General features: G+C 40.8%; 31 protein-coding genes and 1 tRNA gene. 18 read left to right on the forward strand and 14 right to left on the reverse strand.

Features of this window, described 5'->3' with window-relative positions:
* Positions 1-223: 223 nt before the first annotated feature.
* Positions 224-1,504 (reverse strand): flavin reductase, encoded by a 1,281-nt coding sequence (locus EV194_RS17035; protein WP_207916091.1) that lies wholly within the window; start codon positions 1,502-1,504, stop codon positions 224-226.
* Positions 1,504-2,649 (reverse strand): FMN-binding protein, encoded by a 1,146-nt coding sequence (locus tag EV194_RS16080; RefSeq protein WP_132435423.1) that lies wholly within the window; start codon positions 2,647-2,649, stop codon positions 1,504-1,506. The genes EV194_RS17035 and EV194_RS16080 overlap by 1 nt, the downstream gene beginning before the upstream one ends.
* A 273-nt stretch (positions 2,650-2,922) precedes the next feature.
* Here EV194_RS16080 and dinB point away from each other — a divergent pair, with 273 nt between their 5' ends.
* On the forward strand, positions 2,923-4,101 hold the full coding sequence (gene dinB / locus EV194_RS16085) for a DNA polymerase IV (protein ID WP_132435425.1): 1,179 nt from the start codon (positions 2,923-2,925) through the stop codon (positions 4,099-4,101).
* A 471-nt stretch (positions 4,102-4,572) separates the two neighbouring features.
* Complete coding sequence (locus tag EV194_RS16090) at positions 4,573-7,512, forward strand: DNA polymerase III subunit alpha (RefSeq protein ID WP_132435427.1); 2,940 nt, start codon at positions 4,573-4,575, stop codon at positions 7,510-7,512.
* Between the two features lie 63 nt (positions 7,513-7,575).
* Here the strand turns inward: EV194_RS16090 and EV194_RS16095 are convergent, their stop codons facing one another.
* The 5 genes from EV194_RS16095 to EV194_RS16115 all read right to left on the reverse strand — a co-directional run bounded on the left by EV194_RS16095 (position 7,576) and on the right by EV194_RS16115 (position 17,264).
* Positions 7,576-8,919, reverse strand: coding sequence for a pectate lyase (locus tag EV194_RS16095; protein ID WP_132435429.1), 1,344 nt, complete (start codon positions 8,917-8,919; stop codon positions 7,576-7,578).
* 108 nt (positions 8,920-9,027) lie between these two features.
* Positions 9,028-10,455: a pectate lyase gene (locus EV194_RS16100; RefSeq protein ID WP_132435431.1), complete on the reverse strand. Its 1,428-nt coding sequence runs from the start codon at positions 10,453-10,455 to the stop codon at positions 9,028-9,030.
* Positions 10,456-10,528: 73 nt separating this feature from the next.
* Entirely contained in the window at positions 10,529-12,118 is a 1,590-nt protein-coding gene (locus EV194_RS16105) for a DUF4957 domain-containing protein (RefSeq protein WP_132435433.1), read from the reverse strand.
* Positions 12,119-12,236: 118 nt separating this feature from the next.
* On the reverse strand, positions 12,237-14,030 hold the full coding sequence (locus EV194_RS16110; protein ID WP_132435435.1) for a RagB/SusD family nutrient uptake outer membrane protein: 1,794 nt from the start codon (positions 14,028-14,030) through the stop codon (positions 12,237-12,239).
* 72 nt (positions 14,031-14,102) lie between these two features.
* Positions 14,103-17,264, reverse strand: coding sequence for a SusC/RagA family TonB-linked outer membrane protein (locus tag EV194_RS16115; RefSeq protein ID WP_243699434.1), 3,162 nt, complete (start codon positions 17,262-17,264; stop codon positions 14,103-14,105).
* 1,493 nt (positions 17,265-18,757) lie between these two features.
* Here EV194_RS16115 and EV194_RS16120 point away from each other — a divergent pair.
* Entirely contained in the window at positions 18,758-19,651 is an 894-nt protein-coding gene (locus tag EV194_RS16120; protein ID WP_132435439.1) for a MerR family transcriptional regulator, read from the forward strand.
* On the opposite strand, the gene EV194_RS16125 is transcribed toward EV194_RS16120, so the two are convergent.
* A complete protein-coding gene (locus EV194_RS16125) occupies positions 19,635-20,987 on the reverse strand; it encodes an MATE family efflux transporter (protein ID WP_132435441.1) in 1,353 nt (450 codons plus the stop codon). The genes EV194_RS16120 and EV194_RS16125 overlap by 17 nt on opposite strands.
* Positions 20,988-21,357: 370 nt before the next feature.
* Between EV194_RS16125 and EV194_RS16130 the strand changes: the two genes are divergently transcribed.
* From EV194_RS16130 to nadD, 4 genes are all read left to right on the forward strand, one after another.
* Positions 21,358-22,848, forward strand: a complete 1,491-nt coding sequence (locus tag EV194_RS16130; protein ID WP_165921917.1) for a DUF3078 domain-containing protein — start codon at positions 21,358-21,360, stop codon at positions 22,846-22,848.
* Positions 22,849-22,896: 48 nt separating this feature from the next.
* Positions 22,897-23,772 carry a YicC/YloC family endoribonuclease gene (locus EV194_RS16135; RefSeq protein WP_132435445.1) on the forward strand — a complete coding sequence of 292 codons (876 nt, stop codon included), beginning with the start codon at positions 22,897-22,899 and terminating at the stop codon, positions 23,770-23,772.
* Positions 23,772-24,353, forward strand: a complete 582-nt coding sequence (gmk, locus tag EV194_RS16140; RefSeq protein WP_132435447.1) for a guanylate kinase — start codon at positions 23,772-23,774, stop codon at positions 24,351-24,353. Before EV194_RS16135 ends, gmk begins: the two co-directional genes overlap by 1 nt.
* Positions 24,354-24,492: 139 nt before the next feature.
* Positions 24,493-25,092 carry a nicotinate-nucleotide adenylyltransferase gene (gene nadD / locus EV194_RS16145; protein WP_207916093.1) on the forward strand — a complete coding sequence of 200 codons (600 nt, stop codon included), beginning with the start codon at positions 24,493-24,495 and terminating at the stop codon, positions 25,090-25,092.
* Between the two features lie 273 nt (positions 25,093-25,365).
* Here the strand turns inward: nadD and EV194_RS16150 are convergent, their stop codons facing one another.
* From EV194_RS16150 to EV194_RS16160, 3 genes are all read right to left on the reverse strand, one after another.
* Complete coding sequence (locus tag EV194_RS16150; protein WP_132435449.1) at positions 25,366-27,375, reverse strand: AAA family ATPase; 2,010 nt, start codon at positions 27,373-27,375, stop codon at positions 25,366-25,368.
* A gap of 3 nt (positions 27,376-27,378) precedes the next feature.
* Positions 27,379-29,493: a tetratricopeptide repeat protein gene (locus tag EV194_RS16155; protein ID WP_132435451.1), complete on the reverse strand. Its 2,115-nt coding sequence runs from the start codon at positions 29,491-29,493 to the stop codon at positions 27,379-27,381.
* A gap of 62 nt (positions 29,494-29,555) precedes the next feature.
* Positions 29,556-31,289: a M23 family metallopeptidase gene (locus EV194_RS16160; RefSeq protein WP_132435453.1), complete on the reverse strand. Its 1,734-nt coding sequence runs from the start codon at positions 31,287-31,289 to the stop codon at positions 29,556-29,558.
* Positions 31,290-31,968: 679 nt separating this feature from the next.
* Here EV194_RS16160 and EV194_RS16165 point away from each other — a divergent pair.
* The 5 genes from EV194_RS16165 to EV194_RS16185 all read left to right on the forward strand — a co-directional run bounded on the left by EV194_RS16165 (position 31,969) and on the right by EV194_RS16185 (position 36,977).
* Complete coding sequence (locus EV194_RS16165; protein ID WP_132435455.1) at positions 31,969-32,652, forward strand: NigD1/NigD2 family lipoprotein; 684 nt, start codon at positions 31,969-31,971, stop codon at positions 32,650-32,652.
* A gap of 209 nt (positions 32,653-32,861) precedes the next feature.
* A tRNA-Arg gene (locus tag EV194_RS16170) sits at positions 32,862-32,935 on the forward strand.
* A gap of 919 nt (positions 32,936-33,854) precedes the next feature.
* Positions 33,855-34,250 (forward strand): hypothetical protein, encoded by a 396-nt coding sequence (locus EV194_RS16175; protein WP_132435457.1) that lies wholly within the window; start codon positions 33,855-33,857, stop codon positions 34,248-34,250.
* 359 nt (positions 34,251-34,609) lie between these two features.
* A complete protein-coding gene (locus EV194_RS16180) occupies positions 34,610-36,022 on the forward strand; it encodes an MFS transporter (RefSeq protein WP_132435459.1) in 1,413 nt (470 codons plus the stop codon).
* A gap of 4 nt (positions 36,023-36,026) precedes the next feature.
* Complete coding sequence (locus tag EV194_RS16185) at positions 36,027-36,977, forward strand: glycoside hydrolase family 43 protein (protein WP_132435461.1); 951 nt, start codon at positions 36,027-36,029, stop codon at positions 36,975-36,977.
* Between the two features lie 138 nt (positions 36,978-37,115).
* On the opposite strand, the gene EV194_RS16190 is transcribed toward EV194_RS16185, so the two are convergent.
* On the reverse strand, positions 37,116-37,796 hold the full coding sequence (locus EV194_RS16190; RefSeq protein ID WP_207916095.1) for a LysE family transporter: 681 nt from the start codon (positions 37,794-37,796) through the stop codon (positions 37,116-37,118).
* A gap of 458 nt (positions 37,797-38,254) precedes the next feature.
* On the opposite strand from EV194_RS16190, the gene EV194_RS16195 reads away from it, so the two are divergent.
* From EV194_RS16195 to EV194_RS16220, 6 genes are all read left to right on the forward strand, one after another.
* Positions 38,255-38,641, forward strand: coding sequence for a biotin/lipoyl-containing protein (locus EV194_RS16195; protein ID WP_132435463.1), 387 nt, complete (start codon positions 38,255-38,257; stop codon positions 38,639-38,641).
* Positions 38,642-38,657: 16 nt separating this feature from the next.
* A complete protein-coding gene (locus tag EV194_RS16200) occupies positions 38,658-40,202 on the forward strand; it encodes an oxaloacetate decarboxylase subunit alpha (protein ID WP_132435465.1) in 1,545 nt (514 codons plus the stop codon).
* A gap of 500 nt (positions 40,203-40,702) precedes the next feature.
* The gene (locus EV194_RS16205; protein WP_132435467.1) at positions 40,703-42,286 is read left to right on the forward strand and encodes an arabinan endo-1,5-alpha-L-arabinosidase; all 1,584 of its coding nucleotides are present in this window, start codon (positions 40,703-40,705) and stop codon (positions 42,284-42,286) included.
* Positions 42,287-42,434: 148 nt separating this feature from the next.
* Positions 42,435-44,348, forward strand: coding sequence for a RecQ family ATP-dependent DNA helicase (locus EV194_RS16210; protein WP_132435469.1), 1,914 nt, complete (start codon positions 42,435-42,437; stop codon positions 44,346-44,348).
* A gap of 35 nt (positions 44,349-44,383) precedes the next feature.
* The gene (locus tag EV194_RS16215; protein WP_132435471.1) at positions 44,384-44,629 is read left to right on the forward strand and encodes an AbrB/MazE/SpoVT family DNA-binding domain-containing protein; all 246 of its coding nucleotides are present in this window, start codon (positions 44,384-44,386) and stop codon (positions 44,627-44,629) included.
* Positions 44,620-44,943: a type II toxin-antitoxin system PemK/MazF family toxin gene (locus EV194_RS16220; protein ID WP_132435473.1), complete on the forward strand. Its 324-nt coding sequence runs from the start codon at positions 44,620-44,622 to the stop codon at positions 44,941-44,943. The genes EV194_RS16215 and EV194_RS16220 overlap by 10 nt, the downstream gene beginning before the upstream one ends.
* 2 nt (positions 44,944-44,945) lie before the next feature.
* Here the strand turns inward: EV194_RS16220 and nspC are convergent, their stop codons facing one another.
* Together nspC and EV194_RS16230 are read right to left on the reverse strand one after the other, a co-directional pair.
* Complete coding sequence (nspC, locus tag EV194_RS16225; RefSeq protein ID WP_132435475.1) at positions 44,946-46,088, reverse strand: carboxynorspermidine decarboxylase; 1,143 nt, start codon at positions 46,086-46,088, stop codon at positions 44,946-44,948.
* A 49-nt stretch (positions 46,089-46,137) separates the two neighbouring features.
* The gene (locus tag EV194_RS16230; protein ID WP_132435477.1) at positions 46,138-46,524 is read right to left on the reverse strand and encodes a DoxX family membrane protein; all 387 of its coding nucleotides are present in this window, start codon (positions 46,522-46,524) and stop codon (positions 46,138-46,140) included.
* Positions 46,525-47,145: the final 621 nt, after the last annotated feature.

Consider the following 47,145-nt stretch of genomic DNA (forward strand, 5'->3'; position numbering starts at 1 on the left):
TAATTCAAATGTCAGACAAGGCACTCTTTTTTTTTAGCAAAACTTATGAATATTAATCACTCAAAAAGTCAACCAATATCAGGACGCCTCAACTAATAACTGTTAACTAATAACTGTTAACTGGTAACTGATAACTGATAACTGATAACAGTTAACCGAAACATCACCAACAAAAAAAACCGCAAATCATAGAGTGACTTGCGGATTTTTGATGTCTGATATTTTACCATCTGTTCCAGTGTAAAATGGACTCGTCCCATTTGTCTTTGGGAGTATCAATGCCTGTAGGATAGCCAATGGCTATCACATTAAGCGGAACAATATTATCGGGTAAACCAAGAATCTGTTTAACGGTTTCTTCGCGGTCTTTAACCGGATGCACGCCTGTCCACACAGCACCCAGACCCATGCTTTCGGCTGCAAGGAGGATGTTTTGCGTGGCTGCAGAGCAATCTTGTACCCAGTATGCCTGCTCAATTCCCGAAAGCGCTTTATCTAAGTCGCCACCCACCATAATGGCGCTTGTGGCTTGCTTAAGCATGCGTGCGTAGGGCAATACCTCAGCGAGTTTATCGAGCGTTTGGCGGTCGTCAATGGCTACAAATGCCCACGGACGTTTATCAACAGCTGTTGGAGCTGCCATGCCGCTTCTAACAAGTTCAGTTAGTTGAGATTTGGTGACTTGTTGGTTCGTAAAATTGCGAACGCTCTTACGGTTGTATATGGTTGCAAGGGTGTGGTTAAAACTCGCAGCCCGGGGCTTAAATTCCGGTTCCATATCATCCATGAATACTTTAAAAGCATCACTCTGCTTTCCCAATAAGGGCCCAAAACCATAGTACGCATTACCCTCGTATAAAATGGGTTGCATTTTTTCTACATCTACACTTCCATCTTCTTTTAAAAGGTGTGAATCTATTCTTGTATCAATCACTTTGCCTATGAATTGAACATGCGAACCTAGGTTAATGGTTTGGGTTACTTCGCATTCAATTACAATAGGAAACTCCTGTATGTATGGTGCATTTACGTAATCGCCCTTAACAGGGGTGAGTCCCAATGAGACAAATTTATTCTCATCGCGCCCTGAAATGTTTCCTACGTAATCCATGTGAGCCATATATTTAGCCGACGGCACATTGATGGTAAAACTGCCAGTTTCCATAATATTACTATACGATAATGTTGCCGGACGCAACGATATGCCAACACTTATTGGATGCGAATTGACGATTCCGACCCATGCTGCCGTCATGATATTTGGCTGGCCATCGGCACCATAGGAACCGATTACCAATGCTGGTTTAGGCATAATCCAACCACGGGCACCTACTGATACTTTTTCGGACGACTGAACCGGCTGTTCTGATTCATACGTTGGTACATGAACAAAGGCTGGCGCTGATTCTTCTACAATGTTTTTATCAGTTTTAGTTATCTGAATAACTAAAACTACTATGATGGCTGCAAGTAGCAGATTTAAAAGTGCTGATGTATTCTTCATTATTTTTCGATAACAGGTTTAACAATATCAATGGCGCATCCGGTGGGGCAAAACTGACACCATGGACGATTAAAGAATATGGAGAGTATCATTACAACTCCACCAAAAAGAAGCATAAATGTGGTTGCCACAGAAAATGAAAATGCCATAAAAGGTTCCATACTCGACAGGGGAAGTGAAATTCCCAGCAATATAGCAATCCAAATAAAGGATAAATACACTGTGTTTAAATGTATTACCGATATTTTTATGTTTATGGAACGTTTTTTAATTGGTGATATTTTTGAAACAAGCATTTGCAAGGCTCCCATTGGGCAGAGGTAGTTGCAATAGTACTTTTTGTGTCCCAACAATGCCATAACCAATGCCAATAGCAATATAACAATTAATTCAAAATTGGTTTGCCACGGCAAACCGTTCACCAGCCAAGTATGAAAAGCTCCCACAGACAACATTTGTTTTAACCAAATTCCCATAACCAATACCACGCCAGCTAAATAGTAAAAGTAAAATTGGCGCAATCGTTTACCAATAATTTGCATTAGCGAAATTACGATTAGGGCCAACATTAAAGCAATTTGAATGCCTCTAATCATCGAGAATGGTTGCCTTTGCGAGGCAACAACCAGATAATTGGCAACTGTTTGGTTAAAGGTGCCAATTATGGCAGTGCTGCTTCGTGTTGCCCCCGAAACGGCATCAACCTGTTTTTGTACTACCAGAGTATCTAAAGGCATGCCGCTCCATTCATGTAGGAGTCCTATTTTTCTGATGTGCTCGATATAATGAGATGTTTCGCCATTTGGTAACAGGTAAATACCTGTTATAATTTTATCTTCAGATAATGAAATGACCAGCGGAACCTCACCGGCATAGCCGGAATAACGGGCGTTAAGCTCTTCAGAAACCAAGGCATGTCCCAATAAAACACCTCCGTTGCCGTAAACCGAAAAACTTTGGTCGCTGTTTTTGTTAAACGATTCAGCCAAAGGGAAAGCATGCTTAAAGTCATTCAAAGAGTACTCCTTAGTCTCCTCCGGTTTTAACCACTCAAAAGAAGCGCCTGCCCTTATAGCAATAGCTATTAGAAGCAAAATAACGGTCGAATAATTAATGATGGTTTTAAAAGATAAACTTTTACTCATTGTTTTATTGTTATTGTTTTGGTGTTCCGATTCAATTTTTATGGTAACAATAGAAGCGGAGAGGGCCTTTTTTAGGGCAACCCTTCAAGAAACATCTTGGGCTGATAACGTGAAGTGTTGTTTGGGGGTACAAATGTACATTTTTTTTGCCATACGCATTCCGCTTTCCTGTCTCCTGTCTCCGTTTTCCGTTCTCCGATTTCCATTCCCTTGCTCATTTTGCTAAAATTGATTATATTAGAATCGTAACAAAGATTAATATATAATCAAAATATGATTTCTGATTCTAATTATCAGTTTGATAACCGGCACATTGTTCACATTGATTTGGACACCTTTTTTGTGTCGGTAGAGCGGTTGCAGAACAGTGCCCTTAATGGCGTGCCTGTGATTATTGGCGGCTTGTCCGACCGGGGTGTGGTGGCGGGATGCAGCTACGAAGCACGCCGTTTTGGCGTGCATTCGGCCATGCCCATGCGCATGGCTCGTCAGCTATGTCCGCAGGCAGTTTTTATTCGTGGAGACATGGACACCTACAGTCGTTTTTCTAACCTGGTGACAGAGGTTATTGCCGACCGAGTGCCGCTTTACGAGAAAGCTTCCATCGACGAGCATTACCTTGATTTAACGGGGATGGATCGTTACTTTGGCTGCTATAAATTTACGCACGAGTTGCGGGAAACCATCATCCGTGAAACGGGGCTTCCCATCTCCTTCGGACTGTCGGTAAATAAAACCGTGTCAAAAATAGCTACAGGCGAAGCAAAAAAAGGAACCTCCAGGGAGTTGTACGTTGAAGCTCCACGAGTCAAGCCGTTCTTAAATCCTCTCTCCATTAGTAAAATTCCAATGTTGGGGCCAAAAACTTATCGATTGCTGCGTTCAATGGGGGTGGATAAGATAGAGACGCTGAGCCTCGTCCCTCCCGAAATGATGGAGCGGGTGTTGGGCAAAAATGGCACTGTATTGTGGCAAAAAGCCAATGGCATCGACCCTTCACCGGTGGAGCGATACTATGAACGAAAATCCATTGGCACGGAGCAGACCTTTGAGACAGATACCACCGACTTTAGGTTTTTAAACGATTGGTTGTTGAAGATGGTGGAAAAACTGGCTTTTGAACTGCGGGTGCGTAACAAACTGACGGCTTGTGTGACAGTCAAAATCCGGTACGCGGATTTTGATACCCATACCATACAAAAGCGTATCCCTTACACCTCTTTCGACCATGTTCTTATGCGTGAAGCGCGGGAGTTGTTACAACGGCTTTATAAACGACGGGTTTTGGTTCGATTGCTGGGTGTTCGGTTTACTCACCTGGTCTCAGGCAGTCAGCAACTCAATCTGTTTGAAGATACCCCGGAACAGGTCAATCTTTATCTGGCCATGGACAGGATAAGAAAACGTTTTGGAACAGATGCGGTGGGTAGGGGGATGTTTTTTAAAGTTTAGGGATTAGGGATTATGGTTGGAGGGTGACAAGATAGGATGGGAGATGAAGCGTAGCGGAACCGGAACATTTTTTTGCTGGAAATGAAAGGTTTGGAGTTTTGAGTTTATGGTTTCTCAGCGAAAATATGGAATGATGGAAGGTTATTAGGAAACGTAATTGCAGTGTTTTGTAAACATCAGCCAACGCCGCCGTAGGTGGCAAATGTCGATAGAAAATAGAAAATAGAAAGGAACGTTTCGTTGAGAGAAGGCACGCCGTAGGTGTGCAATGCAAACAGATAAGATTAAAGTTTAAAGTTCAATGTTTAAAGTACAGATGTTCAACCTAGGACTATAAACTTTTAGTTTATGGTTTATAGTTTGAACCCTAAAATAAACCCAAAACTCAAAACTCAAAACCCAAAACTCAAAACCATAAACCTTATCTCCCTCTCACCCTGTTACCTTCCCACCCTTTTTTCCCTTTTTTTTATGTTTCTAAATTGCCACACATATCACAGTCTCCGTTACGGAGTGTTGTCGCCACAGGATTTGGTGCAACGCGCTGCTGCGGCTGGTGCCGAAGTGTTGGTGCTGACCGATATTAACAGTACTACGGGGGTGTTTGATTTTGTTGCAGCCTGCCGGGCGGCGGGAATTACACCTTTGGTGGGGTTGGAATTTCGCGAGAATGGCCGTTTACTTTATACCGGGATTGCACGTAATTTCAGTGGCTTTGGCGAACTTAACCGATTTTTAACTTCCCACAGGTTGTCGCAGCAACCGTTGCCTGATGTTTCTCCCGCTTTTCAGAATGCATTTGTGGTTTACCCGTTTGATGGGTTTATTCCTGCGGTTTTGCGGGAGAACGAATTTGTGGGAATCAGGCACTTTCAATTGAACAGGCTTCTGACTTCACCTTTGTCGCGACAGATGCATAAATTGTTAGTATGGCAGCCGGTGGTGTTTGCTTCCTGTACCGGATTTGAGGTTCACCGCCATTTGCGGGCAGTAGATGGTAACCGGCTTTTGAGCCGGATTACCGAAGATGATATGGCTTCCAGGTATGACTGGCCTGTATCGGCAGAACGACTAAAAGCGGCATTCAATCATTATCCTGTGATATGGAAAAATACCTGTGATTTTTTAAAACAGTGTTCTTTCGATTTTGATTTTAAAACGGTTAAAAACAAACAAAGCTACACAGGCAGCCGCTCCGATGACGAAAAACTTCTGGAGCAACTGGCTTTAGATGGGATGGAATTTCGTTACGGGCGCAATCATTCCGAAGCAAGGGAGCGAATCATGAAGGAGTTGGATATTATTAGTAAACTTGGTTTTGCCGCTTACTTTTTAATCACCTGGGATATTATTCGATATTCCATGTCGCGCGGGTTTTATCATGTTGGCCGTGGCAGCGGTGCCAACAGCGTTGTGGCCTTTTGTCTTAAAATAACCGATGTGGATCCCATTGAACTGAATCTCTATTTCGAAAGGTTCCTGAACCCCAAACGCAGCTCTCCTCCCGATTTTGACATCGACTACTCCTGGCGTGAGCGTGATGATGTGCAACAATACATATTTAAACGATACGGAAGAGAACATGTGGCGTTGCTGGGAGCCATATCTACTTTTCAGGAGCGTTCTGTAATCAGGGAATTGGGTAAGATTTACGGTTTGCCCTCCGAAGAACTGGAGAGAATGACCAGCGCGGGATTTAATCCGGCTGGAGAGGAGTTGCCCGAAAAAATTTTCTCCATCGCTGCTCACCTCAAAGATTTTCCCAACCTGCGAACCATACATGCGGGCGGAATTTTGATATCTGATGCGCCCATTACGGCTTATACTGCGCTCGATTTGCCTCCCAAAGGACTGCCAACCACACAGTTTGATATGTACGTGGCCGAAGATATTGGTTTTGAGAAGCTGGATATTCTGTCGCAACGGGGCATTGGGCACATAAAGGATTGTGTCTCCATTGTGTTGCAAAATCGTGGCGAAAAAGTGGATGTACATCAAGTGGAGTGTTTTAAGCACGATGAGCGTGTAAAGGAGTTGTTGAGAAAAGGAGAGACCAATGGTTGTTTTTATATTGAAAGCCCCGCAACGCGTGGCTTACTGATAAAACTTCGGTGCGATAATTATCTCACTCTCGTGGCTGCCAGTTCCATCATTCGTCCCGGGGTTTCCCGTTCGGGAATGATGCGGGAGTATATTGAGCGTTTTCATAATCCCAATGGATTCAGGTATTTGCACCCCGTGATGGAAGAACAATTAAAGGAGACTTACGGGGTAATGGTTTATCAGGAAGATGTGATAAAAGTTTGTCACCATTTTGTGGGGCTCGATTTGGCCGATTCTGATGTTTTGAGGCGTGCCATGAGCGGTAAATACCGCTCAAGAGCGGCGTTTCAACGAATTGTGGATAAGTTTTTCAGCAATTGTAAAGAGCGTGGCTACCCCGATGCATTGACGGGAGAGGTGTGGCGCCAGATTGAATCCTTTGCAGGCTACTCTTTTTCCAAGGCACATTCGGCTTCTTATGCCGTGGAGAGCTTTCAGAGTTTATATCTGAAGGCATATTTTCCGCTTGAATTTATGGTGGCAGTGATTAATAATTTTGGGGGCTTTTATGCCACATGGGTTTACGTTCACGAAGCTACGCGGTGGGGCGGGAAAGTACATGTTCCTTGTGTGAACAGGAGCAGCTATATGACTTCCATCGATGGAAAAGATATCTTTTTGGGATTTGTGCACATCAGAGATTTGGAGCAGGAATTGGCGCATCGCATTGTTGATGAACGACAGCGGGGAGGGGAGTATTTGAGTTTGCCCGATTTTATTGAGCGCACGGCTTCAGGCCGTGAGCAGATTGTGCTTCTCATTCGTTTGGGAGCACTCCGATTTACCGGGAAAAACAAGCCGCAATTGTTGTGGGAGGCTCATCTTTATCTCACCCGGGAGAAGGTAAAAGAACCCATTCCACGGTTGTTTCCGGCCAAAGAAGCGCAATACAGTCTGCCCCGGCTCATACAACAGCCTCTTGAGGACGCTTATGATGAAATTGAACTTTTGGGTTTTCCTGTTACCATGAACTATTTTGATCTGCTTCAAACCAGTTTCAGGGGTGAGGTGAAGGCACGCCATTTATCCTCTCTTGTGGGGAAAACAGTGAAGATGACCGGGCGTTTGGTGACCATTAAATATGTGCGCACGGTGAGTCGGAAATTGATGCATTTTGCCGCTTTTCTGGACGATGACGGACAGTTTTTCGACACCACTCATTTCCCGCCGGTACTTAAGAAATACCCTTTTCAGGGAAATGGAATTTATTTAATCCAGGGAAAAGTGGCCAGTGAGTTTGGTTTTCCATCAATAGAAGTGGAGAAGATGGCCATATTGCCATTGAAACCCGACCCGCGAAGCTCCTGATTATGCAGAAAAGGCAAGGAACCGTTGTTCCCTGCCTTTTCATTGGGTCCTATGAAACCTAGACTATTTTTTTTCGACCAGTTGATTTAAATACACTTCAATGTTTGTGTATTTTGAACATAAGTCGTATTGGTTATGATCATTGGGATTATTGGGATCCAAACCGTTGGCAATTTCCCATGCATCGGGCATGCCGTCTCCATCAGAATCTAATAATGGTTCTGAATATTGAAATTCAGGCCATCCTCCAACTTCGTTCTGGCTGTTTATGATTCCTCCTTCACCAAAAGTTGTCATGCCATATTTTACCTCTTTAATAATTCTTGAGTCAATAGTATCTCTTACATTACTGACCCCGGCGTATTTCAAAACAGCTTTAAAGGCTGTTTCTGTATCTCTTATTTGGTAATCCGACACAGAAAAGGCTTCATATACAATCAGTTCTTCAAGAGGCCCTCCGCGTTGCGTGCTAACTGCCAAAGTATTATCTTTTGAGGCTTCTTTATTACCGTAAACAATATTTCCTGAAAGATAGAATTTTCCGATGGGAGTGTAGGGTTCAAGTATAATTGATAATTCACTTCTGTTTGTTGCAGGTCCTGGTTTAAAATAGTTATTTATGATGTTATAGTGTCCTTCTTCTCCTCCGTACGCAGCTTTATTTCCCCAGTTGTAAATCACATTGTTTACAAATTCGACCAGTTCCTGCTGACCTTTTTTCAGGCTTCGTCCACCCTGAAACCGAGGGTTTCTGCTGCTGTGATGAGCCAAAAGATTATGATGGAATGTTGCTTTATTTCCACCCCATATACCCCCATATCCATGTTCTCCTTTTGAATGGTGCGAGTCGTTGAGACTTTCGCTGATGATGCACCATTGCACGGTTAAATTCTCAATATTGTATGGAGAAAATACTTCGTCAGTTCCCCAACTCATGCTGCAATGATCTATTATGATGTCTTTATGTCGCATGGTGGTTAGGGCATCTTGTTCAATCGGGTATATATCGCCCGGGCGCATTCTCAGATATCTGAATATCACATTATCTGCGTTGATTCGGAGTCCATGTCCTTTTATACAAATACCCTCACCGGGAGCCGATTGTCCGGCAATTGTCAAATTGCCGTGATTGATATTGAGAGGACTTTTCAGATGGATGTTTCCTGATACGGCAAACACAATAATTCTTGGCTCTTGCAGATTAACACCATATCTAAAACTCCCTGGCCCGTCATCTTCTAAATTTGTAACTACGTACACCATTCCACCTCTTCCGCCGGTTGTGTATTTTCCTGCCCCTTCGGCGCCAGGAAAAGCTGGTGTGTTATTGATTCGTTCACTGTTTGATACAGAGCATGCCGATATAATGATTAAAACAGTTAGGATCAATTTCGTATTTAAATTCATTTCTGCGTGTTTTAACGAGATCAAATAATCAACACAAATCGTGTTGTTATTTTACTCTATTGGTTAATACTACCAGATATAGGAGCCATGTAAATTGATGTATAATTACTACTCTGTCCCGGTTCCACCAAAGCCGATTTTTTCGTAAACGATGCTGTTAAGATAAACTTCGAGGTTTGTGTATTTAGGGCTTAAAATGTATCTTCTTCCGTCGGTTGGATCATTTGGATCCAGTCCGTTTGCAATTTCCCACTCATCGGGTATTCCGTCGCCGTCGGTATCAATAGGTGCATCAGCAGTTGATAATTGTGGCCATCCTCCAACATCTTCTTGTGTGTCAATAATTCCAGAGTTTGAACCCCATGAACCTCCAAAGGTGGCAGTGCCGTTACGCACCTCTTCAATAATGCGGTTATCCACTGCGTCACGCGACAGGCTCATGCCTGCATGTTCCAGTACAAGTTCATACGCTTCTTCTGCCGAACGAATTGTTACGGGATAGATTTCGAAAGGGTTTTCTACTTTCAGGTTGTCAAGTGAACCTCCATGTTTCAGGTCAACGCCTAACCAATTATTTTCTGATACATTGTGATAACCATCCACGTAATTTCCTGATATGTAAAACCGCCCATAATCGGTACCCCGGTACGCTTCAAAAATACGACTGCGATGGCTGTTGGTGGCAGGGCCTGCTTTGTAATAGTTATTTATGATGTTGTATTCACCATCTTCCCCTCCGTAGGCAGAATTATCTCCCCAATTATATATCACATTATTAATCATTTCAGCTCTTTCGCTAAGGATGCCGTCGCGCACTCCATAAAATCTGGGATTTCGGCTTTTATGGTGTGCAAGAAGATTGTTATGAAATGAGGCATTATTTCCACCCCACAAACCGCCGTATCCATGTGCCCCCTTATCGTGAACCGATTCGTTAAGGCTTTCGGCAATCAAGCACCACTGCATGGTAAAGTTTTCGTTGTCATAGAATGAAGCACATTCATCGGTGCTCCAACTCATTGAACAATGATCTATGATTACATTTTTTCTTCTTCTGCCCCAAATGGCATCATCTTCTGTAGCTGTTTCATCACCAAGTCTGAAACGCAAAAAGCGGATGATGACGTTATCGGCATCTACCATTACTGTGTAATCTCTTATGGTAATTCCATCGCCAGGTGCAGTTTGACCAGCGATGGTTAAATTTCCGTTGGTTATTCTGAGGTTGCGGGTTAATTTTATTTCTCCACTTACTGCAAATACAATTGTGCGTGGTTCATTTTGCATAACGGCATGGCGAAGTGTGCCAGCTTCAAAAGTATCTTCCAGAGATGTGACGGTATATACTCTGCCACCTGCACCTCCTGTAGTGTACATGCCACCTCCCTCGGCACCTGGAAAAGCGGGGATGGATGAACGGTCAGGCGTAGGGAAACCAATGATTTCATCATCATTTTTTTCAGACTCTGATTCTTTTGAGCAACTAATAAATATTAATAATAGCGTTGCTGGTAATAAAAAGAACAACTTCTTCATATCCAATCTTTAAATAATGAATAATTGAGGGACAACATGTGTTGTCCCTCAATTTGGTTAATTTGATGGTAATTTATGGAATCCAACGAGGATCGCCGATACGGTAGAAGATCAGGTCTTCATTGGATATCGTAAAGTTACCATTTTCAGGATCTGCAAACCCTGGGTTCAATTCTGTGTAATTCCAACGATCGTATACTGTAATCTCGTCATTGGTCAGATTTGGAGCGTTGAAATAGTTATTTCCATCCATTCCAACAACTGTTGTCGCTGACTGATTAGAGTAGGTTCCGACAATATTTGCAAAAATGTTTTTACGAACATAGATTTCATGATTCGCCAATCTCACATAAAGAATCCTTCTCGTTGATCCCTCCTGTGTGATAACATTATAGAAAGTGTTATTTTCTATGGTGATAATGGCGGTGTTGTCCCCTGAGAAAGCAGCAGCATTGTCCATTCTTATCACATCCCGGTTAACAACACTGTTGTAAACTGTGTTGTTTTTGAAATCAAATACTTTAGTCATACCGTTTCTAAAGTCAATGAAATCTCCACCCTCGGTTACAATGTCTGAATAGATGGTGCCTGTAATTGATACAGATTCAATCAATACAGCATTACTTGCGTAAAAGACTCCTTTGACGTAGTTTTTGATTTCACAACCTTCAATAATTGCATTTCCATAGGTCTCTCCGGCTCCAAGCACCTCGTCATAGATGATGGTTTGGTTACCGTCTGGTGCAGTTTCTCCATCAAGAATAAGGTCTTTTAGTCTAAATCCTGCACCTCCGCTAATTCTGAATACAACACCATTAATCACTGGCTTTTCAAACGGCCTTACAGCAATAATTCCAATGGTTTTACTGATGTGGATGTTCGCATCAACTTGGTATTCGCCTGGCATTAATGCAAATACATCTCCTTCTTCAGCCGCCTCAATGATCTCCTTGAGGTTATCACCGGGCTCAACCAATATTGCATCACCAATATCGATTAAGGTTGTGAAATTATGTGTGCCTCTTGTGCTGCCATTGTTTACCAGACGAAGGAAATACCCTGTTTCGCTGTTCAAACCAGTCAGGGTTATTTCACCTGCTTCAATGTGCTCTTGTGTTACTTCAAAAGTCAACTCATTTGTTCCATCAAACAGTACAACGCTGGTAGCTACTTCTCCTGCAGGCCATCTAAGAATAAATGTTGTAGCACCTATATCGTCCGGTTGAATTGCACTCAGAATTTGTTCTGTGCCGGTTGTAAATAATGCTTCAATCCACTTTGATTCTAAAATGGATTCACCCACAGCCTTTACTCTTACAGAATATGTGGTTTCACCTGCAAAACCGGGAACAGTGTATGGTAGTTGGCTGTATGTTATTCCTTCAACTGTTTTGGTTGGAGAACCGGAAAACTCCGGTTCTTCAATGTCTGAATTTTCATTTTGAAAGAACTCAACGGTATAGCTGGTTGCTTTGTTTACAGCTTTCCAGCTTAATCGTGCAGATGTTTGATTGATAATTCGTACTTCCAGGTCAACCGGAGAGAATAACCGGCTGACATTTATTTCAGTTATTTCGGGATCAATGTCGTCGGAACAACTTCCAAAAGACGCCGTTGCGATTAATCCCAAAAAATATGCGGATAATTTAATTAATCTCTTCATTATTTTTTGATTTTATGGTTCATTTAATTTTTGCTGTTTGCAAATCAAAGTACTTTGTTTTCAACATGTTTTATGATCGGCATCACAGCCACCTTGGTTTTCAACCAAAGCGTAAATATTAGAAATTAAACCCGTCATTGTTAAGCATCCCGTTACTGGTTTCGATAAATACTTGCCATATTGGCCAGTACTGTTGTAAATCGGGGTCGCGTAAAAACAGTGCGTTCCAGAATGTTGATTGTTCCGTTGATGAGGTTATGACCCATGATTTGTTTGATTCAAAGCCAAGGCTTTGTCCAATTTCGTCGGTATCACCATAATTCAAACCATAAATGATAACAGTTTCACCATCTTCAGCAGTTTCATAATAGATTCTTTCTGGTAAGTCGGCATATTTACCTTCACGAGCTTCAAGTTGCATCAGCTTCTCTCTTGCTTCATGAAGTTTGGTGCTTAACATATTCCAACGGATAAGATCTTGTTTACGTAGCATTTCCCCTGCAAACTCAAGAGCTCTTTCGTCAACAATTGCATTAAAGAACGCCTCTTTGCTGGTTGTTACCTGCGACATAAAGTCATCAACCAAATCCGGGTGATCAGGGAAAGCTCGCTCACGTACCTCTCTTAAGTATGGAGCTGCCTCCTGTGGACCGTCAAGGGCGTTGATGGCTTCAGCTGCCATTAAAAGAATGTCAGAATAGCGCATCACTAACCAGTTTAACCCGTCATCGTTAGTTGAAGTTACGCGGCGTCCTGCTTCTTCAAATAACCACTCATAACGATATTTTCCAAACATCCATCGTCCGTTGTTGGTAGGAACTTGTATTCCGTTTGTCCATTCATAAGGTATACATGTTACATCACGACGAACATCATTTACGTCATACTCGTAAAACAGTATTGGATTGGGACCATTGGTTCCACCTCTGGCTTGTGCAGTATATTTGTTCGCATTTGTATGTCTTACTCCATTCTCAAAGATAACACGACCGCGACCCTCACTGAATGGTATTTCCCAAAGGATCTCTCTCCCTGCAACAAAATCCTCACGGTGTAAAGATCTGAATACCCCCTCAAAAGTTTCGAGTTGTGCAGTTCCGCTGTTGATTACGTCAAGACACTCTTTTTTAACGATTTCGTACATTTTATCCGGAGATAGCTCCTGGTATATGCTTCTGCGAATTGTACCATCCATACGTTGGGCATATCCGCCAGCCATTAAAGCAACGCGAGCTCGTAAACCTTTAACAAATGCTTTGTTAATTCTTTCAGTTGTCCGAGTTGCAGCTGTTTCATTTGGCCAGGCTACAAGTTGAGCGGCCTCTTCAAGATCGTCTAATAACTGCATGAAAATGATGTCACGATCTTCACGGGGTAAATAGAGTGTTGCAGTGGATATTGGTTCAAATCTGGCAGGAACATCACCCCAACCCTTTATAAGATCCAAATAAACAAAAGCTCTCAATGTAAGCATCTCTCCCAGTAATTGAGCCATTCTTGGATTCCTCTCAATATCACCATAGTTACGAATCCCATCGATTGCAATATTCGCTCTCTCAATGGCCTGATAGAACATCGCCCAGGCGTTGTTCTCAGTATTCATTTGGCTATTGTTTACGTTGGTGCTGTAATTTGTAAGCCTTACTGCTTCATGTGCAACGTCTCTTAGCCCATTTCGTACTTCTATGTCTGTATTGAGACCATACAACCCAAGGAATCTTCCTCTGTAGGCGTTTGTTTCACCAAAGGAGTGGATTATTGCAGCCATTGCTCCTTCTGTCAAACTGGGATCTGAAAAGATCACTGATGGTTCCAGAGATGATTTTGCCGGAGTGTCCAGTGTATCATCGCAGGAGCTTATCACCAACACAAGTGATAAGATGATTGATATATTAAAAAATAACTTTTTCATTGTATTATTTATTTAAGCGTCAATTGATACTTCAATATTTTTCTATTATATGAATTTCTCCCTTTTGTTGATTTAGAAACTCAGGTTCATCCCGAATACAATTGAACGGCTTCTTGGATAAGCAGAATAATCTACCCCTGGCGTTAATGGCGTTCTCCTTCTGGTTGATACCTCAGGATCAAATCCGGTATAGTTAGTCCAGGTGTATAAGTTATAACCACTTACATAAAACCTTAAATTTTGAACGTTTACTCTGTTTACGATATCTCTTGGAAGAGTGTAGCCTAGTGTCAGGGTATTAAGTCTTAGAAAAGACCCATCTTCTACGGCCCAGTCAGAGAATACGAATCGAGGCATATATGGCGACCACATGGTTGTATTAGCATTCATTGCAGCCAATTCAGCCGGATCATTACTAATCGTTCCGTCGGGTAGTAGATTGGTCCATCTTTTGCCATCTTCCATCATCGTAATCATATTACGTGAATGGTATTTGCTGGTTGAGGTATATTCAACTTTGTTTGCATTATATACATCATTGCCATAGCTCCAGTTGAAAGCTGCTGACAAGTCAAAACCATAAGCTCTTGCATTTAGAGTGATACCACCGGTGTGCAATGGATTGGCATCCCCAATAATGGTTCTGTCATCCAGGTTTACCACGTTGTCTTCATCAGGGTTTAGGTTGAGTAGTTTTTTGGTACCGGGGCGAATTGTGCCTACTACTGAGCTTGCGTTAGGTACACCTTCTCTTAGAACCCATTCACCGTTAAAGTATCCTTCAAAGTCAGAAACTTCATAGCGTCCATCACTGATATATCCGTACATTTTCCCTACGGAACCTCCAACCTGTATCACATAGTCTGCTGGAATTTCAGTAGACGCCCAGCCTGATGACTGTTCAAAGTTCTCCATTAATCCAAGTGACTTGATTTCGTTTTTATTGAAACCAATGTTTCCACTAACTGAAAATCCGTAGTTTGGCCTATCGATAGCAACCCAATTTATGGAGGCTTCAAAACCTCTGTTCTCTGTCTCACCCATATTTCTGTATTGGTCGATATAACCTGTGCCTGGAATCGGGAAACGCATTAACAAATCTTGGGTTGTATTTATATAAGCTTCAAACGAACCGTTGATTCGACCTCTTAACATTGTATAATCTAAACCAAGGTTTCTTGTAATGGTGGTCTCCCATTTTAAATCCGGATTAGCAAGAGTTCTTGAAGGTGCCCAATAACTGTCGTAGTTATTAACCCAGGTGGTTGTACTTACAGCCATAGATTGTACTATTTGCCCGGATGGGATGTTATTGTTTCCGGCTGTACCATAGCTGAATCTGATTTTAAGGTCGTCTAACCAATCTCGTGTGTTTTCGAAAAAGATTTCATCAGAAATCCTCCAGGCAAATGCAGCAGATGGAAAATACCCCCATTTGTTCCCATCTCCGAATTTTGAGGAACCGTCTGCTCTGAAAGTTGCGCTGAATAGGTATCTTCCCATGTAGTCGTAATTAGCTCTACCAAAGAAAGAAAGCAGGATGTCATCAGGTGAGAGATGGTTGGTAATTGAGTTTGCTGATCCCTGTGCAGAGAGCTTTGAAGCTTCTGAAAAACCGAAAGTAGATGGGAATCCATGAACTACGGTATTATGAGACTCTTGTTCGCGGATGATATACTCCTGACCGGCTAGCACATTTACCCTATGATCGCTGGGAAGAATATTCCTGAAATTGTAATTTACAGTATTGGTGTTTCTAAATGTTTGTCGTGATTGTTTATTGAAAACAATCGCTGGCTTGTTTTGATTTTCACCCGACGGAACATTTTTTACATAATAAGTTGACGGGCCATAGAAACGATCGTCTACGCTTCTAAAGTCATCCAATCCTACATCTGATTTAATAGTCAAGTTGTCAATGACTTCCCATGCAACGCTTGCATTCAGATTATATGCAACTCGGTTTTGGTATCTGTCATTGTCTCTGAGTGATTCCATTGGGTGTGTCAACAAGAAATCAGGATCAGTTTCCTCTGCATCAGTCAAACCTGAAACAGGAAATGGAGGATAAATCATGGCAAACTTCAATCGGGAATCTGCTGAAGAAACTTCGTTTTGTTCGTTAGCTCCACCACCATTTATCTCTGTGTTGGCATACCTGAAGGACAGGTCTATCGTTATTCTGTCGTTTGGGCGATTTGTCATATTAAACGAAAGATTGTCCCTGTTGAAATTGGACATTTGCATAATGGCTCTGTCATACATGTGGGCATAACTTAAAGCATATGTCGTTTTTTCAGTACCACCGGTTAAACTAACGTTATGATTAAAAGTAAAGCCTGTTCGTCCAAATATCTGATTCTGATAGTCGTTTGGCTGTACTTCTTGGTAAAGATCTAAGTCTTGAAAGTTTCCGTAAATATTGTTGTATCTACGCATGTCGTTTGCCAGTAAAGCTCTCTCATACTGCCATTTAGTAAAATCATATGGAGAAAGAACATCGAGTGTGTTGGCGATTCTTTTCCAGGCAGTATAGGCATTGTAATTGACAGTCATTCTTCCTTCTCTTCCACGTTTGGTGGTAATAATTATTACACCATTGGCGCCTCTGGAGCCATAAATAGCAGTTGAGGAAGCATCTTTTAGTACATCAACGGACTCAATATCAGCAGATGAGATGTCTGAAATGGATTCGACCGGAAATCCATCAACAATAAAGAGAGGACTGTTGTCGCCTGTAATTGAACCTCCACCTCTAACTCTGATTCTGATTTCTGCATCAGGAGATCCTTCTGTGGCTGCTATTTGCACACCTGCTAATTTTCCGGTGATGGCTTCTGTTATATTACTAACAGGAATAGCCTGCAGAGCATCACCCGAAACAGAAGCAACCGAACCAGTTATGTCTCTTCTCTGAACCGTTCCATAACCTATTGCCACAACTTCATCTAATCCAAAAGAGCTTTCGGCTAGAACTACATTTATTTGACTTTGATTGTTTACTGCTATCTCCCTTTCATCAAAACCAATGAATCGGAATACGAGCACCGCATTTACTGCGTCGGGTACCTGCAATTGGTAGTTTCCGTCAATATCGGTAACCGTGCCGATTGTAGATCCTTTAACTATAATGTTTACTCCAGGTAGCGGAAACCCTTGGCTGTCTTCCACTTTTCCCTGAACCAGAATGCTTCCTTGTGCCATAAGAGCGAGTCCAAAACTCCAAAGGCTCATAACGAATAGCATTTTAATTAAATTTTGCTTTTTCATAGTTATGTTACTAAAATTAAACAGTGAATGGTTTTTTATCGATTTTGTATTATTCTGTTTCTTATGTGTGCAATATTAAATTTAATGAGTTTTTTTCGGATTAATTCTTGTTAACTTTTTGTTTGCAATTTATACACTCTCGTTATTATAGTGGGTAGAAGAATTATCTGAATAACCGTTGCGAATTGACGTTAACATGTGTTGCGATTTGTCAAAGCATTGTAGGATAGATAGATAGGGTGGAATTTGGTGTTGAGAAGTGTGTATTTTCTATAAGGGGAAAGTGAATTTTATAGACATTTTTTACATATGTCTTTTCTATAAGATGTAAGAAGAATGGAATGTTATCAGGAAAATATAGTGAGGATATCAGGAATTAATAGATCAGTCCTCATATTATTTACTTAAAGATATGTGATAAAATGTGGTATGTCTTGCTATTGATTTAACAAACACTGGATTTTCTGATTAAAGATAAGAAATCTTTTTCGATTGAAATGGTGCTAATTAAAAACGTCCGGAGATTATCTAAAATCATTCCGGACGTTTTTAACCAAACTTAACCCTAAACTATGAGAAAACTCAATTAGTCAATATTCAAATAGCATGCCAATTATTTGTTTGAAACGTCCGAAAATTCATGAAACGAGTCCTGATACATCATAACAAAAAGAATCATAAAAAAAGAGGCTTAAACATTAAAATTCAATGTTAAGCCTCTTTTCTTCCTAAACCTAATTAACCTAACCTAAACCTATGAAAAAACTCTCGTTCTTTCAATACAAATATATGATTGAATTTAAGGAATGTCTAACTTTTAATGTTATAAAAAGTTAAAATCGGTTATGTGAAATTGGAAATTTTTTACAAATATTCTGGTTGTTTAAAATTTGATTTTTAAGTGATTATAAAGAATTTTCTCTTACTCCATTTACATCTGTTTATAATTAGTTTTTTATTTGCTCCCGAAATCTCGGTAGAACTCGGCAAATAATCATCCCCTTGTGCGAAAGCTCTTTGACTTCATCGATCTGCCGATTTTCATGGCTCGTTTCATGGAAAGCATTGGTTACTATGTGGATTCTTATTGTTAAATCGGACGCTATCATTTACAGGCGTGCAGGTTACTTCGATCCGGGAGGTTTGCAATTTTCATCGACACACTTAAATCAATGTGATTTATTGAAATATGTTGACGGTAATGTATTGATATTAAAGGCTTAAGCATGTTATGCTTTGTAGTCTTTTAATTGTGTGTACTGATTTTATGGCAGTTTGAAGTTTTGTTTTTATTTTTAGCCGAAATTTTGAACAAAATTAATTTGACCGTGTTAAACGGTTTGAGACTTAGTTGAAATCATCAGTTTTCGTTGATTCAAACCTGGTGTGTTACCTGGCTTATTGAACAAACTAAGTCTTAAAATATTACGGTAGTAAAGGAAATATACAGTATTCAAATGGCCAGATATTCAATCAAAGATCTTGAGAAAATCTCAGGTATAAAAGCTCACACCATCAGAATGTGGGAGAGGCGTTATGGACTAATTGAACCTGAACGAACTCCTACAAATATACGCTATTACTCAGATTGCGACCTCAAGCGTTTATTGAATATATCCATTCTGAACCATCACGGCATAAAAATATCCCATATTGCCGGACTCTCCGATACTGAGATTCGCAGCCGGGTGCTGGATTTGTCTCTGGATGGTCGTACAAATAATGTCCAGATTGAGAGCCTCATGGTGTCCATGCTAGAGTTGGATGAGAAGAAGTTTCTTAATACTCTCTCAGCTTCTGTAATTAAATTCGGTTTTGAGTCTACAGTTGAAAATATCTTGTTCCCTTTTCTTGAAAAGGTGGGAGTGCTATGGCAGGCGGGTACAATTTCCCCTGCTGAAGAGCATTTTATGTCAAATCTTATACGTCAGAAGCTATTTGTTGCCATCGATCATGAGATGCAGAATTCATCTGTTTCAGGCCCCAGAATCATTATGTTTTTGCCAGAAGGAGAGTTACATGAAATTGGTCTGTTGTTTTACAATCTTTTGGCTCGTAAAGAAGGACTGGATGTTATTTACCTGGGGCCTTCAGTTCCTGTGAGCGATTTGTTACAGGTACATCATGTCAGACCCGCTGATGCATTTATGACCTCGTTTATATCTGCTTATACAACAGAAGGATTGGAGGATTTGATGAAATTGTACAGAGAGAAATTTCCGGAGATACCTTTTCTTGTTTCGGGGTATCAAATTAAAGAACTGAACCCATCTCTACCTGATGGCTTTACGGTAATTCCCGGTGTTAAGGGTTTTAAAGATGCCATTAAGCTGGTTAAGTTCTCGGAATAGGAGTATTCTCCACAACTGATTTGCGTTTCCATCGTCCGCTCTTGTAATATATCCAGGTTCCTGCCAGACCAACCATCCAACCTGCGGGTATGCTCCACCAAATTCCGGATTCGCCAAAGTGTTTTGATAAAAACCAGGCAAATGGAATTCTCACAATCCAAAGTGAAATCAGGGTTATAAACATGGGGATTATCGTATCACCGGCTCCTCGCAATGTTCCATGAAGCACGAACATGGAGGAGAATACAATATAAAAAGAGCAAACGATGATAAGATACTCTCTTCCCTGCCGAATGACTTCGGGATCATCATTAAAGAGAGACATCAACTGGTTGCCCCAGAGTAGAACAATCAACATTACGGCTAAACTTATGGTCCAGGCCATTTTTTGAGTAGCCCAAACGCCTTTTCTGATGCGCTCTACTTTTCCTGCGCCAAGATTTTGTCCCACAAAAGCTGACAGAGCCGAGGCCAAAACCATGGCAGGCATGGCTGCAAGGGCATCAATTCTGCTGGCTGCCGTGTAGGCGGCTAGGGTGACCGTGTCAAAATTGTTGATGATTCTGATCAATGCCATTAATCCCAGGGCAACAAAGGTCTGCTGAAATCCTGTTGGCAATCCAATCTGAACACTTTTACGGAAGCTCTCAATATCAAAGGTGAGTGATTTAATGCTGAAATGAATCAAATGATCTCTTTTGTTAAGATAAAATATGGCAGCAATAAATGCTCCCATTTGTGCAATAACCGTAGCCCATGCAGCGCCGGCAACCCCCCATTTAAAAACAACGATAAACACAACATCAAGAACAATATTTACAACCGTTGCAATGGCTAAAAACAAAAGAGGGGTTCTGCTGTCGCCCAAACCTCGCAAAACCGATGATGTGCTGTTGAAGCCGAAAAAGCCAACCATGCCGAGCATATATACATTGAAATATGCCAACGCCTGTGGCATTACATCATCTCCAATTCCCAATAATGTAAATATTTGACGGCTAAATAGAATTCCGACCATTGAAAGTATGATGCCTGCTCCGAACATAAACAAGTATATGGTTCCGATGGCCTGTTTTACCTTTTCATAGTTTTTAGCGCCAAAGTATTGACTGATAACTATGGTGGCTCCACTACCGATGCCAATAAAGAAGGATATCAGCGTGTAAAAAATGGGAAACGAAGCTCCCACTGCTGCCAAGGCTTCGGTCCCCAAGAATTTGCCCACAATGATGCTGTCAACAATATTGTACAATTGTTGAAACAGATTACCGATAACCATTGGAAGTGCAAATCGGAAAATCAACCTGGCTTCATTCCCTGTAGTGAGATCCTTCATCAGTTAGTTTTTCCAGTAGAAACCGGAACTTTGTTCCGGCATACCGACTACAAAACAACGGAATTTTTGGGAGAAAAGAGAATTTATTATTTACAACACGGCCAAATTGGTAAACTTTTTGATTACTGAGGATTTATTAATTCAATAATTTGGAAATATTTGGAAATATTTGGAAATTTTCTATTTTTTGCATAGAGATTTGAATTGAATCCTTTTTTTACTAAAGGTTTTTGATATACTTTTGCAACGATTCAATTCTGATGTTAAAAATTAACTCATCTCATTGAAATAAGATCTTAGCCATTTTTCCAAATATTGAAATCCTTTATTGGTTATTACCGTATTTTAAAGTATTTAAATGCATTTGTATATGTATATGAGGTTTTTATTTGGACTTTTGTTTTTGATTTTTCTGATGCCACATGCGCAAGTGCATGCACAACGCCCTTTTCAGATATATTTTTCTGATTTTGTTTTACCGGAAACCTGGTACGAAAAAGTAGATGCCATGGAGTTTCGGGAACAATATCGTGAAGCACTGGCTAAGCAATCTGCCGGACTGAGGTTTCAAAACTCTTTCATTGCCCATCATCCTTTTCAGTTTATCCTCGAACCTCAAACTGTGCGTTCAAATGTCTCCGCAGGCTTAATTCGTCAGAAAACCGGAACACTTCCTTTGAATGAATACCGTTTCGAATTTATGACCACTCGAATTTCACGCTATAAGGCACATGCTCTTCCGGTTATGTACATAAAGGAGGAGTTGCCTGATTTAACAGAATTTCAGGCAACCGAAAGAAAGACGCCTTTTGAGAAATATCAGCATTTTCTGAATCATCCCGGTGGGAGTGATACTTTGCAAACTCTGATTGCCGGAGAGGTGAAAACTGGTAACGAAATGCGCCGTCATATATATTATAATCACCCATATCTTGTGCAGTATGATTGGCATGAATTGCCTGATCCTCCACGAATTTTCAGAAGCAGCGAAACACTCCAGTCCAGAACTGGAAGGGAAAGTCTTGAGGGACTTTTCAGGCCAAATGATATTCGTCGTCCCGACAGATTAGAGAGGGTTGCATTAAAGAAATCACCATGGACATTTACCGGTTCGGAAAACATTCAGTTTTCTCAGGCTTATTTAAGTAACTGGGCCAGAGGGGGACAAAACTCGGTGGCTTTGTTAAGTGATTTACGTTTGAGCGCCATATATAAGGATGATAACGTGGAATGGGAAAATACGGCTGTCCATAAACTCGGAATTATATCAAGTGAAGGAGCCAAATCACGGGTGAACGATGACTTGATAGAATTGATGAGTAAATACGGGGTGAAATCAACGGAGAAGTGGTACTATAGTTTGTTGTTTAACTTCCGAACTCAGTTTTTCGAGGGATTCCTTGCAAGCGACACAGAAAAGGAGAATCCAATTTCCGCTTTTATGGCTCCTGCCTATTTCTCTCTTGCAGCGGGTATGGATTACAGGGTCAAAGATTTTACCCTGCTGTTATCACCTCTTACATCAAGGATGACTGTTGTTCTGGATACAGCGAAAATTAATCAAACACGCTACAACATCGACGCCGATAAAAAGTCCAATTTCCTAACGGGAGGATCTCTTCAGAATAACTTTAGATGGAAACTGGCTGAAGACATGACTTTTACCTCCAGAATGAACGTTTTTTATGACTACTTCGCAAAAGATGAAAACATCCAGGCCGAATGGGATCTGGTGTTAGATATGCGAATAAACGTGTTTTTGAGTACAAGACTCACCGGTAGTTTCAGATATTATGAAAGTGAATCCAGTAAATTGCAGATCAGGCAGGGGCTTAGTCTTTCATTCCGGTATAACTTCTGACGCGGTTAGTTGATTAATATTATTACTTTTGTATAAAAGATTCTGTTTATGATAAAATCAATGACCGGATTTGGCAAAGCTGTTTGCGATCTCCCTACAAAGAAAGTACATGTTGAGATTAAATCCCTTAATGGAAAGCAATTGGATCTCAACCTCAGAATTCCTGTTTTATACCGAGATAAGGAGCATGAGATCAGAAACCTGATTGCCGGACGACTTCAACGGGGGAAAGTTGATTTAACTATGGTTGTTGAATCTTTGATGCCCGATAACTTGCCGCAAATTAATAAAACTGTTTTTCAGGACTATTACAACCAACTAAGCAGTATTTCAGAAGAGTTAAATATAGGTGGAAGTTCAGATTTTATAAGAACCATCATGATGCTTCCCGATGTTTTGAAAACCGGGCAGGCATCGCTGGACGAAAAGGAGTGGGCAGATATAAAAGACACCATTGAGGCAGCCATCGAGTGCATCGATGGGTATCGTTCTCAAGAGGGGCATGCATTGCAGGAAGATATCACAATTCGTCTTGATAGCATCGAAGATTCCATGAATCAGGTATTGCCCTTCGAAACCCAGCGACTGGAGAGAATAAAAAGCCGCATAAGGGAGAATCTGACGGAGGTGGTTGACAGCAACAAAATTGATGAGAACCGTTTTGAGCAGGAGCTTATTTACTACATTGAGAAACTTGATATTACCGAGGAAAAAGTGAGGTTAAAGAACCATCTGGATTATTTTAAGGAGACCATGGGAGAGGAGCAACCGGTTGGTAAAAAATTGGCATTCATCAGTCAGGAAATTGGCCGGGAAATCAACACTCTTGGCTCCAAGGCCAATGATGCCGATTTGCAACGGTTGGTTATAAAAATGAAGGATGAACTGGAAAAAATAAAGGAACAAACTCTTAACGTATTATAATGCAGAAAGGTAAACTGATCATATTCTCGGCTCCTTCAGGTTCGGGGAAAACCACTATTGTTAAGCACCTTTTGAGCAAAAAACTCAACCTGGCATTTTCAGTTTCGGCCACCAGCCGAAGCCCAAGGATTAATGAGAAAAATGGTGTAGATTACCATTTTTTAAGCAATGAAGAGTTTCAAACAAAAGTGGCAAACGATGAATTTCTGGAGTGGGAAGAGGTATATCAGGGAACGTGCTACGGCACGTTGAAAAGTGAGGTAGAACGTTTGAGGAACCAGGGCAAAAACGTAGTTTTTGATGTGGATGTGGTTGGTGGTGTTAACATCAAGCAATATTATGGCGATGAAGCCCTGGCCATCTTTATTCAACCACCATCTGTTGATGAACTTCGCCGTAGATTGATTGTCAGAAACACCGACGCACCCGAGGTCATTGAAAAACGTGTAGCTAAAGCTGAAAAGGAACTGACTTATTCAAACAGTTTTGATAAAATTGTTGTGAACGACATCCTTGAAAAAGCTTGTGATGAGGTGGAAAGTTTGGTTAAAACGTTCGTTTTAACCAATACTGAGCAATAATAAAGTAGCGATGAGATATATTTCATCTCCTTGATGTTTCCTATTCTAACTCTCAACCATAAACTCTCAACTATAAACTCTCAACTATAAACTAATAACCCTCCAACCCTAAACCCTTTAACCATAGAATAAAAGATACATGATTAATTCGGCCAAAATAAAAACCGGTCTTTTTTTCGGTTCATTTAATCCTGTGCACATCGGGCATATGGCATTGGCCAACTACATTCTGGAATATTCTGATCTTTCTGAAATCTGGTTCATTGTTACGCCGAGTAACCCTTTAAAGAAATCCAAAGACTTGGTTGATGAAAATCTCCGGCTGGAAATGGTGAAAATTGCCATTGCAGATGAGCCTCGATTTTCGGTCAATGATATCGAATTTTTCATGCCCAGACCATCCTACACCATCGATACTCTGTTTGCTTTAAAGGAGAAGAATCCCGAAAGACAATTCTCAATCATCATTGGAAGCGATAACCTGGTTCATTTTGAAAAATGGAAAAATCCTGAAGTCATCATAACTACGTTTGATGTAATCGTTTATCCAAGACCGGGGTTTGACGCCTTATCAGCTAAATATTTTAGAGAAAAGGTATCGCTAATAGATGCACCTCTGTTGGACATCTCTTCTACCTTGATCAGAGATGCAATTGCAGAGAAAAAGAGTATGCGATTTCTGGTTCCATGTGGAGTATATGAGTTTATTCTAAAGCAAGATTTGTACAGTGGTTTATAGGTTTGATTATTATGTATTTGTAATTTGCTTTTCAGTTGACTCCGAAGCCTCGGGACTTGTTTCAGGTCTAGCGCCCCTCTTTTTTCTATACCTGATGATTATATTCTAAGAAGATTACAGCGCTATGCCCCTTAAACACAACAGATCAAGAACCATCGCTTCCCATTATGATATTTCCATCTGCTTATAATTAGTTTTCGGTTCTCAGATAAACTCGCCAATAATTATTTCACTTTTAGTCGTAATTCGAATTGGTTTATCACATCTTTCAAATTAATCAAACTGCTCGTTTTCCAAACTCTTGGCGATGTTTTTATACTCCTTAGCCTTTTTCGTTTCGCCCATTTTTGTGCAGACTTTACTGAGTATTTTATAGGCTTTGGGGTTGCTGTTTCTGAGGTTGACAGCTTCGAGTAAGTCCTGGTAAGCTCCGGAAAGTTTATTGAGTTCCAGCCTGATTTCTCCACGAAGCAGAAGTGCTTTAAAGTGTCGCTGTCTCTGCTTTAGAATGGATGAACAATCGGTTTCGGCTGATTGATAGTCGCCCGTTTTGGTGAGAAGGACAGCACGGCGCAGCAGGGCTTCAATGAAAAGGGGATTCAGTTTTAAAGCTTTGTTCAGGTTGGCAATGGCTGATCTGGTATCGTTAAATTTCACCTCACATTCATTGGCCATGAGGTAGTACTCTCTTGCAAACTCCTCCACATTGTTTCTGTTGGCCTCCAACTGTGCTTCCAAATCTGATATGCGATGTTTGTAATGATTGATGAACTGTAACTCCCGCACGATAAAACGCTGCATTTCTGCTTTGTCCAGGTCGTTCCTATAGCTTACCGCTTTTGAAAAATGTTTTACTGCATCCTGCCAGTTTTGACTTCGGAATGCACCTAAGGCCATCAGGTAGGCACTGTCTGCTTTGGCTTTTCGCAACTCCTCTTCGATGAGTTGCTTATTGTTGGCAGCTTTGGCAAACTGTACCACCTCGTTGTTCACAATGATGTCGCTCTTTATCACCGGTGTTTTAAGAACCATCCCTTCCAGCGAACGGCAGCGGCTTAAAGCAACATAGAGTTGCCCGCCGGCAAAAGCACCGCCGCTGAAATCAATCACCACCTTATCGAATGTGAGTCCCTGACTTTTATGTACAGTTACCGCCCACGCCAATCGAAGCGGAAATTGGTTAAAAGAACCAATTTCTTCTGCAATGATTCGGTTGTTTTTCTCGTCGTATTTATATCTCAGGTTTTCCCATTTCTCTTTGGTAACCAGATGGATGTTGTCATTTTCGAGTCTTACGTAAATCCCATCCTCATCAATTTCTTCCACAATTCCCAGACTGCCATTAAACCAACGCCGCTCAATGTCGTTTTTTACAAACATCACCTGTGCATTTTCCTTTAAAATCAGTCGCTTTAAAGTGGGCAGACTCGATTCGGGAAATTCTCCGGAAATGGTTCCTTCAAAGGAGAATTCCTCACCTTCGAGTTCATTGAGTTTCTGATCGTTGATGTAATCTACCGTATCTCTGCGTGTGGCAAGAGTTATAAATAGTTCGTCTATGGGTGTTTGGAAATGAGGATTGAGCCTTGAGTTGATTGTCTTAAGCTCTACATCAGTGGTACTTTTTACTCTGATTTTATCCAGAATATTTACGAAAACCGGATCGTTTTGCCGGTAAACCTTTTGTAATTCTATTTGAACCAGCGGAATACGGCTGAAAACCTGTGCCGAGAAGAAGTAAGGCGTTCGGTAAAATCGGTTGAGAATTTGCCATTCGTCTCTTTTCACCACAGGCTCAAGCTGAAAGGCATCACCTACCAAAAGCATCTGTTTCCCTCCAAAGGGTGCTGTTTTGTTTCCGGTATAAACCCGCAACACCTGATCTATGAAATCCAGAATATCGCAGCGAACCATGGATATTTCATCGATGATGATGAGTTCCACTTCTCTGATAAGCTGCATTTTTGCCTTATTGTATTTTAGAAAGTCATAAATGCGCCTGTCTTTGGTTGATAAATCCGGATCGTTTGGCAGTATGGGTCGAAAGGGAACCTTAAAGAATGAATGGATGGTAACCCCGCCGGCATTGATGGCTGCAATTCCTGTTGGAGCCAGTACAATGTGTTTTTTATGTGTGTTGTTACATACGTATTTCAAAAAGGTAGACTTTCCTGTTCCTGCACGGCCTGTGAGAAAAACTGAACTGTTGGTATGTTGAATAAGACGCAGGGCATCCTGAAACTCAGGATTGTTGGTGTCAATATTTTGAGGTAACTCACTCATTTTTTATTCTTCCTCTTCCGTCATGGCTCCAGGACCAATCCCGTACCGTTTAATTACATTGTAAGCCTCAAATATTCCAAGTTCTCCGGCTTTGCTTAAATCAAGAGTTCCTTCTATTTCCTGTTCCAGGAAAATTCTGATCAACCCACGATTAAACCAGGCCTCACCAAAATCGGGACTGAGTTCTATGGCTTGGGTGAAGTACTGGAGCGCTTCTTCAAAATTTCGCTGGGTGGCATGAATCATGCCTATGTTATAATGAGCAAAAGCAAAATCGGGGTTTATGGTTTTGATTTTCTGTAAATCAGAAATTATCAGGTCGTAATCCAGTATGCGTCGTTCTCGTTCACTTGGTTGAGTTGGCGATCTTGTTGTAGTGGTTCTCACATCAAGTCTTTGGGGCGATTCAGGTGTTTCTTCATCCAGGGATCGAACCAATTCCACCATTTTAAATCGCGTGTAGGCACGATTTAAGAGTGCCAGATAATTCTCAGGGTTTATTTCAATCACCCGGTTGTAATCATTCATGGCGTTGTTCAAATTCAAAACCGACTGATAGAGAGCGCCCCGCGCCAACAGGTAACGCTCAATGTCCCTGCTGTCTGGATTCTCGTTGATATAAGTGGTTAGTCTGTTGATCTCTTCAAACACCCTGGCGGAAGTCGTTCTTTCCAACTCCTTTTCACGATTGGATATTTGAAGTGGTCTGTCGGTTATTCTCCGTCTGTTAAACCCATCAAGATCAATATTGAAATATCGCAAGCGATGCACGAGGGTATCGCCCGGGTAATATGTAAGACCAAATACCGGTTCAAGGTCAATCACCACGTTGCGGTATTGAATCCTGCCTCTCAGAGAAGTCCCTGCCAGCTCTTCGGGTTGTTCGCTTCCAAAGTCATCGAGAACTGCAATTCTATCATAGTTGCGGATGTCCCGGTCAGACTCCCGTCTGGTGGCTTTACGTTCGCCGGTTTCTTCTTCTTCTGATTCGCTGCTGCTTAAAGCTTCAGCGCGGTCGGAAGCTTGTCTGCGATCCATTTCCAGGCTCATGGCTGTACCATAATCCAGCTCTGCACCACGTCGGTCGCCCAGCAATTGTTTTACCTGCGATCGGTTAAAATAAACCGGGGCAAAATCGGGATGGTTATCTGCGACAATGTCCAAATCTGCCAATGCATTTTCCATCTGCCCGGTTTCCATATATAAAAGAGCCCGGTTGTAAAGGGTCAGCAAGTCGTCGGATCGCAAGGCCAAGACTCTGGAGAAATCATCAATGGCTCTGTTCAGGTCGCCAATCTGTGCCCTGAGGATTCCGCGGTTGTGGTAGGCCAACGCATTACGAGGTTCCAGCTCGATCACTCTGTCAAAATCGTCTACTGTGCCACGCAAATCATCCAATTGGTAGCGGATGATTCCCCTTGTCATGAACAGTCTGCCATCATCGGGACGAAGCCGGATGGCTTCGTTCAGGTCGTCCAGTGATTTTTCAAATTCAGACAACTGATAATTAACAATGGCCCTGAAGGTAAATCCTTCCGGAATATAAGGGTTTATTTCGATGGCTCTTGTAAAATCTGATAATCCTCCAATGGTATCTCCTGCGGACACTTTGGCGTGTCCACGATTCAGCCAGGCATTGACAAGGTTAGGGGCGAGCCGAAGGGCCTGAGAGTAAGTTTCAACCGCTTTTTCGAACTCTTCGGCATTGATGTAAGCAATTCCGATGTTTGTGATCAGATTAACATTTTCGGGGTCGATTTCAAGGCCTCGCCTGAAATCGGCAATGGCTTCATTGGTTCGCCCAAGTCGTTGGCGAATAATCCCCCGAAGATTGTATGCATCTACAAAAAATGGGTTTATATCCAGGGCTAGAGAACAGTCTGCCTCTGCTCCTTTTAAATCGTCGAGGTAATATTTTCCTTGTGCTCTGTAAAAATAGGGTCTGCTCAGATAGGGTTTTGCCCTGATTACCTGATTAAAATATTGTATGGCAAGGATGTAATCCTCGAAAAAGAGAGCATTCCGTCCTATGATGGTCATCCGGTCGGTGTCGATCTGAGCCTTAACCGGAGCTGCCAGCAAAAGCGGGATGAGTAATATGTAAAGTCTTCTTACCATTCGGTGTTTTATAACAAGTACACAAATATAAAATAAATTACAACAGCAGAATGTTCAACAGGTTAATAGATAAAGTCTGTTGATAATCTGGTTTCGTTGCCAACGTTATCGGTGGCAACAATCTCCAGCGTATGGCGCTGGTCTTTGTTGATCCTGAATTTATCAAAAAAACCAATGAGCAAATTGTTTTTGGGATCATACTCAAAAAGTGCCCACTCGCCATTAATGGTGGCTCTGTAGCTGGCAATTCCGCTGAAGTTGTCTCTGATATCAACCCTGATTGCGTCCCTGTTTGAGTAGTTCCGGCCGGCCGGAATGTTTAATATTCTTAGGGTTGGAGGCGTTTCATCCACGACAAGGAAGTAGGTTCCTGCATCGCGTGTGCGAACAACCATCTGATTTCCTCTGCGCGTGCCACCTGCATAAATGAGTGAGCCATTGTTGCCAATTCTGGCGGCTGTAAGCCGCTGGTGGGTAATATATTGATCGGGGATGGGTAAGGTGATTTCAAAAAATTGATGGATGGGAATGTTTTCGTTCAACATCGAAAAGTGTTGACCGATGCCAACACCGGGATTGGGATTTATCTGGAATTCAGCTTCCACACGGGTGTAAAAACTGTTGGCCGGAAAACTTACTGCGAAATCCCCAAATGAGCTGCTCCATGCCCTTGCAGGATGAAGTGTCTCCATTTTAGGTGCTGCTGAAACTTCCGGCATTCTTGGAGGAGTGGTTCCACGGATGTTGAATATGAGTTGCGACAGGTTGCCGGCAGCATCCTTTACCCTATAATGGAATTGGCGGGTTTCTCCGGGAGTCATGGCTACAACACCACGTGTTGCCCCGGTTTGATATATATCAAGTTGATTGTTTTCGTCTAAAAAGCTTTTTTGTATCACCTGGCGGTGGGTGCGTCGTCGTTTAAAATCTATGTGACTGTTGAGGTATCGGGTTTGACTGAAAAGAAATCCATCCAGCCGCGATTTAAACCACGGTTGTTCGTCTACATGCAACTGAATGGAATAGACACCACATTTTCGCCACGAACCTGTAAAATAGTCCAGTGTTTCTATGCCCACTCCAATCTGGCCTGAAGCCTCAATTGCCGGGTTTCCGCGCAGGTGAAACCTGCCGGAATGAAACACCACCGGGAGGTAAAGTGGTTCGTTTTTACCGTTTATCCTGCTCTGTTCATCCAGGGGATATATTACCACTGCTTCGATATGTGGAGGGACATCGTCCTTAACGGGAAAATCAAAAAAATGAACATTGATGGGTTTTTGTGTGTCGGTTTCGCGAATTTCGAAGTGCAAATGCGGACCACCGGAGCTTCCTGAGTTTCCTGAATAGGCTATGAGTTCACCTCTTTTTACCGGAATTTCGCCCGGCGCAAAGCTTTCATCAATGGCAAAGGACTCTTTTTGGTACTGGATGTTTGTCACAATCTCTTCAATTCTTTCAGAAAACCATTCGACATGAGCATACACAGATGAAAACCCGTTGGGATGGTTCACGTATATGGCCTTTCCGAATCCCACCGGCGAAACGGCTATGCGAAAAACATATCCGTCGTCAATGGCAAAAATGGGAAGCCCCGTTTTGCCGTGAGTGGTAAAATCAACCCCCGAATGAAAATGGCTGCCTCTGAGCTCCCCGAAACTTCCACTAACCACCAAATCAATATCAAGCGGCATATGAAAATCCCACTGTGGGTATTGGTACTGAGCCCTGCTTAAAGGCGTTGAAATATAAAGAGCACTAATAATGATCAAAATCAGTCCGGTACACCTTGCCATGTTATTTTGTTATTTTAAAAATTCATTCATCGTTATTCCTAAAAAAAGAAAATGTTTCAGTTCAGCTACGCTTTATCCCGCTTTGCGGGACTTCACTACGCTCCGTCACCTAACCTGTTAGCTTGTCATTTTGTTAGCTTCCAGCCCATTATAGCATTCTGTTTACGTTGCACACCTACGACGTGCCTTCTCTCAACGAAACGTTACTTTCTATCGACATTTGCCACCTTCGGCGGCGTTATTCAAAGTTTTCAAAATGCTGCAATTACGTTTCTCCTTCTAATGACCTATCGACCTCTTGACCTATTAGTCTTATAACTTATATATCAGAATGCTACTCCATCTATGTAACTCCGTTTTGCTAAGAACAAACCATAAACTATCAACTCAAAACTCCAAATCATTGATTTTTAGCCAAAACCTTTCATACCCCGCCTTTCAGAGACTTCATTTTATATCGTTTCCGGTTTACGGTCTGCGATTTTCGTTTTCCGTTTTCCGTTTCACCCTTCCCCGTCGCTAAAATAACCAATGCAATGCAATTTCCAGACCATTTTTTAAAAAGTTTTGGTCTGTTTTGGGATGATTTTTGTATCTAATTAAGCAACCAAACATTTTTTTTTCATCTAAGGTTTGAGTGAGATCATTAAGTTTGATTAATAACAGGAGGATACAAAAGATGAGAAAGTTGATGTTATTTTGGGTTGCAATAATGGCAACCATGTTTCTGTTGCAGGGGTGTTTAAAGGATGATGATAGTTATTCACTTGGAAAGTTTTGGGTAACTACCGGTACCATTGAAAAAGGAGCAATTTCACCCTTTGTTGTTGTCACCGATAACGGCGACAGGTTATTCCCTTCGGCTTCGGCTGTTCCCCATTTCAAAACTAAGGACGGACAACGGGTATGGATCAGTTATACCATATTGGGTGATGCCGAAGGTCAGATTGATCATTTTGTACGAGTGAATGATTTGTCGGAGATTCTGACTAAAGGCATTCTGGAACTCACTCCGGAAAATGCCGACAGCATTGGCCACGACCCGGTAACCATCAGAGATTATTGGTTCACGGGCGATTTTCTCACCATCCGATTTATATACGGAGGTGGAGGGCGCATTCATTTCATCAATCTGGTTCAGGATGTGGACAACCCCGTTAATGACCAGGGTCTGCCGATTTTGGAATTCAGGCATAACCGCAACAATGACCCTTACAACTACAAAATGTATGGTACCGTATCCTTTAATTTGGAAACTTTAAAAATAGAGGAACAGGATGAAATTCAATTTGTTCTGAAGGCTAAATCGAGTGGAGACAGGGATGATTTTGAGAAGGTGTTGACATTTAAGTACGACCATTGATTGAGCCTTGGTGCAATGTGGGACATCCCGTGCGTCTGAAAAAGTTCTGCGCACGGGATGTTGTATTTGTGACCACAATATCCTGTAAATCAAATTTGAATATCGCGTAATATTTTTTTTGTGATTTTTTTATGGAAAATGATTTTTGTATTCGTTCAAAGTTCCTATATTTGCACCGCGTTTGAACGAAACGCTTTTTGATGAATATTGATTCCGTAGCTTAATTGGATAGAGCACCTGGTTACGGCCCAGGAGGTTGGGGGTTCGAGTCCCTCCGGGATCACAAATTAGAATTGAGCAGACCCTTGTAGCATATATGTTACAAGGGTTTTTTCTTTAAATTTTGCGTTCATTCACTCCAAATTACCCCCAATTTACCATCATCCAGCTTTGTACAATTTTATATATTTTCTTCTTCTAGGTTGTTTATTCGCAAATCCCTCCATTTTGCACTACTTGTTTTCAATCGGAGGTTTTTTCGGCATTTTTTTATTTTGGTTATATACTATCAATTATGGACTGGAATTATTGAATATTGCCCAGAATATTTCAAATAAATTGAAATAAAACAAAAGACTAATGATGTTTCTATTATCGACATATATGTTAGGTGTTTTTATCACCTTACCACCTTTTCAATTAAATGTATCCTTAATTGTAAAAGGAATTGCGATTTCACTTGGATTTAGCGGATTATTTAGTCTTATATATTTATTTTACAGCATTACAGATGACTATATTTATCGTGTAAAGAACCGAGCACCAAATCTTTTTAATTATTTTATCGTTTTATTTCATTTTGGATTTTTCCCGATTTGATTTTTCCTACTTCATTCACACGTAAGATTAATTATGAGAGATAAAAACATAATAGAGTTTTAGTATTTAACTACCACTCATACATAGCAATTTGAGTGGGGTATAGCCAGTCCTGAAAATCGGAACCTCAGCGATGCTTTGATGACCTCAATAACCATTATTCCCGACTGAAATAATGCCGACAGCATTTATTTATTGTCTCTAAGGAACATTTTAATCAAACGAAAACAAAACCCGCAGAAAATAATATTTAAAACTTGTAGGAAATGACGACACAAAAGCAAAACTCTCGGCAATACTTTCGGTCTGTATCTATCATATACTTTGCGTTATTATTTGGACAGGTAGCATTTGTTACTCTAACATTATATCTCAATCCGGGAATGAATTCTGAACCAGATGATTCGTTAAGAGATGTTTTTATTTATATTGTTCCAATTTTTGTTGTAAACGGTTTTGTTGCTGGTCAAATAATTTTTAAGAGCCGGTTAAAAAAGATAAAAACGTATAATAACCTGAGCTCAAAGATGGTGGCATATCGTGGTGCGATGATTATTCGTCTGGCAATGCTTGAGGGTGCTTCGTTATTTACAATTACGATCTGTTTTTTGACAGCAGATTTAACATTTTTGGCAATCTCAGTATTCATTATTATTTATTTCATTATTCTAAAACCAACCGTTGAAAAAATTGCTGTTGATTTAGAACTTAATCGATCAGAAAAAATAAGAATTGGAAATCCTAATGAGGTGATAGCTGTATTTGAAACCAATCAATGAGAAAGCTGTGACATGGTTTAAATAGAATTTATAGTCATTTTTTTGAACCAGTGTGTTGATAAATAATTCTAACACAGCAAGGGCTTTTCTGGCTAAAGAGATTCCGTAATTTTTACTTTTCGGGTAAAAATTACTTTTATTTTCAGAAATCATTTAATTATTTATTTCATATTTATATATTTGTTCACAGAAACTGGGCTCAAGTTGATTTTTTCTTGATCATTTTGTAAGCAGAAAAGAAGAAATACCATAAAACGAACTCCGGGGTTTCGCAAAAAACAAATTAGAAACAGATAAAACATTAATCAAAGCAATAGCAGTGCCTGAAGCGTTAATAGTTTAAATTATACTTAAAATCTATGAAATCTCAAAAACTTAGTGTTCTGGAAAAAATCGGGTATGGATCCGGTGATGCCGCTGTAAATGTGGTAATCTCCTCCATGTTCCTTATCATCAGCTTTTTTTATACCGATGTTTTTGGTCTCAAACCCAAAGATATGGCGCTCATGTTTTTATTGGTGAGGCTTATTGATGCAATAACCGATCCCTTAATGGGACTCATCACCGATAAATTCAAAACCAGATGGGGACGCTACCGTCACTATTTTTTGTTCTTATCGATTCCTTTTGGCATATCAGTTTTTCTCACCTTTACAACCCCGGAATTTGACTATGCCGGAAAAATGATTTATGCTTACCTTACCTATATCTTCGTAACCATCATGTTTACCTCGGTTACAATTCCTTATATATCGTTGATAGGCGTTTTAACCAGTGACCCGCAAGAGAGATTGTCTGCAAACGGATACAGGCTTTTCTTTGCCAAAGTGGCTGCTTTTGGTGTGTCCATTATTGTCCCCATTCTTTCAAAATATCTGGGTAAGATAGATTGGGCCACTTTTTCTGTAACCATGGAAAGTTTTTCCATAAAGTTTGTTTACGAAACAATAGCAGGAGATCCTGACTTATCGAAGGGGTATCAACTGGCTATGGGGTTGATGGCACTTATTGGAACTTTACTATTTTTATTTTCTTTTGCAACTACTAAAGAGAGAGTGGAGCATGTTGTTGACAAAAAAAAACTTTTTGAACAATTTAAGTTACTCATTAAAAATGGACAATGGACCCTTCTTTTTGGTGTTTGTTTTATTGGAACAGTAGGGTATGTAATACGTAATTCAGTGGCCATTTACTATGCTAAATATTTTTTGGGTGGTGATGCTGAGGTACAGGCTATGTTTATGGCTACGGGAGTTGGGGCTGCTATTCTTGCAATGATAGCATCAACTTATATTACCAAATACTATTGTAAGGTAAAATTGTTTAAATGGTCTCAACTTGCAGTCGGAGTAATTAGTTTAGCTCTGTTTGTTTTGGTGCGTCCGGGAAATATGATGTTGGCCTTTCCGCTCTATTTTATGCTATCTTTTGTCGTGGATTTACATGCTCCTGTTTTCTGGTCAGCCATTGCTGAAGCAGTTGATTATGGTCACGCTAAAACCGGGAAGCGAGTTTCAGGTCTGGCTTTTGGGGGCATCTCTTTTGCTCAGAAGTTGGGAATGGGAATAGCCGGAGCTGCAGTTGGATTGTTGCTCCATACATTTGAATATATTCCGCAAGCTGATGTTCAAAGTAGTTTAACTCTTACCGGGCTTGCTCTTATGCTGACTGTGATTCCAGGCTTGTTTCATACACTTATGGGAATGATGATGTTTCGTTATAAAATCACCGATAAATATTATGAGGGAATCAAAGCCAAACTTAAAATTTAGTTATATGGAAAAATATAATTCAAACAAACCTCTGATTGAGCAAAGAGCCGATCCGTTTATCTATAAACATACCGATGGATTTTATTATTTTACCGGTTCGGTGCCTTCCTATGATCGCATAGAACTTAGAAGAGCAGAAACCATTGAAGGTTTAAAGAATGCAAAAACATTCGATGTCTGGCATAAGCATGATGCAGGCATTATGAGTCAGCACATTTGGGCTCCCGAGATTCATTATTTGGATGGGAAGTGGTACATCTATTTTGCGGCCAGTAAAGTGGACGATATATGGAGGTTAAGGCCTTATGTTCTTGAATGTAAGGGGCAGGACCCTTTAATTGATGAATGGATTGAATTGGGACAGATGCAGGCAGCTGATGGCGATGAAAAATCTTTTATTGATTTTTCATTGGATGGAACTGTCTTTGAAAATAATGGGAAGAGATATTTCAGTTGGGCTGAGAAGACCGGCGGACAATTTGCTGCCTCAAATCTCTATTTGGCCGAAATGGAATCGCCAATCAAGCTAAAAACTCCTCAGTTTATGCTGACCACTCCGGATTATGATTGGGAAAGAATTGGTTTCTGGGTAAATGAAGGACCGGCAGTGATCAAAAACAATGGTAAGATTTTTATCACATTTTCGGCAAGTGCCACCGGTGCATGCTATTGTATGGGCATAATGGAGGCCGATGAAGATTCTGATCTTTTGGATAGGAATTCATGGAAGAAATCCAGGTATCCGGTATTGAAAACTGACTATCAAAAGAAGATTTTCGGGCCTGGCCACAACTCTTTTACAGTGGCAGAAGATGGAACGACTCCCTTATGTGTTTATCATGCCAGAGATTATGAAGAGATTGTTGGTGATCCCTTGTATGATCCCAATCGTCATGCCAGAGTTTTGCCTGTGAGATTTGACGATGTAGGGAGCCCCATTTTTGAATTGTGGTAGTTGCTATGACTAAATTTCCCTGGGGAAATTGCAGTTAATATCTTGAATAGTAGGGAGTTTGTTTTTGAATATTCAAAAACAAACTCCCTACATTTTAATAGAGTATGATCAACTATTCAGCGTTTGTAATTTCAATATTTATAAGTTATTATTGGCTGCTGTCATGATTAGGTAAACTGCGAATCCTACCAAAAAAGTACCACAAATTCCTATCAAAATTCGATAAACCTGATCGGTAAATAGTTTTTTCCCTTTACTTACAGCCGTTGAAATGGCTGTGTACCAGATGTAATCACCTGTAATATGTCCTAAAAAGAAGAAAACAATCCCGGGTAACCCAAATGTTTGTGAATAAAATATGTAACCAATTCCGATGGTTGCCCACCAGATGATCCAGTAAGGGTTGGCAAGGCTCATGAGAGCACCTGTAACAAGTAAATTGCCTTTTCTTTCAGTTCCTTCTTGTGTGTTTACCGATAGGGTAGGCAGAGAGCGAAACATGCCCCAGGCCATCCAAAACATGATAGAGCCCCCTAGTAAAGCACTGATGAGAAAAAACATATCATGTTTGAGCACAGGAGCCAACCCCAGTAAAAGTCCGGTAATCAACAGCAACTCCAAAATGGCATGTCCGGTTATGAGCAGGGGGCCTGCCATGGCTCCACGCTTGCTGCTTTCGCTGATGGTGACGGTGAGCAAAGGACCAGGCATCATGGCACCTGAAAATGCAATGATGAGTGAGGTGAAAAATATTGTTGCCAGAGATGTTAGCATTGTTTTGGTAATTAACTTTGGTTCAACAGATACAAAGCTATTCATTTTAATCAATTCAACAAATTTTCTCTTTTTACTGGTTTTGCTGTAACTATTAGTTTGAATTTTTCGTTAATTAAATAGAGAAAAAAATCTTTAATTGATTTAAAAATGTTAATTTTGGCTTCCGAAAACAGGGCTAAATTTCATTGTTTACAGGTGGTTTGCCTTAGTATTTTATGTTTTGCAACATATCCAGAAATTATTAAAGATATTTTTCTTTAATACAGGTGCTTAAGTTGTAGAAAAACAGGTAGTTGGTGAGATTGGTTTGCTTCTTGATTGTAGGTTGTTAATTATCCTTAAATTGGCCTTATTTATAATTGCTTGATATATTTTTATCATTGAAATCTATTAGAATATTTAACTCGGAGGGTCGATAGATGTATTGTTGTTATGATTGTTTAATCGCCAGATTACCTGTGTTATAAAGTAAATATTAATAACTTATATAATAAAAACCTATGAAAAAGTATCTGATTACCGTGAATGAGAAACAGTACGAAGTTGAAGTTGAAGAGGTGAGAGCTACCACAGCAAGAGCCGTTCAAACATTAAAGTCAGCTCCAAAGTTAAAGACTCCGGTATCTGCCGGAAATGGAAACGGAAATGGAAAAGCTGTTACAGCTGCCTCCGGTGGTCATAAAGTTTCAGCACCAATGCCCGGAAACGTTTTTAAAGTATTGGTAGCGCCTGGTGATGAGGTTAAAAAAGGACAAGTCTTGCTTGTTTTTGAAGCGATGAAAATGGAAAATGACCTGACATCACCTGCTGATGGAGTTGTTCGTGAAATGAATGCTGTAGAAGGCAATGCCATTGCTGTTGGAGAAGTTTTAGTTGTTGTTGAATAGTATTTTATTGTCATATATGCGTAAAGTTGGAATTACAGAAACTGTTTTAAGGGATGCGCACCAGTCGTTGATAGCCACCCGTATGAGAACAGAGGAGATGTTACCCATTGTTGAACAATTGGATGATATTGGATATCATTCACTTGAAGCATGGGGAGGAGCCACTTTTGATGCTTGTTTACGTTTCCTGGATGAAGATCCATGGGATCGTTTACGTAAAATTAAAGCCAAAGCAAAGAAAACACCTTTGCAGATGTTGCTGAGGGGACAAAATTTGTTGGGATATAAGCACTATGCCGATGATGTAGTGGAGTATTTCGTTCAAAAAGCCATTGCCAATGGAATGGATATCATCAGAATTTTTGATGCCATGAACGATCCGCGTAACATCGAAACGGCCATTAAAGCATGTATCAAAGAGGGAGGGCATGCACAAGCGTGCATCAGCTATACAACCAGTCCGGTACATAGTTTGGATCTGTTTGCAAAAGATGCTAAGATTCTTGAAGGAATGGGAGCTCACTCCATATGTATCAAGGACATGGCCGGCTTGTTAAAGCCTTATGATGCATACAACCTGATTAAAGCCATTAAGGAATCGGTAAAAATTCCTGTTCAATTGCATACACATTATACCAGTGGCGTGGCATCAATGACTTACCTTAAAGCCATTGAAGCCGGAGTAGATGTTGTGGATACTGCCATTTCGCCTTTGGCACTTGGAACTTCACAGCCTGCTACTGAACCATTGGTTGCTTCTTTGCAGGATACGGAATACGACACTGGTCTTGACTTAATGAAATTGAGTGATATTGCCGAATATTTCCGTCCTTTCAGAGAGAAATGGATTGAATCAGGTCTGTTGGATCCAAAAATGCTTGGCGTTGATGCCAATGCATTGATTTATCAGGTTCCCGGAGGTATGTTATCCAATCTGGTATCTCAGCTAAAGCAATCCAATGCGGTTGATAAACTGGATGATGTTCTTAAAGAAGTGCCTCGTGTGCGTGAAGATTTTGGTTTTCCTCCATTGGTGACGCCTTCCAGTCAGATTGTTGGAACACAGGCTGTTTTCAATGTGTTGATGGGAGAGCGTTATAAAATGGTTCCCAAAGAATCTCGCGGCGTTGTAAAGGGGGAGTATGGGAAGTCTCCGTCACCTATTTCCGAAGAGATATCTAAAAAGATTTTGGGTGATGAAAAGCCAATCACATGCCGTCCTGCTGATTTGATTGAACCTGAATTGGAGAAAATCAGAGAGGAAATTAAGGATATGATTGAGCAGGAGGAGGATGTACTTTCTTATGCCTTGTTGCCACAGGTTGCTAAAGCGTTCTTTAAGAAAAGAAAAGATGGAACCTTGAATCAGGCTCCTGTTGAGCCTGCTCCAAAAAAGGCTGAACCGGCCAGGGAGCAGTTTGATGAGGAAGATGATGATGAGGTGGTAGCTGTTATTTCTGCTGCGGTTTCTGCAATAGGGAGTCAGTCGGGTACACAATTTGCCATAAATTCTATTCGCCAGGTGAGCCCATGGGTGTTGGCTGGCCGTTTGAACCGATGATTTATAAAGATTTATTACCAATGTTTGAAAGGTTGCCTCAAAAAGGCAACCTTTTGCTTATTTAGTCAGAGATTGTTAAGGGCAGCAACAGTTTTACAATTCAGGTATATCTATTCAAATTATTCATATATCCTCTCCAGAAAGCAAATTCTCCACTTCTTTTATTGATAAAATTTATTATTTTGAATCTGATATGAGGTGTATGAAAAAATGGGACAGTTTGTCCGTTATTTTTTAATGCATTTGCTGGATCTATTTGGCTTTATTTCAGTATTAATAGTTCGTTGATCTTTTTTATTTGACTAATTATCAGACACATACGAATCTATATGCGCAAAATCTAATTATCTGATAATAAGAACCTTGCTTATATCTTATATCTAATATCTGATCCCGAGATATTCGGGACTAACGATCTAATGAGTATAGAAGATTAAATTAAACAGATACTAATACTGTATCCATAATTGACTATTTTACGATATTAAATTTTGAATTTTATGAGAAGTTGTTTGAAGTTGTTGATTTTTACTGGTTTGATTTTTACATTTGGATGTAGTGATGACGATGATCTAAATCCAAATGGTGATGAAACAGAGAAGCAGCAGGAGTTTAGAGGTCCCCGGTATTCTGATGATTATTCAATGATTTCATCATGGTCTTCAAGAAATTCCTGGAATTTGGCAAATGTGCACGATCCCACGGTTGTTAAGGATGGAGATTATTTTTATATGTATCAGACTGATGCGTCATATGGAAATGCCCATGTAGGGCATGGACATTTTCCGGTTCGGCGTTCAAGGGATTTGGTTAACTGGGAATTTTATGGAATGGCCTTTGACCATGCTCCACTATGGGTAAAGGATTCGTTAAATAATATGAGGTCACGAATGGATCCCCCATTACCAGCTATTGAAAATCCCGAATATGGATTTTGGGCTCCCCACATCAGCAAAGTAGGAGATGAATTTCGGATGTATTACAGCATCGTGGTAATCAATCCCATTGTGGGTAACAATTCAAACTACTCCTGGACGGAACGTGCCTTTATTGGATTGGCGGTATCCCGAGATCTGGCTTCAAATATCTGGGAAGATCGTGGCATGGTGGTTTGTTCCGAGCCCGATGGACTTGAAACTTATACTAGAACAGGTTCTCATGATTGGAGCGGATATTTTCAGTTTAATGCCATTGATCCGAGCTTTATTGTGACTCCCGAAGGGGAGCATTGGTTGATATATGGGTCATGGCATACCGGTATCGCAGCTGTTCAATTGGATCCGGAAACCGGAAAACCTTACAGTTGGAGCACGCTTGAAGATTACGGTGTTAGGATTGCTGGTAGAGGGAACTTGGCCACAAACCGATGGCAGGCACTAGAAGCCCCTGAAATCGTTTATAACGAAGAGACTGGCTATTACTATCTATTTTTGGCTTATGATGAGTTGGCTGTTGCATACAATACACGTGTAGCCAGGTCAAAACATATTACCGGTCCATATATTGGCATCGATGGAGGAAATGTAACTGATGGAGCTGAGTGTTGGCCTATGCTAACACATCCCTATGCTTTTGGAGGACATCATGGCTGGGTTGGGTTTGCTCATTGCAGCGTTTTCAGGGATCCGGATACCGGGCAGTGGTTTTATGCATCTCAGGCACGATTACCTGAGAATTTACCCGGTGTGAATGCTTCAAATGCAATAATGATGGGACATGTAAGAGAAATTGAATGGACAAGTGACGGGTGGCCTGTTGTGATGCCGCAAAGATATGCAGCTGTTCCCGAAACTGAAATAAATGATGAGGCTCTTGTTGGTCGGTACGATGTAATTATTAAAAGTTATGATTATCAGAGGATTCAAAATTCTAGAACGGCTGAACTTCATTCCGATGGTAGGGTGACCGGTGCGCTATCTGGAACTTGGATTTTTGATCAGGAAAATATGAGGTTAAATATTGGTAATCTGGAATTGATTGTTAAAGATGCCTGGGACTGGGAAGCATCGCCTCGACAAACAACCATTACTTTTTCCGGACTAACTTCTGATGGACGTCCTGTTTGGGGTAAATTAAGAGAGTAAAAAAAAGCGCCATAGGCGCTTTTTTGTTTTAATTCGTTTACGTAGTCAATGTTATTTATATTGACTTTTTAGTACTTTAGGGATCGATTATTTATATCTTAGAATTTATTTTCAAACAACCCAAAATTAACCCGTTATTTTCTATTTTATGTGTTCAGTAAAAACTTCCCTCAAGAATTATTTTGGTTTTGATGCCTTTCGTCCGGGACAGGAGAAAGTGGTCAATGCTTTGCTTGCAGGCCGTTCATCTGCGGCCATATTTCCAACCGGTTCAGGAAAATCCCTCTGCTATCAATTGGCGGCATTGCATTTGCCAAACTTAACTTTGGTGGTCTCTCCGCTTCTGGCACTCATCAGCGACCAGCTGGAATCCATGGAGGCTTCCGGAATTCCGGCTGCTAGAATTGATTCTACTCTGAACCATAAGCAGATGAATCAAATCAGAGAAGATGTGCGCTCAGGAAAAATCAAGGTGCTGATGGTTTCTGTTGAAAGATTCAAAAATGAATCTTTCAGACGATTTCTCTCAGGCATACCAGTCTCCATGATGGTGGTGGATGAAGCACATTGCATTTCTGAATGGGGACACAATTTCCGTCCCGATTACTTAAAGTTACCGGAGTATAGAATGCAATTCAATGTTTCTCAGGTTTTGCTGTTAACTGCCACGGCTACGCCCAAAGTCATTGAGGATATGTGCAGAAAATTTGACATCGCCAAGGACGATGTGGCCATTACAGGATTTTTCAGGGAAAACTTACATTTATCAGTCATCCCGGCTGAGGAGAGCAAGAAAAAGGATGTTTTGGCCAACCTGTTGGTCAATGAGAAAAGTGATTCGGCCATTGTGTATGTCACTTTGCAAAAAACTGCCGAAGAGGTGGCCGCTTACCTTCGTGAAAAGGATATCGTAGCGGCTGCATATCATGCCGGAATGAATAATGCCGACCGGGAAGCCATTCAAAATGGCTTCATGAATGGCCATATTCCTGTAATAGTTGCCACCATTGCTTTTGGCATGGGCATTGATAAACCCGACATCCGGCATGTGGTTCACTACGATTTGCCAAAGTCCATCGAAAGCTATAGCCAGGAAATTGGCCGTGCAGGTCGCGATGGCCAGGTTTCAAAATGTACCCTGCTCGGAAATCTGGATGGTCTTAACGTTCTGGAGAACTTTGTATATGGTGATACGCCTGAATTATCCGGTATCAAAACACTTCTGGGAGATATACAAAAGGCTGATAACCGATGGGAGGTTCAATCCTTAAAATTATCCGGAGACACCAACATTCGGATGTTGCCGCTGAAAACTTTGCTGGTCTATCTTGAAATGGAAGGAATTATTAAACCTTTGTTCAGCTATTTCAGCACCTATCGTTTTAAAAATGTATTGGATAACGATGCCATTGTCGCAAAGTTCAGCGGTGAACGTGCCGGTTTCATAAAAGCCATTTTTGACCATTCAGAAAAAGCCCGCACCTGGACATCAGTTGATTTTGATGCCATATTGTCTGCCTATCCTGCCGACAGACAGCGCATTGTTTCTGCACTTGATTACTTCAACGAGCAGGGCTTCATACAATTGGAAGCCAAACAGATGATTGAAGTGTTTGAGGTTCTTCAGAGCAATTTTGATGTCGATGTTTTGGCATCGACCATCCACCAAAAGTTTGCAACACGCGAAGCGGCAGAAGTGAAGAGAATCAACGACATGGTTGAGTTTTTCGGAAGTGATGATTGTCTCTCAAAAACTTTATCGACATACTTTGGGGAGCAGACCAACTGGGAAAAATGTGGCACCTGCTCCGTTTGTAAAAAAGGAGCTGCCAAACTTAAGAAGACCATTGTGTTACCTGACCTAAAACCTGAGGACGTAAAGGAACATCTATCTGCTTTCAATGATGCGGTTAAAGGACGTGAATTTTCCCCGGTGGTTTTAACCCGTTTCCTCTGTGGTATTCACACCCCTGTTTTCTCTAAAATTAAGGCTTCATCTATAAAAGGATATGGTACTTTGGAACATCATCGTTTTAGAGAGGTCTTGCAAATGATTAATTAATGTAATAACTTTGTTATTACATCAATTCTTTGCGTATGGAAGTCTCTGTTATTAAAATAGGAAATTCAAAAGGAATCAGGCTCCCCAAATCGTTGTTAGAGCGATATAATATCAAAGACTCAGTAGAACTGGTTTTTGAGAAGGAGCAAATTGTTGTCAGGCCTGTTTCAAATCCACGAAAAGGTTGGGAAGATGCATTCAGGGAGATGCATCAATCTGGTGATGACCGACTGTTGATTGACGATGTGTTTGATGATGAAATCCCGGAGGAATGGAGTTAAAACAATATTCCATCGTGTTGGTAAATTTGGATCCGACTGTGGGAAGTGAGATTCAGAAAACAAGACCGTGCGTGATCATTTCACCCGATGAAATGAACAGATATTTGCATACCATCATTGTTGCTCCAATGACTACTTCTGAAAAGCCTTATCCAACCCGCGTGGCAGTGGTTTATTATAATGTATCCGGACAAATTGTTGTTGACCAGATTCGCACCGTTGACCGACAACGAATTATACGTGTATTGGGGCATCTTCAGAGGAAAGAGGTGTTACTCTTAAAGTCGGTTATTAAGGAAACTCTTGTGGATTAGTATTACCCCATTCTGTTTTTGTAATCATCATAACCAAATTCACGGACGATGTTCAGGCCGTTATTATCGTTCCAGATGGCTAATGCCGGATGGGGTACTCCGTTGAACATGGTTGTTTTTACCATGGTATAGTGTATCATATCTTCAAACACAATTTTGTCACCCGGTTTTAGTGGTTCATCAAAAGACCAGTCGCCAATAAAATCTCCCGACAGGCAGCTGTTTCCACCCATGCGGTAGGTTGGCTTTCCTTTAACTGGTTCGTGGTAAGCACTACGAATCCGGGGCTTGTATGGCATTTCAAGACAATCGGGCATGTGTCCGGTAAAGGATACATTGAGGATGGCTGTTTTAATGCCATGATTCTCCACAATGTCCACCACTTCTGAAACCAATACACCCGTTTCCCAGGCGAAGGCACTTCCGGGTTCCATGATTACCTCTACGTTCCATTTGGCTTTAAAACGTTTGAGGGTCTCTACCAGATGCTCCGTGTTGTATCCTTCACGGGTCATCAGGTGCCCTCCTCCCATGTTGAACCATTTAATTTGATTTAGATATTTGCCAAATTTCAGCTCAATGGCTTCAAGGGTTTTTTCCAGGTTGATGGAGGTTGATTCACAAAGCGTATGGAAATGAATTCCTTCTATTTCGGCAGGTAATTTATCAGGCATTTGGTTGGCTATTACACCCATGCGTGAACCCGGTGCGCATGGATTGTAGAGATCTGTTTCTACTTCACTGTATTCGGGATTGATGCGAATACCTAATGATACTTTGCGTTCAAAGGTTTTTACCATGGGTAAAAACCTTTCGAACTGAGTAAATGAGTTGAAAGTAATATGGCTGCTGTACTTCAGAATTTCAGGAAACTCTTTTTCTGTATATGCCGGAGAATAGGTGTGAGCCAAACTGCCCATCTCTTCATAAGCAAGGCGGGCTTCGTGAATGGAGCTGGCAGTGGAGTAGGGGATGTACTCCCGAACAATGGGAAATGCCGGCCAAAAGGCAAATGCCTTAAAGGCCAGAATAATGTCCACTCCGGCACGTTCTTTCACCGATTTAATGAGTTCAAGGTTTTTTCTGAACAATTGCTCATCCAACACATAACAAGGTGTTGGTATTTGTTGTATATCAATAGCCATTTGGATACGTTGTTTAATTCCTTTTGGCAAAGATAAAAATTTAACGCAACTATTCTTTTCCCTGTTGGTTCAGTTTAGATTTCATGCCGGCTATCATTAAAGATCCACCCATTAGAGACACATCCTTAAGCATATTAATGAGCGCAACCATGCTCTCATTTTTTTCCAATAGTTGAGGGATGTGGATGGTTATAATGAATAGGAAAAGTAATCCGGCAAGCGTTAATGCGGTAAGCTTTACATATTTCCTGACAATCATACTGATTCCCGCTGCTATCATTATTAGTCCCGTGAATATAACTGTGTAGGCTCCAATGATTGGAAGAAACGACTGGAAGTTTTCGCTGTACCACGAATACTGAAAGATATGGTTTAAACCAAACAGAATAAACGGTAGAGCAAATAGAACGCGTCCGATGTGTGTGATGTTTTTCATAAGGTTGGATTTATGAATACTATATATGCAATTTAATACTTTTTTTTAAATGTTTAATCAATAGGGTAGCGGAATAATTTTAATGCGGGGAATAACGTTCACTGAATTAATTATGCAGTAATTCTAGTTTGACAAATTAGGATACCTATTTATAATTGGATTGTGAGTTGCTTTGAGAAATGGCCGTTACTTTTGAAGAGTCAGTTTTGTATAGCCCCAATGGGGCGTCATCAGTAACATGGGGCTACGCCCTATGAAAATGGATCTAAATAGAACTTAGCCCTGAAGGGCGTAAGCAATACATAGCAATTCAAATAGTTAGAAATAATATCGTCAAAGCATCTCTATTTAAAATGAGTCTTATGATGGAGATGTTGTTTTGGATTAGAATTGCTGCCACCCTTTTAGGGCTGTGTTTTTTTTGTTTCACCATCCCGGGGCTGTACCCCGGGTTATTGATTAAACCCTTTCAGGGTTAGTATAACTAGGGGTTGCTGAAAAACTCTTAAATAATTGATAGTTTGCAATATATATATGTTTTCAATCATTAAAGTGCAAGCTTTTTTAATATAACTATTGCATTTCCGTGCATTGAAAAAACTAGAAATAATGGAAACTTCC

It is taken from the genome of Natronoflexus pectinivorans (assembly GCF_004345615.1).
In the GTDB taxonomy this organism is placed as follows: domain Bacteria; phylum Bacteroidota; class Bacteroidia; order Bacteroidales; family Marinilabiliaceae; genus Natronoflexus; species Natronoflexus pectinivorans.

Bases quoted from the DNA above. Each gene is read 5' to 3' on its own strand.
- EV194_RS17035 (WP_207916091.1), bottom strand. From the start codon at position 1,504: ATGAAGAATACATCAGCACTTTTAAATCTGCTACTTGCAGCCATCATA.
- EV194_RS16080 (WP_132435423.1), bottom strand. From the start codon at position 2,649: ATGAGTAAAAGTTTATCTTTTAAAACCATCATTAATTATTCGACCGTT.
- dinB (WP_132435425.1), top strand. From the start codon at position 2,923: ATGATTTCTGATTCTAATTATCAGTTTGATAACCGGCACATTGTTCAC.
- EV194_RS16090 (WP_132435427.1), top strand. From the start codon at position 4,573: ATGTTTCTAAATTGCCACACATATCACAGTCTCCGTTACGGAGTGTTG.
- EV194_RS16095 (WP_132435429.1), bottom strand. From the start codon at position 8,919: ATGAATTTAAATACGAAATTGATCCTAACTGTTTTAATCATTATATCG.
- EV194_RS16100 (WP_132435431.1), bottom strand. From the start codon at position 10,455: ATGAAGAAGTTGTTCTTTTTATTACCAGCAACGCTATTATTAATATTT.
- EV194_RS16105 (WP_132435433.1), bottom strand. From the start codon at position 12,118: ATGAAGAGATTAATTAAATTATCCGCATATTTTTTGGGATTAATCGCA.
- EV194_RS16110 (WP_132435435.1), bottom strand. From the start codon at position 14,030: ATGAAAAAGTTATTTTTTAATATATCAATCATCTTATCACTTGTGTTG.
- EV194_RS16115 (WP_243699434.1), bottom strand. From the start codon at position 17,264: ATGAGCCTTTGGAGTTTTGGACTCGCTCTTATGGCACAAGGAAGCATT.
- EV194_RS16120 (WP_132435439.1), top strand. From the start codon at position 18,758: ATGGCCAGATATTCAATCAAAGATCTTGAGAAAATCTCAGGTATAAAA.
- EV194_RS16125 (WP_132435441.1), bottom strand. From the start codon at position 20,987: ATGAAGGATCTCACTACAGGGAATGAAGCCAGGTTGATTTTCCGATTT.
- EV194_RS16130 (WP_165921917.1), top strand. From the start codon at position 21,358: ATGTATATGAGGTTTTTATTTGGACTTTTGTTTTTGATTTTTCTGATG.
- EV194_RS16135 (WP_132435445.1), top strand. From the start codon at position 22,897: ATGATAAAATCAATGACCGGATTTGGCAAAGCTGTTTGCGATCTCCCT.
- gmk (WP_132435447.1), top strand. From the start codon at position 23,772: ATGCAGAAAGGTAAACTGATCATATTCTCGGCTCCTTCAGGTTCGGGG.
- nadD (WP_207916093.1), top strand. From the start codon at position 24,493: ATGATTAATTCGGCCAAAATAAAAACCGGTCTTTTTTTCGGTTCATTT.
- EV194_RS16150 (WP_132435449.1), bottom strand. From the start codon at position 27,375: ATGAGTGAGTTACCTCAAAATATTGACACCAACAATCCTGAGTTTCAG.
- EV194_RS16155 (WP_132435451.1), bottom strand. From the start codon at position 29,493: ATGGTAAGAAGACTTTACATATTACTCATCCCGCTTTTGCTGGCAGCT.
- EV194_RS16160 (WP_132435453.1), bottom strand. From the start codon at position 31,289: ATGGCAAGGTGTACCGGACTGATTTTGATCATTATTAGTGCTCTTTAT.
- EV194_RS16165 (WP_132435455.1), top strand. From the start codon at position 31,969: ATGAGAAAGTTGATGTTATTTTGGGTTGCAATAATGGCAACCATGTTT.
- EV194_RS16175 (WP_132435457.1), top strand. From the start codon at position 33,855: ATGAATTCTGAACCAGATGATTCGTTAAGAGATGTTTTTATTTATATT.
- EV194_RS16180 (WP_132435459.1), top strand. From the start codon at position 34,610: ATGAAATCTCAAAAACTTAGTGTTCTGGAAAAAATCGGGTATGGATCC.
- EV194_RS16185 (WP_132435461.1), top strand. From the start codon at position 36,027: ATGGAAAAATATAATTCAAACAAACCTCTGATTGAGCAAAGAGCCGAT.
- EV194_RS16190 (WP_207916095.1), bottom strand. From the start codon at position 37,796: ATGAATAGCTTTGTATCTGTTGAACCAAAGTTAATTACCAAAACAATG.
- EV194_RS16195 (WP_132435463.1), top strand. From the start codon at position 38,255: ATGAAAAAGTATCTGATTACCGTGAATGAGAAACAGTACGAAGTTGAA.
- EV194_RS16200 (WP_132435465.1), top strand. From the start codon at position 38,658: ATGCGTAAAGTTGGAATTACAGAAACTGTTTTAAGGGATGCGCACCAG.
- EV194_RS16205 (WP_132435467.1), top strand. From the start codon at position 40,703: ATGAGAAGTTGTTTGAAGTTGTTGATTTTTACTGGTTTGATTTTTACA.
- EV194_RS16210 (WP_132435469.1), top strand. From the start codon at position 42,435: ATGTGTTCAGTAAAAACTTCCCTCAAGAATTATTTTGGTTTTGATGCC.
- EV194_RS16215 (WP_132435471.1), top strand. From the start codon at position 44,384: ATGGAAGTCTCTGTTATTAAAATAGGAAATTCAAAAGGAATCAGGCTC.
- EV194_RS16220 (WP_132435473.1), top strand. From the start codon at position 44,620: ATGGAGTTAAAACAATATTCCATCGTGTTGGTAAATTTGGATCCGACT.
- nspC (WP_132435475.1), bottom strand. From the start codon at position 46,088: ATGGCTATTGATATACAACAAATACCAACACCTTGTTATGTGTTGGAT.
- EV194_RS16230 (WP_132435477.1), bottom strand. From the start codon at position 46,524: ATGAAAAACATCACACACATCGGACGCGTTCTATTTGCTCTACCGTTT.